The organism is Streptomyces sp. TRM64462, from assembly GCF_013362995.1.
Taxonomy (GTDB): Bacteria; Actinomycetota; Actinomycetes; order Streptomycetales; family Streptomycetaceae; genus Streptomyces.
Genome location: NZ_JABWDV010000257.1, coordinates 1 through 48,509, shown reverse-complemented (window position 1 = coordinate 48,509; position 48,509 = coordinate 1). Strand labels below are relative to the sequence as shown.

The following is a 48,509-nucleotide window of genomic DNA, read 5'->3' as shown; positions in this document are numbered from 1 at the left end:
CGGGCACGGTACCTGTCACGGGCACGGTCCCTGTCACGGTCGCGGGACTCGGCGCGGGACCCGGCGCGGGCGCTGCCGCCGCCGACGGCGGCTCCGACGGCGGCTCCGCACCCGGCACCGGTCCGGGCTCCGACGCGCTCGGCCGCGACGCCGACGCCGGGTTCGGTGCCGGTCTCGGCTTCGGTGCCGGTTTCGGTTTCGGTCTCGGCTTCGGTGACGCCCGCGACCCCTTCGACCCGGCGCCCGCGCCCACCGGGCTGCCGTGGGGCGTCGCGCTCTTCGCGATGGGCCTGGCGGTCGAGGTGTACGGGGCGTACGGCACGAGCGGCGCGCCCCTGCCGCTGCCCGGCGGGTTCCCGGGCGCCCACCCGGTCGTCCTGGCCGGATGGGCGCTCACCGCGCTGGGCCTGGCGGTCGCGGGGCCCGGCCTGGCCCACCTGTGCGGCCGGCTCGTCCAGGCGTACCGGCCGGGTGCGACCCGGCTGCTGGCCGGCCGCGCGCTCATGGACGAGTCCCGCCGTATCGGCCGACCCCTGGGCGTGCTGTGCGCGGTGGTGTCCGCGGGCATCGCGGCGGCCACCCTGTACGGGCAGCAGGACACGCGCCCCCTCGGACCGCTCACCGGGCTCGGCGCGACCCTGGTCCTGACCTGCGCCGCGGCCACGCTGTTCAGCGCCGCCCTGGAGGCACGCCAGTCCCGCGCCGGCACCACCGCCGCCCTGATCCGCCTGGGCGCCCCGGCCGGCCTGCTCCGCTCGGCCGCCGCTCTGCGCGCCGTCGCCCTCCTGGCCGTCTTCGCCCCTGTGACGTGCGCGGTGGCCGTCCTGGCGGCGATGCCGCTCAGCCCCTGACCCTGCGTTCGAACACCGCGGCTATCGTGGCCGCATGGCGCACCTTCACCGGCACGGGCACGGCCACGGACACGACCGTGAGATCGAGACACTCGAGAAGTTCGACCAGGCCGTCGCACGCGGCAGTCTCGTCGGACACCGCGTCCAGTCCGTCGACCTGACGGACCGTACGTACGCGCTGCTCTCCGCGGACACCACCGGCGCCGTGTTCCTCGGCTGCCGCATGTCGCCGGACGCGGCCGCGAAGGTGCGGGCCGACGGCGCGCTGGTGTTCCCTCCGGTACCGGACATACCGTTCGACCCGTACCGGGGCCTGCTCTACACACCTGACGAACTGTTCGCGGGCCTGGACGAGCGGCACGGCTACGACTCCACACCGGACGCCCGTACGTACGAGTGGTTCCAGCGCACGTCCCGGGACGGCGACATCTTCGCGTCGATGCTGCGGGCGGTGCACGACGACGCCATGTCGGACGCGCTGGACGAACGGCTGGCCGGGGTGCCGGTGGTCGGCGTCATGGGCGGGCACGCGATGGCGCGCGGCACCGACGCCTACGCGGGAGCCGCACGCCTCGGACGGGCGCTGACCCGGGCGGGGCTGACCGTCGCGACCGGCGGCGGGCCCGGCGCGATGGAGGCGGCCAACCTCGGCGCGTACGCCGCGCCGCACCCCGACGCGATGCTGGACGAGGCGCTGCTGCTGCTCGGCAAGGAACCGTCGTACGCCCCGTCGATCGGCGCGTGGGCGCGTGCCGCGTTCGAGGTGCGGTCGCGCTGGCCGGAGGGCGGCGACTCGATCGGCATTCCCACCTGGTTCTACGGGCACGAGCCGCCGAACGCGTTCGCCGGGCACATCGCCAAGTACTTCGCCAACGCGACCCGTGAGGACGGACTGCTGGCCCGCTGCACGGCCGGTGTCGTCTACCTGCCGGGCGCGGCGGGCACGGTCCAGGAGATCTTCGACAACGCGACGCCCAACTACTACGAGTCGCGCGGCGAGCCGACCCCGATGGTGCTGGTCAACCGCACCCACTGGACCGAGCACCTGCCGGCCTGGCCGCTGCTGCGGGCGCTGGCCGAGAGCCGCTCGATGGAACACCGCATCGCCCTGGTCGACACCGTGGACGAAGCGGCCGAGACACTGCTGCGCCTGGCCGGCCGGTAGGTCGTGGCGAGCGTCAGCGTCAGCGTCGGCGTCGGCGTCGGCGTCAGCCCAGGACGACGACCTCGTCCGGGGTGAAGGTGACGCCGACCGCCGCGCCCTGGTCCGGGGCGTCGCGCAGGGCGCACTCGGCCTCCAGGTGCGGGGCGTCCGCGTCGGCGGGGCGCAGCGTGACCGCCACGTGGTGGCCGCGGAAGGTGCGGGCCTCGACGGTGCAGCGCAGCCCCTCGGCGGGGTCGCCGAGCCGTACCCCGGCGGGGCGCACCAGGAGCCGGGCGGCGCCCTGCGGGGTGCCGGGCGGGACCGGCACCTTGCCCCACGGCGTATCGGCGGCCTCGCCGTTCACCGTCGCGGCGACCACGTTGTCGAAGCCCAGGAACCGCGCCACGAACTCGGACGCGGGCCGCTGCCACACCTCCAGCGGCGTGCCCGCCTGGGCGACCCGCCCGTCGCGCATCACCACCACCCGGTCGGCCAGCGCGAACGCCTCGCCCTGGTCGTGCGTGACCGCCAGGACCGTGGTGCCGAGGCGCCCGAACAGTCCGCGCAGCTCCGCGACCAGCCGCTCCCGCAGCCCCCGGTCGAGCTGGCCCAGCGGTTCGTCCAGCATCAGCAGCCGCGGGTTCGGGGCGAGCGCCCTGGCCAGCGCGACGCGCTGCTGCTCGCCGCCGGACAGCGCGGCCACCGGCCGCCGCCCGGCGCCCGGCAGGCCGACCAGCTCAAGCAGCTCGGCGACCCGCGCGTCCCGCCCGGCCCGGTGCACGCCGCGCATGCGCAGCCCGAACGCGACGTTCCCGGCGACGTCCCGCTGCGGGAAGAGTTGGTGGTCCTGGAACATCAGGCCGACGCCGCGCCGGTGCACGGGCACGCCCGTCTGGTCGGCGCCGCCGAGCAGGACGCGGCCCGCGTCGGCCCGCTGGAGCCCCGCGACGACCCGCAGCAGCGTCGACTTGCCGCTGCCGCTGGGCCCGAGGACGCACACGATCTCGTGCTCGGCGACCGACAGGTCGACGCCGTCGAGCGCGGCCCGCGTGCCGAACCGTACGGTCAGGCCCTCCAGTTGGAGCAGCATCGTCAGAATTCCCCCGTGCGGTCCGTGCGGACCCGTTCGAGCAGCAGCAGCGCCGCCGCGCACACCGCCATCAGGATGGTGGACAGGGCCATCGCCTGGCCGTAGTTGAGCGCGCCGGGGCGCCCGAGGAGCCGGGCGACCGCCACGGGCAGCGTCGGGTGGTCGGCGCGGGCGATGAACACGGTCGCGCCGAACTCGCCGAGCGACACGGCGAACGCGAACCCGGCGGCGACCAGCAGCGCCCGTCGCACCATCGGCAGGTCGACCTCACGCCAGGCCCGCAGCGGCGAGGCGCCCAGCACGGCCGCGGCCTCCCGCAGCCGCTCGTCCACGGCGCGCAGGACGGGCAGCATGGTCCGTACGACGAAGGGCACACCGACCAGCGCCTGCGCGAGGGGGACGAGGATCCACGCCGAGCGCAGGTCCAGCGGCGGTTCGTCCAGCGCGATGAGGAACCCGAAGCCGACGGTCACGGCGGACACGCCGAGCGGCAGCATCAGCAGCGCGTCGAAGCCCCGTACGAACCGGCCGGCCTTCCGGGTGAGCGCGGCCGCGGCGAGCCCGCCGACGACGACGGCGACGGCGGTCGCGGCCAGCGCGTACTGCAGCGAGTTCCAGACGGCTTCCAGGGGCGGGACGACGAACGTGCCGCCGCTCGCGTCGACGGACAGCAGCGCCCGGTAGTAGCCGAGCCCGCCGGCCTCGTCCAGGGAGCGGGCGACCAGCATGCCGAGGGGCAGCACCAGCAGCAGCCCGATGGAGGCGAGGACCCCGCCGAGCAGCGCCCACTGCCCGGCGCCGCGCGGCCGGTGCGCCGTGCGCGCCGGGTCGACGAGCCGCAGCGCGGCCTCCCTGCGCCGTACGGTCCACGCGTGCACGGCGAGGATGCCGGCGACGGCCGTGAACTGCACCAGCGTGAGGACGGCGGCGGTCGGCAGGTCGAGGAGCTGCGCGGTCTGCCGGTAGATCTCCGCCTCCAGGGTGCGGTAGGCGGGCCCGCCGAGGATCACGATCACACCGAACGAGGTGTACGTGAAGAGGAACACCATCAGCGTGGCCGCGGCGACCGCGGGCGCGAGCGCGGGCAGCGTGACGCGCCGCCAGGCGGTGAACCGGGACGCGCCGAGGACGCGGGCGGCCTCCTCCTGGCGCGGGTCGAGCTGCGCCCACAGGCCGCCGACGGTCCGTACGACGACGGCGTAGTTGAAGAAGACGTGCGCGAGGAGGATCGCCCACACGGTGGTGTCGAGGCGCAGGCCCCACGTCTCGTCGAGGAGGCCGCCCCGCCCGACGAGGGCGAGGAACGCGGTGCCGACGACGACGGTCGGCAGCACGAACGGCACGGTGACGACGGCCCGCAGGAGCTGTTTGCCGGGGAAGTCGAAGCGGGCCATGACGTACGCGCCGGGCAGCGCCACCAGGAGGGTGAGCGCCGTGGAGGCGAGGGCCTGCCAGGTGGTGAACCACAGCACGTCGAGGATGTCCGGCCGGCTCAGCACCTCGCCGAGCCGGCCGAACTGCCACCCGTCGTCCGTCTTCAGACCGCGGCCGACGATCGCGGCGACGGGGTACGCGAAGAAGACGGCGAAGAAGGCGGCGGGCACGAGGACGAGCGCGCCGCGCACGGCACCGCCGCGGAGGGCGCCTCGTACCCGGGCCGCTGTCCGGGTGGCTACTTCAGGACGAGCGAGGACCACGACTGGATCCACTGGTCACGGTTCTCGGCGATCTTGTCGGGAGCCATGGTCTGCGGCTTCTCGACGACGACGCCGTGCTTCGTGAACAGCTCGGGCAGCTTCGCGTCCTCGACGACCGGGTGCACGAACATGTTCAGCGGCATGTCCTCCTGGAACTTCTTGCTGATCATGAAGTCGATGAGGGCCTTGCCGCCGTCGGTGTTCCCGGCGCCCTTGAGTAGGCCCGCGAACTCGATCTGGCGGAAGCAGGTGCCGGTGGACACGCCGGTGGGGGCCTCCGCGGGCTGCGGGTCGCTGTAGAGGACCTCGGCGGGCGGGCTGGAGGCGTACGACACGACGAGCGGCCGGTCGGCCTTGGCCTGCTTGCCGCCGGCGGAGCCGGAGAACTCCTGGTTGTAGGCGATCTCCCAGCTGTCGACGACCTTGACGCCGTTCGCCTTCAGCTTCTTCCAGTAGTCCTGCCAGCCGTCGTCGCCGTACGCGGCGGCAGTGCCGAGCAGGAAGCCGAGACCCGGCGACGACCGCTCGGGGTTCTCGACGACGAGGAGGTCCTTGTACGCGGGCTCGGCGAGGTCGTCGAACGTCTGCGGCGGGGCGAGCTTCTTGTCCGCGAAGTACTTCTTGTCGTAGTTGACGCAGATGTCGCCGGTGTCGACGGGCGTGACGCGGTGCTTGTCCTTGTCGAGCTGGACGGCGTCGTCGACCCGGTCGAGGCCCTTCGCCTCGTACGGCTCGAACACGTCGTTGTCGAGGGCGCGGGACAGCAGCGTGTTGTCGACGCCGAAGAAGACGTCGCCCTGCGGGGCGCCCTTGGTGAGGACGGCCTTGTTGACGGCTTCGCCGGCGTCGCCGCTCTTGAGGACCTTCACGGTGTAGCCGGTCTGCCGTGTGAACTCCTTCAGGACGGCGTCGGAGGCGACGAAGGAGTCGTGGCTGACGAGCGTGACGGTCTTGGACGCCGCGCCGTCGGCCTTCTTGCCGCCGGAGTCGTCACCGCACGCGGTGAGCGTCGTCAGGCCCAGCACGGCGGCGACGACGCCGACGGCGGTCTTCTTGGTGGTGCTCACTGATTCCTCCTGGGTGTGACCAGGAAGAGACGCGGCCCCGCCCACCGCTCGTGAAGAGGGGTGGGCAGGGCGCAACAGCTCGAGTAACGACCGAACTCCCTACCCAGAATGACCTGGGCGAGGTTCAGAGGGTCTGCGGTCTGACGGCACCGCACTCTCAGCGCTGTGGCGCTCCCCTGTCGGAATATCCAGATGTTGTTCGAGCTCAGACTACAACGGGGCGATTTCCGGTCAGCGCTCGGCGGCGGCGAGCTGACCGCAGGCCCCGTCGATCTCCTGACCGCGCGTGTCGCGGACGGTGACCGGGACGCCGTGCGCGGCGATGGCCTCGACGAACGCCTTCTCGTCCTCGGGCCGGGACGCCGTCCACTTCGAGCCGGGCGTCGGGTTGAGCGGGATGAGGTTGACGTGCACCCTCTTGCCCTTGAGGAGCCGGCCGAGGAGATCGCCGCGCCACGCCTGGTCGTTGATGTCGCGGATCAGCGCGTACTCGATGGAGACACGGCGCCCGGACTTCTCGGCGTACTCCCACGCGGCGTCGAGGACCTCGCGGACCTTCCAGCGCGTGTTGACGGGCACGAGCGTGTCGCGCAGCTCGTCGTCCGGGGCGTGCAGGGACACCGCGAGCCGGCATTTGAAGCCCTCGTCGGCGAACCGCAGCATCGCCGGGACGAGCCCGACCGTGGACACCGTGATGCCGCGCTGCGACAGACCGAGACCGTCCGGCTCGGGGTCGGTGAGGCGGCGGATGGCGCCGACGACCCGGTTGTAGTTGGCGAGCGGCTCGCCCATGCCCATGAACACGATGTTCGACAGCCGCGCGGGCCCTCCGGGCACCTCGCCGTCGCGCAGCGCCCGCATGCCGTCGACGATCTGGTGGACGATCTCGGCGGTCGACAGGTTCCGGTCGAGCCCTGCCTGTCCCGTGGCGCAGAACGGGCAGTTCATGCCGCAGCCGGCCTGGGACGAGATGCACATGGTGACGCGGTCGGGGTACCGCATCAGCACCGACTCGACGAGCGTGCCGTCGTGCAGCCGCCACAGCGTCTTGCGGGTGGTGTCGTCGTCGCACGAGATGTGCCGTACGACGCTCATCAGCTCCGGCAGCAGTTCACCGGCGAGCTTCTCGCGGGACGCGGCGGGAATGTCCGTCCACTGCGCGGGGTCGTGGGCGTACCGCGCGAAGTAGTGCTGGGACAGCTGCTTGGCGCGGAACGGCTTCTCGCCGATCGCGGCGACGGCCTCCTTGCGCTCGGCGGGCGTGAGGTCGGCGAGGTGCCGCGGCGGCTTCTTGGCTCCGCGCGGGGCGACGAAAGTGAGTTCTCCGGGCTTGGGCATGGTGATACCAGTGTCGCAGAGATATGACGAAGGGCCCGCCGCCCTGTGGACAACGAGCCCCTCACATGCGAAACAGCAGGTCAGCCGGGCTGATCCGATGCTGATCCGGTTCATCCCGCCCCGACGAACAGCACCAGCAGCAGCCACACCACCGGAGCCGTGGGCAGCAGCGAGTCCAGCCGGTCCATGATGCCGCCGTGCCCGGGGAGGAGGGTGCCCATGTCCTTGATGCCGAGGTCCCGCTTGATCATCGACTCGCCGAGGTCGCCCAGCGTGGCGCTGACCGCGACGGCGAGGCCCAGCAGGAGCCCCTGCCACCAGCTGCCGCCGTCGATGAGGAACTGCATGCACAGCGCGCCCGCGCCCATCGCGAACGCCACCGCACCGAGCAGCCCCTCACGGGTCTTGCCGGGGCTGATCCGGGGCGCCAGCTTGTGCTTGCCGAACCGCCATCCCACCGCGTACGCGCCCGTGTCGCTGACGATGGTCAGCACCAGGAACGTCAGCACGCGCTGCGGCCCGTCGGGTTCGGCGGCCAGCATCAGCGCCACGAACGTCGCCAGGAACGGCACGTAGAACGCGGCGAACACACCGGCCGTGACGTCCTTGAGGTAGCCATCGGGCGGTTCCGTCATCCGCCACACCAGCACCGCCAGCGCGGTCAGCGCCATGGCCACCCAGGCGCCCTCGGCGCCGCGCACATACCCGGCGACGACCATCGCGGCGCCACCCACCGCGAGCGGTACGAGCGGCGCCTTGATGCCCTTGCGCTCCTGGAGCCGCGAGGTCAGCTCCCACAGACCGACGACGACGGCGACCGCTATCACGCCGACGAACACGGCCTTGACGACGAACAGCGACGCCACGATGACGGCGCCCAGGCCGACGCCGACTCCTATGGCGGCCCGCAGATCCCGGCCGGCCTGCTTCTTCTGCCTCTGCTGCTTCCGCTGCGAACGAGGCTGCGGCGCGGAGGGCTCCGGTGGTTCCGAGGGCATGGGCTCCTGCGGCATCTCATCACGGAACAGGGGACCGCTCAGCCGAGCGGCCCCCCGGTCATGGTCGTCCAGGTCCCCACCTGCGGGGACGTCGGGCACGATGGGCATGGGCCGAGTCTGCTGGGCCACCTGCTCATCATGTGCGGGACCCGCCGGGGCAGCCGGAGCGAGCCCCTGGTCGGGCGGACCCCAGTAACCGCCTCGTGGCGGAGCCCCCGAGGAAGCGTCGTTCATCAGACCTCGAGCAGCTCGGCTTCCTTGTGCTTGAGCAGCTCGTCCACCTGCGCGACGTACTTCGCGGTGGTGTCGTCGAGCTCCTTCTCCGCGCGGCGGCCCTCGTCCTCGCCGACCTCGCCGTCCTTGACGAACTTGTCGATGGACTCCTTGGCCTTGCGGCGGACGGAGCGGATCGAGATCTTCGCGTCCTCGCCCTTGCCCTTGGCGACCTTGATGTACTCCCGGCGGCGCTCCTCGGTGAGCTCGGGGAAGACCACCCGGATGATGTTGCCGTCGTTCGTCGGGTTGACGCCGAGGTCCGAGTCGCGGATCGCCTGCTCGATGTTGCGCAGGGCGGTCTTGTCGAACGGCGTCACCACGGCCATACGCGGCTCCGGCACCGAGAAGGAGGCCAGCTGGTTGATCGGCGTGAGGGCACCGTAGTAGTCGGCCACGATCTTGTTGAACATGGCCGGGTGCGCACGCCCGGTGCGGATCGCGGCGAAGTCCTCCTTGGCGACCAGGACGGCCTTCTCCATCTTCTCCTCTGCCTCGAGGAGGGTCTCTTCGATCACCACTTGCTCCTGCGTGTCTTGGGTTTGTCCCGGCGTGCTCCACGGCCGCGGAACCTGCGTCGCGTCTTCTCCCCTGCACGGTGTCCGACCGGCAGGGCTTTGTCCATCCCCGGACGGGGCGACCCGGAGGTCCCGGAGGTCAGTGCCGGGTGCCCTGGTCGCTGACGAGCGTGCCGATCTTCTCACCCTTCACCGCGCGCGCGATATTGCCCTCCGCGAGCAGTTCGAAGACGAGGATCGGCAGCTTGTTGTCCCGGCAGAGCGTGATGGCGGTGGCGTCGGCGACCTTGAGGTCGCGGGTGATCACCTCGCCGTACCCGAGAGCGTCGAACTTGACCGCGTCCGGGTTGGTCTTGGGGTCGGAGTCGTAGATCCCGTCGACCCCGTTCTTGCCCAGGAGGAGAGCCTCCGCGTCGATCTCCAGGGCGCGCTGGGCCGCGGTGGTGTCGGTGGAGAAGTACGGCATGCCCATACCGGCGCCGAAGATGACGACGCGGCCCTTCTCCAGGTGCCGTACGGCGCGCAGCGGAATGTACGGCTCCGCGACCTGGCCCATGGTGATGGCGGTCTGGACGCGGGACTGGATGCCCTCCTTCTCCAGGAAGTCCTGGAGAGCGAGGCAGTTCATGACCGTACCGAGCATGCCCATGTAGTCCGAGCGTGCCCGGTCCATGCCGCGCTGCTGGAGCTCGGCACCGCGGAAGAAGTTGCCGCCGCCGATCACGACCGCGATCTGCGCGCCGTCGCGGACGACCGCGGCGATCTCGCGGGCGATGGCGTGTACGACGTCGGGGTCGACGCCGAGACCGCCGCCGCCGGCGAACGCCTCGCCGGACAGCTTCAGCAGGAAGCGGCCGGCCTTTTTACCGGTGATGTCGTCGCTCTGTGCGGCGCCCTGGTTCATTGGAGATCTCCTCGTGCACATACGAAGAAGGCCATTGCCGGGGGTGCTGGTGTCCCTTGCGGCAATGGCCTCCTCGTCAGATCTGCGGTCGTCCGGCGCGAACGCGGACGACTGCTTCGACCCTATCGGGGTCCGGTGTCCGTCGTGTACGGACTCAGATGCCGACCTTGATGCGCGCGAAGCGCTTCAGGGTGACACCGGCCTCGTCCAGGACCTTCTGGACGGACTTCTTGTTGTCCAGCGCGTACGGCTGGCCGAGCAGCGTGGCGTCCTTGAAGAAGCCGTTGAGGCGACCCTCGACGATCTTCGGCAGGGCGGCCTCGGGCTTGCCCTCGGCGCGGGTGGTCTCCTCGGCGACGCGACGCTCGGCCTCGACGACCTCGGCCGGGACCTCGTCCTTGGAGAGGTACTTCGGGGCGAACGCGGCGATGTGCTGCGCGACGCCCTTCGCGATCTCGGCGTTCTCCTTGTCGAGCTCGACGAGAACACCGATCTGCGGGGGCAGGTCGGGCATGGTGCGGTGCATGTAGGCGGTGACGTAGCCGCCGGTGAACTGCGCGAAGCGGTCCAGGACGATCTTCTCGCCCAGGTTCGCGTTGGCCTCGTCCACGAACGCCTGGACGGTCTTGCCGGGCTCGATCTCGGAGGCGAGCAGCGCCTCGATGTCGGCCGGGCTGGTGGCGGCGACGTGGGCGGCGAGCTTGTTGGCGACGGACTGGAACTTCTCGCCCTTGGCGACGAAGTCCGTCTCGCACTTCAGCTCGACGATGACACCGGAGGTGTTGTCGTCGGCGATCAGGGAGACGACGGCACCGTTCTCGGCGGAGCGGCCCTCGCGCTTGGCGACGCCCTTCTGGCCCTTGATGCGCAGGGCCTCGACGGCCTTGTCGACGTTGCCGTCGGACTCGTCCAGCGCCTTCTTGCAGTCCATCATGCCGGCGCCGGTGAGCTCGCGGAGCTTCTTGACGTCAGCGGCGGTGTAGTTCGCCATGATCTGTGAATCTCTCTCGAAGCGAAGTCTGGAAGATCTACCAGGATCTGTGGGTGGACGGCGGGGGCTTGTGGCCCCCGCCGTCGACGACCGGACCGGTCAGGCGGGGCGCGTAACCCCTGGCCTGGTGGTCTGGACCGCTGGTCAGGCCTGCTCGGCCTCGGCGGCCGGGGCGGCCGGAGCCTCGGCGGCGGGGGCCTCCGCAGCCGGGGCCTCGGCGGCCGGAGCCTCGGCCGGCTTCTCGGCAGCCTCGTCGGCCTTCTTCTCACCCTCGAGCAGGTCGCGCTCCCACTCGGCGAGCGGCTCGCCGGCGGCCTTCTCGCCCGGCTTCACGTCACCGGTCGCGACGCCGGAACGGGCGATGAGGCCCTCGGCGACGGCGTCGGCGATCACGCGGGTGAGCAGGGTGACGGAGCGGATCGCGTCGTCGTTGCCCGGGATCTTGTAGTCGACCTCGTCGGGGTCGCAGTTGGTGTCGAGGATCGCGACGACCGGGATGTTGAGCTTGCGCGCCTCGCCGACGGCGATGTGCTCCTTCTTGGTGTCCACGATCCAGACGGCGCTCGGCACCTTCTGCATGTCGCGGATACCGCCGAGGGTCTTCTCCAGCTTGGCCTTCTCACGCGAGAGGACCAGGAGCTCCTTCTTGGTGAGGCCGGAGGCGGCCACGTCCTCGAAGTCGATCGCCTCAAGCTCCTTCAGACGCTGAAGGCGCTTGTAGACGGTGGAGAAGTTGGTGAGCATGCCGCCCAGCCAGCGCTGGTTGACGTACGGCATGCCGACGCGGGTCGCCTGCTCGGCGATCGCCTCCTGCGCCTGCTTCTTGGTGCCGACGAACATGATGGAGCCGCCGTGCGCGACGGTCTCCTTGACGAACTCGTAGGCGCGGTCGATGTACGACAGCGACTGGAGCAGGTCGATGATGTAGATGCCGTTGCGCTCCGTGAAGATGAAGCGCTTCATCTTCGGGTTCCAACGACGGGTCTGGTGACCGAAGTGGACGCCGCTCTCCAGCAGCTCCCGCATCGTGACGACGGCCATGGCCGTATCTCCTTGTTTTTCTCGGTTGTTTCCTGACGCCCCTGCGCGCTGCGCCACGAAGGACCGATGAGCGCTGCCACGCCGGCTAGGGCGGTGGCGGGGCGTGCGAAGTCGACCCGGTGACCCGAGTCGCCAGAAGAAGTGTACGGGACCTGGAGACCAGCAGGTGACGGCGCTGTCCACAACCGGCTCGTCGTCCACAGATTCGGACCATGATCCCCGCGGCCATGCCTGTTTTCGGAACGCTACGGGACATGAACGGAACCATCCTCCTGCTGGTGACGGCAGCACTGCTCGCCACGGTCACTCACGCCACGCCGCACGCGCACGGGACGTGGCAGGGCACGGCGGTCTGGCCCCTGGGCCCGCCCCGCCCGGTGATCGTGCGCCCCTGGAACCCCCCGGCGACCCCGTACGGTCCCGGCCACCGCGGCGTCGACCTGGCGGCCCGGCCGGGCACCCCGGTCCGCGCGGCAGCCGACGGCGTGATCACCTTCGCGGGGTCCGTGGCCGGCCGCGGCGTCCTGACGATCACGCACCCGTCCCCACCGGGGACACCACCGCTCCGGACCACGTACGAGCCGGTGAATCCGACAGCACCGAACGGCACCGCAGTCAGAGCAGGCCACATCGTCGCCACCACGTCACCGGCCCCGGCCTCGGCCTCCCACTGCGCAGCCACCTGCCTCCACTGGGGCCTGCGCCGGGGCACCACCTACCTGAACCCCTTGTCGCTCCTCCCCCCAGCCCTTCTACGCCGCCCTCCTTCCCGGCTCCTACCGGTGACACCGCGCATGAGTGCAGGGCTTACTCCTGCTCACTGATCAGGAGCGGTGTGGAGGCCGTGGAGGGCCAGGGCCACCGCTGTGTCGGCGATCGCCGTCGGGTCTTCGGCGGCGCCCAGTTCGATGCGGCGGACGGCCGCGTCGACGGCGCCCTGGAGCAGCATGGCGGCCAGCCTGGGCTCCTTCTGGCCGAGGTCGGCCAGGGCTTCGACGATCATGGCGATGAGGCCACCGTGTGCGGCGCGGATCTTCTCGCGGGCGCCGTCGTCGAGTTCGCCGGCGGAGATGGCGACGACGGCGCGGTGGCGGCGGTCGCCGACGAGCTCAAGCTGGCGGCGGATGTACGCCTCGACCTTCGCCGCAGGACTGGCGGCCCTTTCCATCGCGGCCTCGACCTCGGCGGCCCAGACCGGGAAGTCGACGGCGCAGAGTTCTTCGACGACCGCGGCGCGGGAGCGGAAGTACTCGTAGACCGACGACCGGGCCAGGCCGGTGCGCTCGGCGAGGGCGGGGAAGGTCAGCGCTTCCGTCCCGCCTTCGGACAGCAGGCTGCGCGCGGCGTCCAGCAGGGCGGCGCGCTGCATGGTTCGGTGCTCGGCCACGGAGGCCGCTCGAATCCTCGGCACGGCACCACTTTACGGGCGTCCGTTCGACGCCGGGGCGGGTTGTGGTGGTTTCAGCGGCCCACGTCGGCGAGCTTGGCTCGGAGCTGGAGGACGGACTTGGTGTGGATCTGGCTGACGCGGCTCTCGGTGACGCCGAGGACGTTGCCGATCTCGGCGAGGGTGAGGCCCTCGTAGTAGTAGAGGGTGACGACGGTCTTCTCGCGGTCGGGGAGGGTGTTGATGGCCCTGGCGAGCAGCCGGCGCAGTTCGCGGCCCTCGGCGACCTCGACGGGGTCGTCGGCGGCGGTGTCCTCGAGGGTGTCCATGAGCCGGTCGCCGTTCTCGCCGCCGACGTGCAGGAGTTCTTCCAGGGCGACGACGTTGGCGAGGGACAACTGGCTGAAGACGCCGTGGAGTTCCTCGACGGGGATGCCCATTTCGGCGGCGACCTCGGTTTCGCTGGGGGTGCGCCGCAGTTGGGCTTCGAGGGTGGCGTAGGCGCGTTCGACGGCTCTGGCCTTCTGGCGTACGGAACGGGGGATCCAGTCCAGGGCACGGAGTTCGTCGATCATGGCGCCGCGGATCCGGGTGATCGCGTACGTCTCGAATTTGATCGAGCGGTCGATGTCGAACTTCTCGATCGCGTCGATGAGCCCGAAGACTCCGGAGGAGACGAAGTCGGCCTGCTCGACGTTCGAGGGCAGGCCGACGCTGACCCGGCCCGCGACGTATTTCACGAGGGGCGAGTAGTGCAGGATCAGCTGTTCCCGCAGCCGCTCGTCGCCCGTGTCCTTGTACGACCGCCACAGCTCGTCGAGCGACGAGGGAGCGGGTGGCCGCACGCTGCTCCGGGCAGCGGGGGGAGCCGCTGCCCTATCGGACCCGGAGGTGTGCTGGGGCATACGTCGCCTTGAGCCGTTCTGCCGTGGTGTGCGGGGGGACGGGTGAAGGGGCTGTACTGGAAGGGGGGTGGTTGCGGTGAGCGTAGCGTGACTGGGCCGTTGCGGTGAGCGAAGGTGGGGGTATCGCCCGTTGGCGGGGGCGTACCGTCGGCCGCATCTTCGAATGGCGCCGGCGGTGCGCCGGTCGGCTGCTCCGGCGCCTGTGGGGGGACTTCGGAGGGTCATCGGGATCACCTTTTCACCCGAATGCTCCAGGTCAAGTACCGCCTCGCCGGGCGTTCGGGTGGCGGGCGGCGGTGGGGGTGAGGCGCCATCCGTCGCCCTGTCGTTCGACGTGTCCGAGGGAGTGGAGTTCGTACAGCCTGACGAGTGCGTCGTCAACGCTGGTCCCAGCGGTTGTCGCCACGTCGGGGACGGTCGTGGTGCGGCCGGGTGGGGGGAGGGCTTCGAGTACCTGTGCGGTGAGGGGGTCGAGGAGGTCGCGGGGCAGGACGGGGCCGCGTCGGGCGGGGGCGAGTTCGCCGATGGCTCCGACGAGTTCGGTGACTTCGGCGGCGTCGGTGACGAGGGTGGCGTCGCCGCGCAGCAGTTCGTGGACTCCTGCGGAGAGGCCGCTGGTGGCGGGGCCGGGGACGCCCATGGTGTGGCGGCCGAGCTGCTGGGCGTCGCGTGCGGTGGACAGGGCTCCGCTGCGGTGGGCTGCTTCGACGACGACGGTGCCTCTGGTGAGGGCGGCGATGACGCGGTTGCGGAGGATGAAGCGGCCGGGTGTGGGGTGGTCGCCGGGTGGCAGTTCGCCGATGATCAGGCCTTGTTCCGCGATACGTCGGATGAGGGCGGCGTGGCCGCGCGGGTAGGCGACGTCGACGCCGCAGGCGAGGACGGCGATGGTGGCGCCGTTCGCGCCGAGGGCGCCGCGGTGTGCGGCCGCGTCGACGCCGAATGCGGCGCCGGAGACGACGACCCAGCCTTTTTCGGCGAGGCCGGCGCCGAGGGCTGCGGCCATGTGGGCCCCGTAGGCGGTGCAGGCCCGGGCGCCGACGACGGCGACGGACCGCAGGGCCCAGTGGCGCAGGTCGGGCCGTCCGCGTACCCAGAGGCCGAGGGGGCGGGCGTCGCCGAGGTCGTCGAGTTGGGTGGGCCATTCCTGGTCGCCGGGGACGATGAACCGTCCGCCGATGGCGTCGATGGCGGTGAGGTCCTGGTGGGGTCGTGTCCGGGTGACGCGGGTGAGGAGGCCGCGGATGCGCCGTTCGCCGGCGCCGGTGAGGGAGCCGGGCCGGTACGGGTCGGCGGTGAGGCGCCGCAGGAGTTCGACGGCGCCGAGTTCTCGGAGCCAGCGTCCGCCGTGTTCGTCGCCGGGTTCGATGACGCGGCAGAGGGCGGCGCGGGCGAGGCGTTCCTCGTGGGTGGGGTTCATGGGCGGCTCTCCCCTGGGCCGTGCCGACGGGGCCGACGGTGTGGTGCGCGGGGGTGTGGCGTACGGGGGTGTGCGCGGGTCACGGGGGGCCTCCGGCGCTGATGGGGACGCCGCGGGCGATGCCGGTGCGGAGTTCGAGGGCGAGTTGGATGTCGCGGGTCTCGGGGCGGTCTCGGCCGGCGAGGTCGGCGAGGGTCCAGGCGACGCGGAGGACGCGGTCGAGGCCGCGGGCGGTGAGGAGGCCGCGTTCGATGTCGCGTTCGGCGGCGGAGAGGGCGCCGGGTGCGGGGTGCCAGCGGGTGCGCAGTTCGTGGCCCGGCACTTCGGCGTTGAGGTGCCAGGGCGTGCCGTCGAGGCGCGCTGCGGCGCGTTCGCGGGCCGTGTGGACGCGGGCGGCGACGGCGGCGCTGGTTTCGCCGGTGCTGCCGCTGAGGAGGTCGGCGCGGCTGACGGGTTCGACTTCGACACGTAGGTCGACGCGGTCGAGGAGGGGTCCGGAGAGCCGGGCCTGGTAGCGGCGGATCACGGATGAGGGGCAGTCGCAGCCGTCGCCGTGGAGGGTGTGGCGGCCGCAGGGGCAGGGGTTGGCGGCGAGCACCATGAGGAAGCGTGCGGGGAGCCGTACGACGCCTGCGGCGCGGGCCACGACGACATGTCCGGATTCCAGGGGCTGACGGAGAGCGTCGAGGGCCTTTCCGGAGAATTCGGGTGCTTCGTCTAAAAAGAGGATGCCGCGGTGGGCGAGGGAGACGGCGCCGGGGCGTGGCAGTCCGTTTCCGCCGCCGACGAGGGACTGCATGGTGGCGGAGTGGTGGGGTGCGCAGTAGGGCGGCCTGCTGACGAGGGGCTTTCCGGGTGGGAGGATGCCGGCCACGGAGTGGACCGCGGTGACTTCGAGGGATTCGCGGCGGGTGAGGGGCGGCAGGACGCCGGGGAGGCGTTCGGCCAGCATGGTCTTGCCGGCGCCGGGTGGTCCGGAGAGGAGCAGGTGGTGGCCGCCGGCTGCGGCGACTTCGATGGCGAGGCGTGCGGCGCGCTGGCCGGCGACGTCGGCGAGATCGGGTCCGTCGGCGGGGTCGGGTGCGAGTCCGGTGCCGACTCCGGCGCCGGGTACGAGGAGTCCGGCCAGTATGGCGTCGGGCCTGCCGTCGTCGGCGGGTTCTTCCTCGGGTACGGGACCGTCGGTGAGTACGGCGATGAGTTGGCGCAGGCTGCGGACGCCGAGGACGGAGACGCCGGGTACGAGTGAGGCTTCGCCTGCGGTCTGTTCGGGCACGACGACCTGGTCGTAGCCGGCTTCGGCGGCGGCGAGGACGGCGGGGAGCACTCCGCGTACGGGCCGGACGCGGCCGTCGAGTCCCAGTTCTCCGATGAGGACGAGGTCGGCGATGGTGCGTGGGTCGATGGCTTCGGCGGCGGCGAGTACGGCCACGGCGACGGCGAGGTCGAAGCTGGATCCGGCTTTGGGTACGGATGCGGGGCTGAGTCCGACGGTGAGCTTCTTCTGCGGCCATTCGGCGCCGGAGTTGACGACGGCGGCGCGTACGCGTTCGCGGCTTTCGGAGAGGCTCTTGTCGGGGAGGCCGACGAGGGTGAACGCGGCGACGCCGGGTTCGAGGTCGGCCTGGACCTCGACGACCACGCCGTCGACACCGACGAGGGCGACGGAGCAGGTGCGGGCGAATCCCATCAGGCCACCCCCCGTACGTGTTCGACGACGGGGGCGCCGCGGCGGGGCAGCAGCACGCCGACGAGGTCGATGCGGACGCCGCCGGGTGGTGGTCCGCCGTGCCGTTCGAGCCAGCATTCGGCGAGCCGCCTGAGCCGGGCCGCCTTGTCGGGGGTGACGGCGGCGAGCGGGTGCTGGAAGTCGCCGCGCCCTCCGTGTGTCCTGCGGGTTTTGACCTCGCAGACGACGACGGCGTCGCCGTCCTGGGCGACGATGTCGATCTCGCCGCCGCGTCCGCAGCGCCAGTTCCTGGCGAGGACGGCCATGCCCGCCTCGCCGAGCCGGCGTGCTGCCAGCCTTTCTCCGTACTGTCCGAGTGCCCCGGTCGCGTTCATGCGGCACCACCTCCGGTACCGACTGTGACGCCTCGGTCACTCAGTTGTGGATCTTGGTGGACAAGTCGTCCGTTGTGGAAAACCTGGCCACCCGCACGGGTGGATCAGCTGCCGGGCAGTTCGAGGTCGGTCTTGTTGAGCTCCTCGATGTTCACGTCCTTGAAGGTGAGGACGCGGACCTTTTTCACGAAGCGGGCCGGCCGGTACATGTCCCAGACCCAGGCGTCCGCCATCGACACCTCGAAGAAGACTTCGCCGTGCACGGAGTGCACCTGCATCTCGTAGTCGTTCGTCAGGTAGAAGCGACGCTCGGTCTCGATGACGTACTTGAACAGCCCGACGACGTCGCGGTACTCCCGGTAGAGCTTCAGCTCCATCTCGGTCTCGTACTTTTCGAGGTCCTCGGCGCTCATGGCATGTTCCCCTTCAGCCGTGCGTGCCCCCATTGTGCGCCAGCGGTCCGTACCCCTGGACGATTTCCGGGGACAGGACCAGCGGCGTTCGTGGGGGGCCGTCGTCGAGCAGCGTGCGGAGCAGCTCGGCGAGTCGTGTCGGGTACACCGTCTCACGGGCCGCCGACAGTTCGGCGGAGGTCCACCACCTCAGGCCCGTGACGCTGCGGGCCTCCAGTTCGGTGAGGTCGGTGCCGAGGGCGGCGGTGGTGTGTCCGGTACGGGCGAGGTAGTACCACTCGTCCTGGTTCCACTGGCGCCCGTCGAACGGGAAGGAGCAGATCCGCCGCCATACGACGGGCCCGAGGTCGACGTCGGTGATGCCGGTCTCCTCGGCGAGTTCGCGCAGGGCGGCCTGTTCGCGGGTCTCGCCGTCCTCGACGCCGCCGCCGGGCGTGAACCACCAGTTCAGGGCGGGGTCGGCCGGCTCGTACCCGTGGAGGAGCAGGATGCGGTCGTCGGGGTCGAGGAGGACGACGCGGGCGACCTTGCGCAGCTCCCCCGGCGGGAGCAGCTCGCCCGGCGGGACCAGCTCCCCCGGCGGGAGCAGCTCGCCGGGCGGGCGGCCGTCAGGGAGCGCCTGGCCGGTCGTCTCGTCCATCAGGTCCTCCTTCGGGCCCGTGAGCGGCCGAGGAGCTTCGCCAGGGGCCCGTACGCGGCTCCGCCGAGGATCAGGGCGGCGCCGCCCGCGACGGCCCATGCGAGGGGCTCGGCGGGCCCCGGCCGCGAGATGCCGCCGGGGAGCGCGGCGAAGCCCTGGGGCCGATCCACGAGCCCGCCGAAGGGCCACACGACGGCGTCCACGCGCCCGGTGACCGTGCTTCTGGGTACGGAGCCCTGTCCGGGTTCCTTGAGGTGGACGCGGGAGTCCTGTGAGGAGCCGCGCTGGTCGCCGAGGAGGAAGAGGTGCCCGTCCGGCACGGTCGCGGAGAAGCCCGTCGGTGAGGCGGTCTTCCCGCCGCCCCAGCCCTGGTGGCGCAGATACGGTTCTTCGACGGGAGTGCCGTTGACCGTGAGGCGTCCGTCGGCGTCGCAGCAGGCGATCGTGTCGCCGCCGATCCCGACGACCCTCTTGATCATCGGGGCGTTGGCCCAGTCGGTGTCGGTGAAGACGACGACGTCGCCGCGCCGGACGTCCGCCCCGTCGATGCGCTGGGCCAGCACGCGGTCGCCGGACATGACGGTGGGGGTCATGGAGTCGGTGGGCACGGTGTACGGCTGGTAGACGAGGGCGCCCCAGACGAATCCGCCGAGGAAGAGCAGACAGCCGACGGCCACGGCCAGTCCAGACAGCGCGCTGCCGAGACGGCCGTGGCCGTCCGTACGTTCCGTACGTGTCGTTCCGCCCATCCCAGCGCTCCCGCCTCAGCAGATCGATGACCTGGGACGGAACCCTACCCGCGGGTCACCGCACGGCGGTATGCCCGTCAGGCGTCCCGCTCCGCGAGCAGGCGCCGTCGCCACAGGACGACGGGGAGCGCGCCGGCGAGGCCGAGGGCTCCGGGGCCCGCGGTGGCGACGGCGGCCGCGGCCAGCCCGGTCCGCTCGAAGACGTCCGGAACGGGCAGGGTCGACCAGCGGCCGATCGGCCAGGCGACGACGATGGCGCGGCCGACGACTTCCTTGTTCTCGATGGTGCCGTTGCCGGGGAGCTCCTGGTGGTAGCGGGAGTCCAGGGAGTTCTGGCGGTTGTCGCCCATCACCCAGATCCGGCCGTCCGGGACCTTGATCGGTCCGAAGGGCTGGTCGTCGCACGGTGTGGAGCCCGGGTACAGGTAGCCGGTCTCGTCGAGCTCCTTGCCGTTGACGTGGACCTTGCCGCCCCGCTTGCACTCGACGGTGTCGCCGCCGACGGCGATGACGCGCTTGATGAGGTCCTGCTGGTCCGCGGACGGCATGAGGCCGATCTGGCTCAGGAACCACTGGAGCGCGTTGGGCTCGGGGGCGGGTTCGTTGAGCCAGCCGCCCGGGTCGTGGAAGACGACGACCTCTCCGCGCTCGGGTTCGGAGCCGAACCACGGGGTCAGTTTGTCGACGAGGACCCGGTCGCCGCGCTGCAGCGTGTTCATCATCGACTCGGAGGGGATGGAGAACGCCTGCACCAGGAACGTCTTGATCAGCAGCGCGAGGAGCAGCGCGATGCCGATGAGCAGCGGAAGTTCCTTCCAGAAGGAACGCTGTTTCCTGGGCTGCGGCTCGTCGCCACTGCCGTCGTCGCCGTCGCCGTCGGCTCCTCCGCCGCCGCCCGTCCTGTCGTCGTCCACGCTGTCGCCCTCGGCGTTCTCCGCGCTGTGCGCCCCGTCAGCACGTGCCTGGCTGCCCGCGCCGCCCGCGGGGGGGCTTCCTGCCGGTCCGGGGGATCGCTCAGCGAGCTCTTCGCGCCCCTTCTCCGGCTCGTCGCGTCCGGATCGTGCGCCGACCGCCAGATCCCCCACATCCACTCCTCAGTCCGTGCTCTTGCCCGCCCCCGAAGCAGGGGAAGGCCCATCACTCCCATAACGAGCGGGAGTTCCGCAGGGGTCGGGAGCCGTATCGATCCATTCGGATGCCGAGAGGACACACTATGCGACGCACCGGTCGTCGTCGCGGTGGCGGGCGGCGCGTCCGGTACCGAGCCGAACACGTCGCGCTGCTCCAGGCCGCTCCAGTGGTCGAAGGGCCAGGCGATGACGACGGCACGGCCGACGACCTCGTCCTCCGGGATGGTGCCGTGGAACTCCTCGTCCAGGTGGAAGCGCGAGTCCGCGGAGTCGGAGCGGTGGTCGCCGAGCACGAACAGCCGCCCCGGCGGGACCGTCACGTCGAAGGGGATGGTCGATGGCGCGTTGCCGGGGTGCAGGTACGGCTCGTCGAGGGGTACGCCGTTGACGCTGACGCGTCCGCTGTCGTCGCAGCACTTGACGGTGTCACCGCCGACGGCGACGACCCGTTTGATCAGGTCCTGTTCGTCGTCGGACGGGAGCAGGCCGATGGTGGTCATGGCCTGCTTGACGTGTCTGACGACGACGGGGTCCTCGTCCTGCGGGGTCTGTTCCGCCTGGAGCCAGCCGCCCGGGTCCCTGAAGACGACGACGTCGCCGCGCTGCGGCCGGCTGCCGAACCAGGGGGTGAGCTTGTCCACCAGGACCCGGTCGTCGACGCGGATCGTCTGTTCCATGGAGCCGGACGGGATGACGAACACCTGGACCAGGAACGTCTTGAGGACGAGGGCGATGAGGACGGCGACGGTGATGAGGAGCGGTATCTCCTTGATCGCCGAGCGCCGGCGGCGCCGTTTGACCTTGCGGGCGAGCCTGCGCCGCTCGGCGCGCCCGGGCAGCGGCCGGGTGCCGTCGGTGGGGCGGGATCCGGTGGGGAGCCGCGTGTCGGAGCGGTGGCCCCCGCGCCGGCCGCGGCTACCCATGGCCTCCGCCCGTCGCGGAGGCGTGCGGCGCTCGCGGTACGGAGTCGAACGCGTCGGTCGGGCTGATGCCGGACCAGCGGGAGGCGGGCCAGCCGATCCAGTCGGCGCGGCCGATCACCTTGTCGACGGGGACCATGCCGCCGCCGGGGCTGCCGAGGTGGTCGCGGGAGTCGCGGGACTGGCTGCGGTGGTCGCCCATCACCCACAGCGTGCCGGGCGGTACGACGATGTCGAAGGGCACCTGGGACGGCGGGTTCCCGGGGTACAGGTACGGCGTCTCGTCGACGGGTGCTCCGTTCACCTCGATCCTGCCCTCCTTGTCGCAGCACGTCACACGGTCCCCTCCGACGCCGACGACGCGCTTGACGAAGTCGGTGTCGGCGGGCTCCGCGAGGCCGAGCGCCGCGGCGGCGCCGCGCAGGAGCCCGGTGACGGGGTTCTCCTCGGGAACGTCCCGGACGAACGATCCGGTTCCGTCGAAGACGATGACGTCACCGCGGGCGGGCTGGGCGCCGAAACGGTACGCCAGCTTGTTCACGAGCAGCCGGTCGCCGACCTGGAGGGTGGGCTGCATCGATCCGCTGGGGATCTGGAAGGGCTGGACGACGAACTGGCTGACGAGCAGGAGGGCGACGGCGCAGATGAGGCCGATCAGGCCGCTGGTGCGCCAGGAAAGCGCGAAGCGCGGCCTCTCCTCCGTACGCGTGTCGGCGTCGGGGGAGAGGTCGCGCTCCGTGTGCTGTGCTTCGGTGTCCAGCTGTGCTTCGGTGTCCATTGGGGCCAGAGCCTAACCGGCCGCCCTGTGAGGACTCATCCGAAGCGTGAGCGGGCGAGAGGAGCCGGGGCTCAGTTCTCGCGCTTCTCCTTGATCTTGGCGGCCTTGCCGCGCAGCTCACGGAGGTAGTACAGCTTGGCGCGGCGGACGTCACCACGGGTGACGAGCTCGATCTTCTCGAAGATCGGGCTGTGCACCGGGAAGGTGCGCTCGACGCCGACGGAGAAGGAGACCTTGCGGACCGTGAAGGTCTCGGAGACGCCCGAGCCCTGGCGGCGGATGACGACACCCTTGAACTGCTGGATACGGGAGCGGTTGCCCTCGATGACGCGAACGTGGACGTTCACGGTGTCACCGGGACGGAACGCCGGGATGTCGGTCCGCAGGGACGCGGCGTTGACGGCGTCGAGCACGTGAGACATGTGTGTCTGCTTCCTCACTGATGCCACAGGTCATCAGCGGCAACTAGAGATGAGTTTCGGTGGCTGTCCGTCGGGGGCGGCGTCGTGTCCCCCTGTGGCAGGGGCGCCGGCCGGACGTACAGCAGCGGTCTATTCTTCCACGGCCTCGGGCCTGCGCCAAAATCGGCCGCCGGGTTCGGGTGCCCAGCCCAGGATGGAGAGGATCTCGCGGTCCTTCTTGTCGAACGCGGAGGCGTCGCAGCGTTCGATGAGGTCGGGCCGGTGGCGCGCGGTGCGCCGGAGCGCCTCGTCGCGCCGCCAGCGGGCGATCTTGCCGTGGTGGCCGCTGAGGAGGACGTCGGGGATGCCGCGGCCGCGCCACTCGGGGGGCTTGGTGTAGACGGGGCCTTCCAGCAGGTTGGCCATGGCGCCGGGCGCGAAGGAGTCGTCGCGGTGGGACTCGGCGTTGCCGAGGACGCCGGGCAGGAGCCGGGCCACGGCCTCGGTGATCACCAGGACGGCGGCCTCTCCCCCGGCGAGCACGTAGTCGCCGATGGAGACCTCGTATACGGGCATCCGTGTCGCGTACTCGTCCATGACGCGGCGGTCGATGCCCTCGTAGCGGGCGGGCGTGAAGATCAGCCAGGGGCGCTGCGACAGGTCGACGGCGACTTCCTGGGTGAAGGGGCGGCCGCTGGGGGTGGGGACGACGAGGACGGGGCCGTGGGCGCCGGACTCGTATCCGTCGGCGAGGGTCTCGTCGAGGGCGTCGCCCCAGGGGTCGGTCTTCATGACCATGCCGGGGCCGCCGCCGTAGGGGGTGTCGTCGACGGTGCGGTGCCGGTCGTAGGTCCACTGCCGCAGGTCGTGGACGTGGACGTGGAGCTGTCCACGCGCGCGTGCCTTGCCGACGAGGGAGACGTTCAGCGGGTCGAGGTACTCGGGGAAGATCGTGACGACGTCGAGCCGCATCAGCGCCCGCCCTCACCGCTGTCGCCGGCCTCGGTCTCCGGCTCGGTGCCGGTCGCCTCGTCGCGGGCCGAGGCGATCTCGGCGCGGTCGTCGATGAGGCCGGGGGGCGGGGAGATGACCGCCTTCTGCTCGACGAGGTCGACGTCGGTGACGATCTCCTCGACGAACGGGATCATGACCTCGCTGCCGTCGGGCCGTTCCACGATGAACAGGTCCTGGGAGGGCAGGTGCGAGATCTCGGTGATCCGCCCGACCTCGGTGCCGTCGGCCAGGACCACGTCGAGGTCGATCAGCTGGTGGTCGTAGTACTCGTCCGGCTCCTCGGGGCGCTCGTCCGGGTCGACGTCGGCGATCAGCAGCGTGTTGCGCAGCGCCTCGGCGGCGGTCCGGTCGTGTACGCCCGCGAAGCGGAGCAGCAGGCGGCCGCTGTGGACGCGGCCGGTCTCGATGGTCAGGGGCCCGGCGGCGGCCGGGTCGGTGGCCAGTACGGCGCCGGGTGCGAGCCGCAGCTCGGGCTCGTCCGTACGTACCTCGACGGTGACCTCGCCCTTGATGCCGTGGGCGCGGCCGATCCGTGCGACTACCAGCTGCACTTTCTGAACTCTCCTGTCGTACGACGACGGGCCGGGGTGGGCCGCAGCCCTCCCCGGCCCGTGCGCCGGTGTTCAACTTTGCTCAGCGGACCTGGTCCACGTCGACGAGGTCGACACGGACACCGCGGCCGCCGATGGCACCCACGACCGTACGCAGTGCGCGCGCGGTGCGGCCGTTGCGGCCGATCACCTTGCCGAGGTCGTCGGGGTGGACCCGGACCTCCAGCACACGTCCGCGGCGCAGGTTGCGCGAGGCGACCTGCACATCGTCGGGGTTGTCGACAATGCCCTTCACGAGGTGCTCGAGAGCCTCCTCGAGCATGCTCAGGCCTCGGTCGACTCGGTGGACGCGACCTCGGCCTCGTCCGCCTTCTTGTCGGCCTTCTTGGCCTTCGGGGTGATGGCCTCACCCTTGGCCTCGTCACCCTCGATCGCCTTGGCGAACGCCTCGAAGGAAGCGCGCTTGTCTTCCTTGGTGGCCGGGGCGAGCAGCGGCTTCTCCGGGGCCGGCAGACCCTTGTGCTTCTGCCAGTCGCCGGTCAGCTTCAGGATGGCGAGAACCGGCTCGGTCGGCTGGGCGCCGACGGACAGCCAGTACTGCGCGCGCTCCGAGTCGACCTCGATGCGCGAGGGGTTCTGCACCGGGTGGTACAGGCCGATCTCCTCGATGGCCCGGCCGTCACGGCGGGTGCGGGAGTCGGCGACGACGATGCGGTAGTGAGGCGAACGGATCTTGCCCAGACGCTTCAGCTTGATCTTGACTGCCACGGGTGTGGTGTCTCCTGGTCTTGACGTGGTGGGGCACAACGAGATGCCACGTGGGGTTGCGGTACCCGAGTGCCCGATGGACGCGTCAGCCGTAGGAGAGAGGGGTCCTGTTCGACTGTCGAGTACAGCTAGCCATTGTGCCACACCCGGCGGGGCCGTCCCGTCCCGGGGTCAGCGGGCGCTCATCGTGCGGCGCCCACCGTCTCCGGGATGCGGAAGGGCTTGCCGCACCCGCCGCAGACGATCGGCGCCTGGGCGAGGACGGACGGGACGACCCGTACGTTGCGGCCGCAGTCGCACACCGCCTTGACCCGTACGCCGCCGCCCGACGAGCCGTGCCGGGCGGCCGGTCCGCGGAAGGAGCGCTTGGTGTCGGCGGCGGTGGCGGCCGTGTGCGCCTTGAGGGCGCGCTGCAGCCGCTCGATCGTCGGCCGGTAGCGGCGTTTCGCCTCGGGGTTGAGCGTGACCAGGGAGAAGCCGCTGCTCGGATGTGGCTCCTCGGAGTGGTCCAGGCCCATCTCCTCGGCGATCGCCAGGAATCGGCGGTTGTGGTAGCGGCCGGCGCGCGAGGTGTCGCGGACTCCGCGTGCGGCGGCGATGCCGTGGACTGCCTCGTGGAGCAGTCGCTCGAAGGAGAGCTCGGCGCCGCAGGCGGACGACGACTCTCCGATCAGGGACTCGGGCGCGGCGAGATCGGGCAGCTCGGGGTGGTACCGCTGAATGTCGGCCCACGCCTGTGCCAGTTCTGCGGCGAGGACAGGTGGTGTCGTGCTCACGTCGTGATTAACGAGCCGGGGAGCCGTCGGGTTCCATTCCGGGGCATCCCAAATAATTTGCACGTACCCGTCAGTTGCGGTGGTTGTGTCCCGACGGGGGCCAGTGCGCTGATCTGCGGAGAAGCCACACAGCTCACCTCAAGGTGGTACGTAGCGGCGCGCCCTGGCCGGTCGCGCCCGGCAGCGCACGCCCCGGCGCGCGGGGACTTCCCGGGCGCCGCCGTACGGGATGCCGGACATGGCGCCCCGTCGCGGAGGCGACAGTACCCGGGTGGCGTAGGCCGCGGGGCACCGGCCCGGCTGGCATGGCGGGATCCGCTCGGCGGCTCCACTATGGGAGGTGGTTCGTGCCGGGCCAGGGGGCGCACGACCGGGGCACGCAAGCATTGCGCCCCAACCCCTGGACGCGGGGGCGGATGCGGAGTTCTCTGGCTTCACGGAAGTGCGGCGCACGCACACGGGGGCTGTCAATCAGGGCACGGACGCACAGATGGACCTCTCGGCTGATTGGGGCGCTTTCGATGACACCTATGCTCGTCCAGCACCACCCCCACCCGGCCTCGGCCGCCCCCGCGGCGCCGGTCGCTCCGGGCCGCGCACGCGACTGGGCGGAGATCCAGGAGAGGATGCTGGTACCGCTCTACGAAGCGGTGTACGAGCACCTGGAGGTCGGCACCGGGACGCGGCTCCTGGGCCTCGGCTGCGGTTCGGGGCTCGCACTGCTCATGGCGGCCACGCGCGGCGCCCAGGTCACGGGCGTCGACACCGACCACGCGCGCGTGGACCTGGCCAGGCAGCGGCTCCTCCCCGACCCCGGAACACCCGGCACGCCCGGGACGGCCGGGACACCCGGCGGGACCGGGCACCCACGCGGCGGCCCCCGCCTGGAGACCAGGCTCCTGTACGGCGGACCCTCCGATGCCGCCGCATCCGACGACCAGGACCTCCCCGCGTACAACCTCGTCACGGCACTCCAGCCGATCGGGTGCACCGCGGACGACGCCGACGGGCTCGTGCCCACCCTCACGGCCGCCGTGCCGCTCGCCGAGCGCGGCAGCGCCGTCGTCCTGGCCGGCTGGGGACCGCCCGAGCGGTGCGCCACCACCGGCGTCCTGCGCATCGCGTGTCGCCTCACGGAACGGCTGCGCGGCCGCGGGGCGTGGCGGCCCGCCCTCAGGGACGACCTGGAGGACGTGGCCGCGCGGGCGGGCCTGCACCCCGACGGGTCCGGGCGCGTGTCGTGCCCGTTCGGGTACGCGGACACCGACAGCGCCGTACGCGGGCTGCTCTCCACCGGGCACTTCGACGCGGCGGTCGAGGCCTCCGACCAGGAGACCGTGGAGAAAGAGATCACCGAGGCGCTGCACCCGCACACCCGCCCCGACGGCACGGTGTGGATGCCGAACGTCTTCCGGTATCTGGTCGCCAGGATCCCGTGAGCCGCGCCGCCCGGGGCTTCGTTCAGGGCCCCGGGGGCGCCTCCTCCGGCCGGCCGCCTTCAGGCCGGCCGTCGTCATGCCCGGCGGTCCCCGGCCCCTCGTTCTCCGGCCCCGCGGTCCCCGGCCCCGCGGTCCCCGGCCCCGCGGCCTCCGCGCCCTCCGGCCCGTCGTCCTCCTTGGCCAGGCGGGTGATGCCCGCGGCCCGGTAGGCCGCCGCCTCGTCGAGGGTCTCGTTCTCCAGCAGGGCCGCCGCCAGCGCGTCCAGCCGGTCCCGGTTCGCCCGCAGCAGCGCGCAGGCACTCTCGTAGCACTCGTCGACGATCCGCCGCATCTCGCTGTCCACCGCGTCCAGCGTCGCCGGCGCGGCCGAGAGTCCGTACGCCTGCTGCGCGTCCGACGGGATCGCCGTGAGCCGCCCCACGCGGCCGCTCATCCCCCACCGACCGACCATGCCGCGGGCCATGTTCGTCACCTGCTCCAGGTCGCTCTCGGACCCCGTCGTCACCACCCCGAAGACCACCTCCTCGGCCGCCATGCCCCCGAGCGCCCCGATGATCCGGCCCCGCAGATACTCCTCGGTGTACGCGTACTTGTCCGTCTCCGGCGTCGACAGCGTCACGCCCAGCGCCCGCCCGCGCGGCACGATCGTCACCTTCCGCACCGGGTCGGCGCCCGGCTGGAGCATCCCCAGCAGCGCGTGACCGCTCTCGTGGTACGCCGTACGGCGCCGCTCCCCCACCGGCATGACGAGCTGCCGCTCGGCACCCAGCTGGACCTTCTCCAGGGCGTCCGACAGGTCCGCCTGCGTCACCCGCTCCTGACGGCGCTTGACCGCGAGCAGCGCCGCCTCGTTGGCGAGATTGGCCAGTTCCGCACCGGTCATACCCGGTGTCGTACGGGCCACCTGCACCAGATCGACATCGGCGGCGAGCGGGATGTCCCGGGTGTGGATGCGCAGGATCGCCGCCCGGCCGCCCCGGTCCGGCGGGCTCACGTTCACGATCCGGTCGAACCGGCCCGGCCGCGTGAGGGCCGGGTCGAGGACGTCGGCCCGGTTGGTCGCCGCGATCACGATGACGCCCTCCGAGCCGGAGAAGCCGTCCATCTCGGTCAAGATCTGGTTGAGGGTCTGCTCGCGTTCGTCGTGACCGCCCATGCCGGCGCCCGCGCCGCGGGCCCGCCCGATGGTGTCGATCTCGTCGATGAAGATGATCGCGGGCGCGACCTTCCGGGCCTCGTTGAACAGCTCCCGTACGCGGGAGGCGCCCACGCCCACGATCATCTCGATGAACTCGGACGCCGACGCCGAGAAGAACGGAACCCCCGCCTCCCCCGCCACGGCCCGCGCCAGGAGCGTCTTGCCCGTACCGGGCGGGCCCGACAGCAGCACACCGCGCGGCATCTTGGCGCCCATGCGCCAGTAGGCATGCGGGTTCTTCAGGAAGTCGACGACGTCGTTCAGCTCGCCCGCGACCTCGTCGATGCCCGCCACGTCCGCGAAGGTCGTCCGCCCTCCGGCCTCCACCTCGACCGGTTTCGGCGGTGCCTTCGCACCGAACATGCCGCCCGCCCCGCCGGCGAGCCGGGCGCTCATACGGCGCGCGATGAACAGCCACAGCACGACGAGCAGTACGAGCGGGGCCAGCGAGAACAGCAGGTTCGCCAGGAAGCTCGGCCGCTCCACGACCGGCTCGGCGGTCACGGTCACGTTCTGCGCCGTCAGCGTCGCCCACAGATCGTCCTCGGCGAACGCCGGGCGCTGCGTCGTGAACTTCGTGTAGTCGCCGTCGCCGTCCGGGACCGGCTGCTTCTCCTTCAGCTCGCCCTCGATGGCGTCGCCCTTGGAGTAGATCGTGGCCACGTTCCCGGCCGTGACCTGCCTGCTGAACTCGGTGTACGAGATGGTCGGCTCGTCGCCCTCCCCGTTGAACAGCGACAGGATCAGGTTGGTGAGGAGGAACAGCACCAGCGCGGTGACGACCAGTCCGACCCAGCCGCCGGGCATCTTCCGCTTCGGCGGCGGCGGAGGCGGAGCGCCCTCGGAACGCCACGGCTGATCGGTGCGGTCGCGTGGGGGCACGGAACTGGTCACGCTGCGATTATGAAAGACCGCCACAAAACCGGCATGACGGATACGTACGCGTGGACCAGCGCGGGAGTGCGTAAGGGGCACCCCTCCATGGAGGGGTGCCCCTTACCTGAGCGCTACGAGTGAAGGTCAGCCCATGAACTTCTTGAACTCGTCCGGAAGCTCGAAGTCCTGCCCCGGCTGGCCGGCCGGAAGCCCGAACGCCCCGCCCTGCTGCGCCGCCTGCTCCCGGCGCGCGGCCTCGGCCTGCTCCTCGGCCTTCCGCTTCATCGGGTTGCCGCTGCGGCGCTTGCCCTTGGCCTGCTTCTGCTGCTTCTTCTGCCGGCCGGGGCCGCCGCCCATGCCCGGGATCCCCGGCATGCCCGGCATACCGCCGCCCTGCGCCATGCGCGACATCATCTTCCGCGCCTCGAAGAACCGCTCCACCAGCGACTTCACGGCGCTGACCTCGACACCGGAACCGCGGGCGATCCGCGCGCGCCGCGAACCGTTGATGATCGTCGGGTCCTGGCGCTCCGCCGGGGTCATCGACTTGATGACCGCGGCGGTGCGGTCGACCTCCCGCTCGTCGATGTTGTTGATCTGCTCCCGCATCTGGCCCATGCCCGGCATCATCCCGAGGAGCTTCGAGATGCTGCCCATCTTCCGGACCTGCTCCATCTGGGCCAGGAAGTCGTCGAGCGTGAAGTCCTTGCCCTTGCTGCTCGCCAGCTTGGAGGCCATCTTGGCGGCCTCTTCCTGGCTGAAGGTCTGCTCGGCCTTCTCGATCAGCGACAGGATGTCGCCCATGCCGAGAATGCGGGACGCCATGCGGTCCGGGTGGAACGCGTCGAAGTCGTCCAGCTTCTCGCCGTTGGAGGCGAACATGATCTGGCGGCCGGTGACGTGCGCGATGGAGAGCGCGGCACCACCGCGCGCGTCGCCGTCGAGCTTCGACAGGACGACGCCGTCGAAGCCGACGCCGTCGCGGAACGCCTCGGCGGTGTTGACGGCGTCCTGGCCGATCATCGCGTCGACGACGAAAAGAATCTCGTTGGGCTGGACCGCGTCCCTGATGTCGGCGGCCTGCTGCATCATCTCCTGGTCGATGCCCAGGCGACCGGCGGTGTCGACGATCACAATGTCGTGCTGTTTGGTCCGCGCGTACTCGATCGAGTCCTTCGCGACCTGGACCGGGTCGCCGACACCGTTGCCCGGCTCCGGTGCGTAGACGCCGACGCCGGCGCGTTCGGCGACGACGCTGAGCTGGTTGACGGCGTTCGGGCGCTGGAGGTCGCACGCGACGAGCAGCGGAGAGTGCCCCTGGCCCTTCAGCCACAGGCCGAGCTTTCCGGCGAGGGTGGTCTTACCGGCACCCTGGAGACCGGCGAGCATGATCACGGTCGGGGGCTGCTTGGCGAAGCGCAGACGGCGGGTCTCCCCGCCCAAGATCGCAACCAACTCGTCGTTGACGACCTTGATCACCTGCTGCGAAGGATTGAGCGCCTTGGAGACCTCGGCCCCCAACGCCCGTTCCTTCACGTTCTTGATGAAAGCCCGAACGACCGGCAGAGCCACGTCCGCCTCAAGCAGCGCGATACGGATCTCACGTGCCGTGGCGTCGATGTCGGCCTCGGTAAGGCGGCCCTTGCCCCTGAGTGTCTTGAAAGTGGCGCTAAGGCGGTCGGAGAGGGTATCGAACACGGCGGTCGCGGATCCTCGGGTCTAGGGGGCGAGCGGACAGTCGGACTCAAGGGTATCTGGCCGTGCAAGAGAAGTGCCCTCGCCTGCCGGAACTGGCGGGCGAGGGCACAAGCCCCGCGTGCGCGGGGACCCATCACGCCCGCAGCGCCACCTCCAGCGCCCGTGCCACCTCCGACGCGGCCTCCCCCGGCAGCGGTGCGCCCTCGACATCCGTCACATAGAAGGCATCCACGGCGTTCGCGCCGAGGGTGCTCACGTGCGCGCTCCGCACCCGTACGTCCGCGCCCTCCAGGGCCCGGCCGATGCGGTGCAGCAGCCCCGGGGCGTCCTGGGCGCGGACCTCGATGACCGTGGCGCGCGCGGCGGAGCCCGCCGGGGCGACCGTGACGCGCGGCGGCGGGGCCTGTACGCCGCGGCGCCTCGGGTACGCGGCCTCGCGCTCGGCGAGGCGGGACGGGATGTCGAGGGTGCCGTCCAGGGCGCGCACGAGGTCGGCGCGCAGGCGCGCGGCCTGCGGGAGGGAGCCGTACTCGGCGGCGACGCGCCAGTTCAGAACCAGGACCGACGGCCCGCCCCCAGCCGCCTCCAGGTCGATGGCGCGGAGGTCGGCGGAGCGGACGGTGAGCCGGTGCAGGGCCAGGACGCCGGCGACGGCGGGCAGGACGCCGGGCTGGTCGGGCAGGGCGATGAGGAGCTCCACGCCGACGGGTTCCGGCTCGGCCTCGTCGTGTGCCGCCTCGTGCTGGGCGTGCAGGGTGAGGACCGGCTCCCCGGTGCGCAGGGCCTCCACGGCCAGGCGTTCCTCCTCCGCGCCGGGCGCTGTGGGCTCGGCCACCTGCGGGGCGTCGCCGGCCAGTGCGCCCGCCACCCGCTTGACCAGGTCGGCGACGAGCGAGGCCCGCCACGAGGACCAGGCGGCGGGGCCTGTGGCGAGGGCGTCGGCCTCCGTGAGGGCGTGCAGGAGCTCCAGCGTGGAGGCGCTGCCGACGGCTTTCGCGACGGATTCGACGGTCGCCGGGTCTTCCAGGTCCCGGCGGGTCGCGGTGTCGACGAGGAGGAGGTGGTGCCGTACCAGCGTCGCGAGGACCGCCGCGTCCGTCTCGTCGAAGCCGATGCGTACGGCGACGTCCCTGGCGATGGTCTCGCCTGCGACGGAGTGGTCGCCTGGCCAGCCCTTGCCGATGTCGTGGAGGAGCGCGGCGACGAGCAGCAGGTCGGGGCGGCCGACGCGGCGGGTCAGGGAGGAGGCGCGTACGGCGGCTTCGACGAGGTGGCGGTCGACGGTCCAGGTGTGGACGGGGTTGCGCTGGGGGCGGCAGCGTACGCGTTCCCAGTCGGGGATGAGCCGGGTGACCAGCCCTTCGGCCTCCAGGGCCTCCCAGACCGCGATCGTCGGTTCGCCCGCGCCCAGCAGGGTGACGAGCTGCTCGCGGGCCTCGGCGGGCCAGGGCACGGGGAGCGGTTTCGCGGCGGTGGCGAGGCGGCGTACGGCGTGCCGGGAGAGGGGGATGCCGGTCTGGGCGGCCGCGGCGGCGGCGCGCAGCGGGAGGACGGGGTCGCGTTCGGGTTTGGCGGTGCGGGCGAGGACGGCCTCGCCGTCCATCTCGACGACGCCTTCGGCGAGCGGGGTGCGTTCGGGTTGCGGCTTGCCACCGCGGGCCCCACCGAGGGCGCCACCGCGGGCGCCGCCGAGGAGGGCGCGCAGCCGGGGCCGTGCGGAGCGGGCGCGCAGGACGCGGTGGACCTCGCGCCAGGTGACGTCGGAGGCGTAGGCGATGGTGCGCGCGGCCTCGTACACCTCGCGGAGCAGGGTGTCGGCGTCGAGGACGCCGAGGGCCTTGGCGACCTGGGTCTGTTCCTGGAGGGCGAGGCGGTCGGTGGCGCGTCCGGTGGTGAGGTGGAGGGCGTCGCGGGTGTCGAGGAGGGTGCGGGCGGCGTCGGCGAGGCCTTCGCGGGGGGCGTCGGCGAGCCAGGAGGCGGCGACGGCGCGCAGGGCGGTGGCGTCGCGGAGGCCGCCGCGGGCCTCCTTGAGGTCGGGTTCCAGCAGGAAGGGGAGCTCGCCGGCGCGTTCGGCGCGTTCCTGGCACAGCTCGTGGAGTTCGGGGAGGCGCTTGGGGGCCTGGTTGCGCCAGTCGGCGAGGACGGTGGTGCGGAGTGTGGCGACGAGGCCGACGTCGCCGGCGACGGGCCGGGCGTCGAGGAGGCCGAGCTGGACCTTGAGGTCGTCGGCGGCGGTTTCGCGGGCCTCGGCGGGGGTGCGTACGGAGTGGTCGAGGGCGAGGCCGAGGTCCCATACGGGGTACCAGACGCGGTCGGCGAGTGCGGCGACGGTGGCGGGGTCGGCTGTGCCGTCGTGGAGGAGGAGCAGGTCGAGGTCGCTGCGCGGGGAGAGTTCGCCGCGGCCGTAGCCGCCGACGGCGACGAGGGCGGTGCCGCGGGGCGGGGCGGCCGCCGCGAAGAGCGCGGCCAGCCAGTCGTCGGTGAGGCGGGCCAGGGCGGCACGGCGCGGCGGCCCGGGCCGGGCCTCCTGCTGGAGGAGGCTCAGCCGGGCCGCCGCGTAACCGCTGGGTCCCGAGTCTTCCGTTGTGTCGTTCGCTTCGAGGCTCGTCACCCAGCAGCTCCTCTACAGTGCGTCGGGTCCGCGTTCGCCGGTGCGGACGCGTACGGCGGTCTCGACGGGGACGCTCCAGACCTTGCCGTCACCGATCTTGCCGGTGCGGGCGGCCTTGACGACGACGTCGATGAGCTGTTCGGCGTCGTCGTCCTCGACGAGGACCTCGATACGGATCTTGGGGACGAGGTCGACGGTGTACTCGGCGCCGCGGTAGACCTCGGTGTGGCCGCGCTGGCGTCCGTATCCGCTGGCCTCGGTGACGGTCAGGCCCTGGACTCCGAATGCCTGGAGGGCTTCCTTGATCTCGTCGAGCCGGTGGGGCTTGACGATCGCGGTGATGAGCTTCATGCGTCCACCTTCTTGTTCTGCTGCGCTGCTGCCGCGGTCTGGCCGGCCGCGGGCACGGACTTGCGGGGGGCGGCGCCGCCGCCGGCTCCGCTGAAGTCGTACGCGGTCTCGGCGTGCTCGACCTGGTCGATGCCGGAGACCTCGTCGTCCTCGCTGACCCGCATGCCGATCGTCTTGTGGATGATCAGGGCGAGGACGGCGGAGACGACCAGAGAGTAGGCGAGGACCGCGACGACACCGATGAGCTGCTTGGTCAGCTGGTCGACGCCGCCGCCGTAGAAGAGGCCCTTGGCGTCGGACTGGACGCCGCCGGTGGCGAAGAAGCCGACGAGGAGGGAGCCGATGATGCCGCCGACGAGGTGGACGCCGACGACGTCGAGGGAGTCGTCGTAGCCGAACTTGTACTTGAGGCCGACGGCCATGGCGCACAGCAGACCGGCGATGGCGCCGACGGCGATGGCGCCGAGGGGGCTGACGGAGCCGCCGGCCGGGGTGATGGCGACGAGGCCGGCGACGGCGCCGGACGCGGCACCGAGGGTGGTGCAGGCGCCGTGGCGGATCTTCTCGTAGGCGAGCCAGGCGAGTACGGCGGCGGCGGTGGCGATCTGGGTGTTGATGAACATGACGGCGCCGACGCCGTCGTCGTTGCCGAGCCACGAGCCGGCGTTGAAGCCGAACCAGCCGAACCAGAGCAGTGCGGCGCCGAGCATGACGAGCGGCAGGCTGTGCGGCCGCATCGGGTCCCTCTTGAAGCCGACGCGCTTGCCGATGACCAGGATCACGCCGAGGGCTGCGGCGCCGGCGTTGATGTGGACGGCGGTTCCGCCGGCGAAGTCGATGACGCCCATGTCGAAGAGCCAGCCGCCCTCACCCCACACCCAGTGGGCGACGGGGAAGTAGACGATGGTGACCCAGAGCGTGATGAAGAGGACCCAGGCGCCGAACTTGACGCGGTCGGCGAGTGCGCCGCTGATGAGGGCGGGGGTGATGATCGCGAACATCAGCTGGAAGACGGCGAAGACGAAGACGGGGATGGTCGTGGCGCCCCAGACCTCGTCGCGTCCGATGCCGGTGAGTCCGACGAACTCGGATGACCAGCCGACGACCGATCCGATGTCGGTGCCGAAGGCGATGCTGAAGCCGTAGAGCACCCAGAGGATGGTGACGATCCCGAGGCTGATGAAGCTCATCATCAGCATGTTCAGGGTGCTCTTGACGCGGACCATGCCTCCGTAGAAGAAGGCCAGGCCGGGGGTCATGAGCATCACCAGGGCGGAGCAGATGAGCATGAATCCGGTGTTGGCGGCAGAGATGGCGGGTGCTTCCTCTGCGGCGAGCGTCAGGATGCCTGGGGGCATCGGCGTTCTCCTCGTCGTCGTTCGGCCTGTGCGGGGGCGCGGAGCCGGGGCTGCGCGGCTATGAGGGGTGGCCGGTTATGACGCAGGAGATTCGCGCAGCGCGGTTTCCGCAGATGCCGCACGATGTTTCGCCGCAGTGACGAAGAGGGCGGATGTGTTACGCCGCTATGAACTGCCGGATCACGGATGGGTAACGGGGCTATCCTCTGCCCCTGTCATGGACCGGCCGCGACAGCTTCACCCTGTTGACCTGGCGGTGGGGGAACCGAGTCGGGCTGTACGGGGTGGCTGTCGCGGCCGGGGTCTGTGCGGGGGGGATACGGGCTCTGGATGGGGGTCGGACGGGTCAGACGGCTTCCGCGGTCTCGGGGAGATCGGTGGCGAGCTTCTCGGTGAGGTCGATGACCGCGGGGACGGCGCCGAAGTCGCGCACGGCGGTGTCGACGGTCTTGCGGAGCCGGGTGTTGACGCGTTCGGACCGGACGCGCTTGGCGATCCGCAGGGCTTCTTCGGCGCGTGCGGTGGCCTGCTCGGGTTCCCGCTTCAGCAGGTGCACGGTGGCCATGCCGACGAGGTTGAGCGCGTACGACCGCTGGTGCTCGTGGTCCTTCGCGAAGAGGTCGACGGCCCGCTCCATGACGGGTTCCGCGAGGGAGGCGTAGGTGGGGCTGCGGCCCGCCACGTAGGCGAGGTCGCGGTACGAGTGGGAGTTCTCGCCGTTGAGTTCGGCCTCGGAGAAGAACCGGATCCAGTCGGGTTCGGGTTCGCCGTCGAGGCCGACGTCCGCGAACGTGTCCTCGGCCATGCGGACCGCCCGCTTGCACTTGCTGGGCTGGCCCATGTTGGCGTAGGCGCGGGCCTCCATCGCATACAGCATGGCCTGGGTGCGGGCGGTGGCGCAGTCGCGGCTGCCGTACTGGGCGAGGTGGATGAGTTCGAGGGCGTCGTCGGGCCGTCCGAGGTGGATCATCTGACGGCTCATCGAGGAGAGGATGTACGAGCCGAGGGGCTTGTCGCCGGCTTCCTTCGCGGCGTGCAGGGCGAGCACGAAGTACTTCTGGGCGGTGGGCTGGAGGCCCACGTCGTAGCTCATCCACCCGGCGAGTTCGGCCAGTTCGGCCGCGCACCGGAAGAGCCGCTGGGCGGTGGCGGCGGGATGGGTCTCCTGGAGGAGGTCGGTGACCTCGTGGAGCTGCCCGACGACGGCCTTGCGCCGCAGTCCGCCGCCGCACTGGGCGTCCCAGGTGCGGAACATGACGGTGGTGGACTCCAGCATCTCCAGCTCGGCCTTGGAGAGCTTGTACGGGCGGCGGCTCGCGGCGGCGGGTTCGGTGCGGTCGGTGGCGGGGGTCGGGACCAGCCACCGCTGCATGGGCTCGATGAGCGCGGGCCCGGCGGCGAGGGCGAGTGAGGTGCCGAGGAAGCCACGGCGGGCGAGCATGAGGTCGCTGCGGGAGAAGTCGCTGAGCAGCGACACCGTCTGGGGCCCGGCCCAGGGCAGGTCGACGCCGGACACCGACGGTGACTGGTGCGCCGTGCGCAGGCCGAGGTCCTCGACGGCCACGACGGTGCCGAAACGCTCGGAGAACAGCTCCGACAGGATGCGCGGGATGGGCTCGCGAGGCTGTTCGCCGTCGAGCCAGCGCCGCACCCGCGAGGTGTCGGTGCTGATGTGATGTGCGCCCATCTGGCGCGCCCGGCGGTTCACTTGACGCGCCAGCTCGCCCTTGGACCAGCCGCTGCGTACGAACCACGAGCTGAGCTGCTCGTTCGGGCGCTTGCCGGTATTCGTACCGTCTGCGCCGCTGCCGCCCACTGGTAGGCCCCCATCCGCCGTATCGCCTGTTGTGCCCGAACCCATATCAGAATGCCGTGAGTCGAGGTCCGCCGTCCGGGGTTCGGCCCTTCGGACGGGCACCGGCGGTAGCCGGCTTGCCTCCGGCATACCCACGAGCGAGGACGGTACCCCGGGTTCGTGCACCGAAAGTAATCCTACGATCACCCGTCCCGCGAGGCCGATTCCATAAACGCCACCATTCGCCACCCCTTCGAATGAACTCGCCTGGGGCGGGGCGCGATTCACTTGACACATGACGATCGGGAGGCTGGCGCGTTGACGCACCCGGCGGCGCGCGCGGGGAGACGCACCCCCCTGTCCGCCTCCGCGCGCCACCCGGACGAGGGACTGTGCGACGCAGTGTCACGACGGTACTCCGGGTCGTAACCACCGGCGAGTTCTACCCGTTGGAGGGGGCATGGGCTTCACGATCGGCGGCACGCGCATCCGCGACATGCGGTCCGGATGGACGGGATTGACCGGCTTCACCGGGTTGACGGGGTCCCGCCGGCGGGCGCACCGCGCAGCGGAGTGCACGGTGGCGGCCGAGTACACCTGCCTCTGGGGCTGGGACGTGGTCCCGGGCGCGCGCGCCGCGTCCGGCCGGTGCTCCTGCGGCGACACGGCGTGTACGGCTCCGGGGGCGCACCCGCTGGGCTTCACGCCCGACGTGGTCGCGGGCGCCCCGCTCGACGCGGTCGCCGAGGCCTGGTCCCGGTTCCCGGGCGCGGCCCTGATGCTGCCGGTCGGCAGGGCGTTCGACGTCCTGGAGGTGGCCGAGGAGGCGGGGCGGCGGGCGCTGGTGCGGCTGGAGCGGATGGGGGTGCCGCTGGGGCCGGTGTGCGTGACGCCGGCGGGGCGGGCGCAGTTCTTCGTGGCGCCCGGGGCGGCGGCGGAGCTGCCGCGGCTGCTGTACCGGATGGGGTGGGACGACGCGGACCTGGACCTGCGGTGCCTGGGGCCGGGCGATCACATCACGGCGCCGCCGTCGGATCTGGGCGGTCTGGGGCCCGTGCGGTGGCTGCGGGCGCCGTCGCTCGACGCGGCGCACGCGCCGCCGCAGGCCCGGCTGCTGCTGGGCACGCTGGCGTACATCTGCCACCGCGCCTGAGCCCGCCCCCTTCCCGAGACTGGGGGCTCCGCCCCCAGACCCCCGTTCGCGCCTGAACGGCGCTCGTCCTCAAACGCCGGACGGGCTGAAAATCAGCCCCTCCGGCGCTTGAGGAGCGGGTTCGGGGGCGGAGCCCCCGATTTGTGGGGCTAGTCGCCGATGAGGGCGTCCACGAAGGCGTCCGGTTCGAAGGGCGCCAGGTCGTCGGGGCCCTCGCCCAGGCCGACGAGCTTCACCGGGACGCCCAGCTCGCGCTGGACCGCCACAACGATGCCGCCCTTGGCAGTGCCGTCCAGCTTGGTCAGCACGATGCCCGTGATGTCGACGACCTCCGCGAAGACCCGCGCCTGGACCAGGCCGTTCTGGCCGGTGGTGGCGTCCAGGACCAGCAGGACCTCGTCGAGCGGGCCGTGCTTCTCGACGACGCGCTTGACCTTGCCGAGCTCGTCCATGAGGCCGGTCTTGGTGTGCAGACGGCCGGCGGTGTCGATGAGCACCACGTCGGCGCCCTCGGCGATACCTTCCTTCACCGCGTCGTACGCCACGGACGCCGGGTCGCCGGCCTCCGGGCCGCGGACCGTGCGGGCGCCGACGCGCTCGCCCCAGGTCTGGAGCTGGTCGGCGGCGGCCGCGCGGAACGTGTCGGCCGCGCCGAGTACGACCGAGCGGCCGTCCGCGACGAGGACGCGGGCCAGCTTGCCCGTCGTCGTGGTCTTGCCGGTGCCGTTCACGCCGACGACCATGACGACGCCCGGCGTGTCCATGCCGCTCTCGGTCTTGACCGTGCGGTCGTAGTCGCCGAGCAGGGTCAGCAGCTCTTCGCGCAGCAGGGCGCGCAGCTCGTCCGGGGTGCGGGTGCCGAGGACCTTCACGCGCTCGCGCAGGCGCTCCACGAGCTCCTGGGTGGGGGTGACGCCGACGTCGGCGGTGAGGAGGGTGTCCTCGATCTCCTCCCACGTGTCCTCGTCGAGGTGCTCGCGGGACAGCAGGGTGAGGAGGCCCTTGCCGAGGGAGTTCTGGGAGCGGGCCAGCCGGGCGCGCAGCCGGACGAGGCGGCCGGCGGTCGGTTCGGGGACCTCGATCTCGGGGGCCGGGGGTGCGGCCATGACCGGGTCTTCGACGGCGGTCGGCTCTTCGAGGATCTCCTCGGCGGTCGGGAGGTCGACCTCTTCGATCGTGCGGCGCGCCCCTTCGCGCGGTGTCTCCGCCTCCTCGCCGATGTGCGGTTCGGCGGGCGGCGCGGTGACGGTCGGGGTGGCGGACGGGGCCTCCGGCGGCGGCAGCTGCTTGGTCCGGCGGCCGCTCACCACGAGGTAGCCGGCCACTCCGACCGCGACCAGGGCGATGACTACAGCAAGGATGACGAATTCCATGGTCCGTCCAGTATGCGCGACGCGGCCGGGCCACCCTTGCCGGAATATCCCTTTTCGGGTAATTCTGCGATGAATGTATGAGAGCCGGGGTCTGGAGCCCGTGCCCGACGCCGAGCGCGCCGGCCGCGTCCGTGAGCTGTTCCCGACGTGGGTGGCGGCGAACATCACGGTTCTGTTGCTGACGGTGGGCGCGGGTCTGGTGGTGCTGCACGGGCTGAACTTCTGGCAGGTGCTGGTGGTCGCGGTGACGGCGCCGGTCGTCTCGTACGGGATCGTCGGCCTGGTGTCGGTCGCGGGCAAGCGGGGCGGGGCGCCGGGGATGGCGCTGTCACGGGCCGTGTTCGGGCAGCGCGGGAATCTGCTGCCGGGCTCGGTGATCTGGGTGGCGCGCTGGGGCTGGGAGACGATCAACGCGGTGACGGGCGCGTACGCGCTGCTGACGGTGCTGGACCTGGCGTTCGGGGTGCGGGTCGGGACGCCGCTGATCGTGGTGACGCTGCTGCTCTTCGTGGGGTCGACGTTCCTGGTGTCGGGGCTGGGGATCGGGGCGTTGCGGGTGTGCTGCCGGTGGTCGGCGTATCTGTTCGGGGGGTTCTCGGTGCTGGTCCTCGTCCATCTCGTGGCGCGGACCGACTGGGGCGCGGTGTTCGGGCGGCCGCCGGGGCCGGTGTCGATGATGGCGGTGGGGGTGGGGACGCTCGCGGCGGGGGCGATCAGCTGGGCGCCGTCGGCGCCGGACTTCACGCGCTATCTGCCGCGTGCGGCGTCGGGCCGGGCGGTGGTGGGCGTGACGGTCACGGGGGCGGCGGTCGTGGTGGTGCCGCTGGTGCTGATGGGGACCGTGATGGCGGTGTCGACGCCGGGGCTGGCCCGGACGCAGGACCCGGTGTCGTTCATCGGCACGCTGCTGCCGCTGTGGCTGTCGGTGCCGTATCTGCTGATCGCACTGGTGGGCATGCTGCTGATCAACGCGCTGTCGATGTACTCGGCGGGGTTCACGGCGCAGACGCTGGGAGTGCGGCTGCCGCGCGCGTGGGCGGTGGCGGTGAACGCGGTGATCAGTCTGGTGCTGGGGTTTCTGCTGATGGTGGTGGTGAGCAGCTTCCTGGGGGCGTTCCTGTCGTTCCTGACGCTGCTGGGGGTGGCGTTCTCCGCGTGGATCGGGGTGTTCGGCGCGGACATGCTGCGGCGGAGGTCGTACGACGGTACGGCGCTGCTGGACACGGGCCGGTCGAGTGCGTACTGGTACCGGGGCGGGTTCGCGTGGCGGGCCGTCGCCGCGTGGGGTGCGGCGCTGGCGGTGGGGCTGCTGTTCACGCGCGTGGACTGGTTCGCGGGGCCGCTGGCCGGGAGCTGGCCGGGGCGGCACGGGCTCGGCTGGGTGGTGACGGTGCTGGTGGCGGCAGGCGTGTACGGGGCCGCGACTGCCCCGGCACGCGCGGAAGGCGCGGGCCGGGGCAGTCGGAAGGTCGAGGAGAGGGGCAGCGGGGATTAGCCCATCTCCTCCAACGCCTTGCCCTTGGTCTCCTTCACGAACTTGAGCACGAAGGGGATGGAGAGCACGGCGAAGACCATGTAGAGGACGTACGTGCCGGAGAGGTTCCAGTCGGCGAGGGACGGGAAGCTCGCGGTGATGAGCCAGTTGGCGACCCACTGGGCGGAGGCGGCGACGCCGAGGGCTGCGGCGCGGATGCGGTTGGGGAACATCTCGCCGAGGAGCACCCAGACCACCACGCCCCACGAGAGGGCGAAGAAGAGGACGAAGGCGTGCGCGGCGACGAGGGCGACGACGCCCTGCGTAGCGGGCAGCTTGCCGCCGACGAGGTCGGCGGAGAACGCCCACGCCTCGCAGGCGAGCGCGAGCGCCATACCGGCGGAGCCGACGAGGGCGAGCGGCTTGCGGCCGACCCGGTCGACGAGGACCATCGCGATCACGGTGCCGACGATGTTGATGATCGACGTGGTGAACGAGTAGAGGAACGAGCTCGACGGGTCGACGCCGACGGACTGCCACAGCGTCGCGGAGTAGTAGAAGGCGACGTTGATGCCGACGAGCTGCTGGAAGACGGACAGGCCGATGCCGACCCAGACGATCGGCAGCAGGCCGAAGCGGTTGCCGAGCAGGTCCTTGAAGGTGGACTTGTGCTCGCGGTGCATGGCGTCCTCGATCTCGGCCACGCGCGCGTCGAGGTCGACGGTGTGGCCCTCGACCTCGGTGAGGACCTCGCGGGCGCGGGCGTGCCGGCCGGCGGAGATCAGGAAGCGCGGCGACTCGGGGATGGCGAAGGACAGCAGTCCGTACAGCACGGCCGGGAGGACCTCGACGCCGAGCATCCACTGCCAGGCCTCCAGGCCGGCGATCTCGCCGCGCTGCTGTCCGTCGGCCGTGTTGAGGATGGCCCAGTTGACCAGCTGGGAGACGGCGATGCCGATGACGATGGCGGCCTGCTGGAAGGAGCCGAGGCGGCCGCGGTAGGCGGCGGGGGCGACCTCGGCGATGTAGGCGGGGCCGATGACGGAGGCCATGCCGATGCCGAGGCCGCCGACGACCCGCCAGAAGGCCAGGTCATAGAGGGTGAAGGGCAGGGCCGAGCCGATGGCGCTGACCGTGAACAGGACGGCGGCGATCTGCATGACGCGGATGCGGCCGATGCGGTCGGCGATCCGGCCGGCGGTCGCGGCGCCGACGGCGCAGCCGATGAGCGCGATGGCGATGACCTGGGCGAGCGCACCGGAGCCGACGTCGTAGCGGTCCCGGATGGCCTCGACGGCGCCGTTGATGACGGCGCTGTCGTAGCCGAAGAGGAAGCCGCCCATCGCGGCGGCGGCCGTGATGAAGACGACGTGGCTGAGGTGGTCCGGATGGGCCTGCCTGGCGCCCGAGACCGGGGGCCGCGCGGTGCTGGTCACGTGTACGTACTCCTGGGCCTGGCGCCGTCGCCGGGCGTCGGGGGCGAGCCCTTCAAGTGGCGCACAGGCGCACGCCACCCACCACTTGAAGGTAAAAACAACGTTGCAGAGACTATGCCTTCAAGTTTCGAAGTCAATAGGGCGCGTGATGTGACATGAAGCGCAGGCGTTCGAGCGGTTGCGTTCAGGTGTTGAAATTGATCAGCGGAGGCGCTGGCTGATGACCTTCGAGACGCCGTCGCCCTGCATGGACACGCCGTACAGCGCGTCGGCGACCTCCATGGTCCGCTTCTGGTGGGTGATCACGATGAGCTGGGAGCTCTCCTGGAGCTCTCGCATGATCCGGATGAGCCGCTGGAGGTTGGTGTCGTCGAGCGCGGCCTCCACCTCGTCCATCACGTAGAACGGGCTCGGCCGGGCCTTGAAGATGGACACCAGCAGGGCGACGGCCGTCAGGGACCGTTCGCCGCCGGAGAGCAGGGACAGCCGCTTGACCTTCTTGCCGGGCGGGCGGGCCTCGACGTCCACGCCGGTGGTGAGCATGTTGTCGGGGTCGGTCAGGACGAGCCGGCCCTCTCCGCCCGGGAAGAGCCGGGAGAACACGCCCTCGAACTCGCGTGCGGTGTCCCGGTACGCCTCGGTGAAGACCTGCTCGACGCGCTCGTCGACCTCCTTCACGACCTGGAGGAGGTCGGCGCGGGTCTTCTTCAGGTCGTCGAGCTGCTCGGACAGGAACTTGTGGCGTTCCTCCAGCGCCGCGAACTCCTCCAGGGCGAGCGGATTCACCTTTCCGAGCTGCTGATAGGCCCGTTCGGCGGACTTGAGCCGCTTCTCCTGCTCGGCGCGTACGAAGGGGCGGGCCTGGTTGCGCGGGTGCTCCGGGTCGTCGGGGAGCTGCTCGCCGTCGGCGGGCGGGGCGGGCGGTACGAGCTGGTCGGGGCCGTACTCGGCGACGAGCGCGGCGGGCTCGACGCCGAGCTCCTCCAGCGCCCGGGTCTCCAGCTGCTCGATGCGCAGACGCTTCTCGGCGCCCAGGACCTCGCCGCGGTGCACCGAGTCCGTGAGCTTGTCCAGCTCGGCCTTGAGGTCGCGGCCCTCGGTGCGGGCGGCGGCGAGTTCCTGTTCCCGGGCGGCCTTGGCGGAGCCGGCGGCGGACCGTTCCTGTTCGGCGCGTACGAGGGACACCTCGATGTGCGCCAGGAGCTGTCGGGCCCCGGAGGCGACGGCCGCGGCGACCTCCGCCTCGTGGCGCAGCCGGGCGCGCTGCTGCGCGGCGCGGGCGCGGGCCTCGCGTTCGGCGCGGGCGGCGCGGTCGAGGGAGTCGGCGCGGCCTGCCAGGCCCTTGACGCGTTCCTCGTGGGTGCGGACCTGGAGGCGGGCCTCCATCTCGGTCTGGCGGGCGTTGGCGCCGTCGGCGGCGAGGCGGTCCCGTACGGAGGTGTCGGGCTCCTCGTCGACGGGGGTCTCCTGGGCGACGAGGAGCCGTTCGGCGAGCTCCTCGGCCTCCTCGACGGCCCGGTCCAGGGCCTCCTGGGCGCGGGCGACGGCGGCGTCGGTGCGTTCGGCCTCGCCGGCGGCGCCCCGGGCCTGGCCCGCGAGGCGGCCGAGCTGCTGGGCGACGGCGGACTTCTCGCGGTCGGCGGTACGGCGCCGCTCCCCCAGCTCCTCGACGCGGGCCGCGTGGGCGCGCCGCAGCTCGGCCGCCTCCTCCTGCCGTGCGGCGAGGTCGTCGCACCGTACGGCCAGTTCGGCCAGCTCCGCGGCGGCCTCGTCCACGGAGGCCTGCACCTCCAGGAGGCTGGGCGCCCCGGCGGAGCCGCCCTGCGCGAAGTGGGCGCCCAGCAGGTCGCCGTCGGCCGTGACCGCGGTGAGCCCGAGGCGGGCGTACACGAGCTCCTCGGCGTCCTCCAGGGTGCCGACGACCACGACGCCCCGCAGCAGGCGCCGCACGGCGGGCAGCAGCGTGTCGGGGCCCCGCACCAGGTCGGCGGCGTACGTGGCGCCCGCCACGCGCGCGTGGGCCGCCGGGCCGGTGTCGTGCTGGGCGCCCCGGGCGCCGCCGTCCACCTGGGCGTGCGGGCCGCCGGAACCCCCCTGCACGTCCGGGGCCTGCCCGGGGTCCGGCACGCGCGCGTAGTCACCGTCCCGGGCGCCATGGCCCCCGGCCTCATGGGCGTCCCCGGCAACCCGCGCGCCCGGCACCCGCAGAGGGTCACCGCCCAGCGCCTCGCGACCGCCCTGGGCCTCGCGGCCGCCCTGGGCCTCGTCGCCACCGGGGGCGCCGCCGTCCACCCGGGCGCCACGGCCCACCTCGGCGTCCCGGCCACCCCGGGCCTCTCCCGCACCCCCCGGCACCGCCGCACCTTCGCGGCCCTCGCCGCAGCCACGGGATCCACCGTCCACCCGCAGGCCGCTGTCCACCTCGGGGTCCCGGCCATACCGGGCCTCCCCGGCATCCGACACCCGCGCACCGCCACGGCCCTCGCCGTCGCCGCTGGCGCCACCATCCACCCGCGCACCGCCACGGCCCTCTTCGCCGCCGGCGCCACCATCCACCCGCGCGCCAGCGCCCACCCGCGCGCCGCCGTCCTCCCGGGCGCCACCGCCCGCCCGAAGGCCGCCGCCCACCCCGGCGTCCCGCCCGCACTCGGCCTCCCCGGCGCCCGGCACGCGCGCGTAGTCGCCGTTCGGGGCGTCGTGGCCATCTCGGGGCTCCAGTGGTTCCCGTGCCTCGGGGACGTCCCCGGTCGCCCGGGCGGTCCGCGCGGCGGCCTCGTCGTCCGGTGCGCCGCCCAGCAGCAAGGCGGCGCGTCCCGCGTCCTGTTTGCGGAGGAGCCGCAGCGCCTCGGCGGCGGTGGACGGGCCGGTCACGGCGAGGGCGTCGGCGGCGGCGCCGAGGGCGGCGGCGACCGGCACCTCGTACCCGGGGGTGACCGTGAGCAGCCCGGCGGCGGGCCCGAGCAGTCCCGTGAGCCGGTCGCCGGCCTCCAGCAGCGCGCCGGTGCCGTCCTTGCGGCGCAGCCCAAGCGCGAGCGCATCGTGCCGGGCCTGGGTGGCGGCACGGCTCCGTTCGGCGGCCGTGGCCGCCTCGCGTGCGGCGGTGAGCGCGGCCTCGGCGTCGGCGAGCTGCCGCTTGGCGGTGTCGTGGGCGGCGGCGAGTTCGGCGTCGTCGGCGTCGAGCCCGTCGACCTCGGCCTTGAGCCGCTCGTACTCCTCCTGGGCGGTGACCGCGCGTTCCCGGGCCTCGTCGCGGGCGGTGGTCAGGCGGTCGATCTCGGCCTGCGCCGCGGCGGCGCGGGAGCGGGCGGCGCCGGCCTGGGCCGTGAGCCGGGCGAGGCCCTCGCGGCGGTCGGCGATGGCGCGCGCGGCGTCCTTGAGGCGGCGTTCCTCGGCGGTGAGGGCGCGCTCCAGTTCGGCGCGGTGGGCGACGGTGTCCTCCAGGGCGCGCTCGGCGGCCTCCAGGGCGGCTTCGAGCTCGGCCTCCTGCTCGCGGACGCGGGCGGCTTCCCGTTCCAGGTCCTCGGGGTCGCGGCCGCGGCGTTCCTCGACCGGCCGGTCGGTGGCGCTCCTGACGCGGGCGTCGGCCAGGGAGACGGTGCCGCGCACCCGTTCGGCCAGCCGGGACAGTTCGTACCAGGTGTGCTGGGCTCGCTCGACGCGCGGGGCGAGGCGGCGTACCTCGTCCTCCAGGGCGGCCTCGCGTGCCTGGGCGGCCTTCAGGTCGGCTTCGGCGCTCTCCTTGCGGGAGCGCAGCGCGGCCTCGTCGGCGATCTCGGCGCTCAGGGCTTCCCGGAGCCGTACGAGGTCGTCGGCGAGCAGCCGCAGCCGGGCGTCGCGGAGTTCGGCCTGGATGACGGCGGCGCGGCGGGCGACGGCGGCCTGCCGGCCGAGGGGTTTGAGCTGGCGGCGCAGTTCGTCGGTGAGGTCCTGGACGCGGGCGAGATTGGCCTGCATCGCGTCGAGTTTCCGCAGCGCCTTTTCCTTGCGCTTGCGGTGCTTGAGTACGCCCGCGGCCTCTTCGATGAAGGCGCGGCGGCCCATGGGGTCGGCGTGCAGGACTGAGTCGAGCTGGCCCTGCCCGACGATCACATGCATTTCCCGGCCGATGCCGGAGTCGCTGAGGAGTTCCTGGATGTCGAGGAGGCGGCAGGTGTCGCCGTTGATCTGGTATTCGCTGCCGCCGTTGCGGAACATGATCCGCGTAATGGTGACTTCGGCGTAGTCGATGGGCAGCGCGCCGTCGGAGTTGTCGATCGTGAGGGAGACCTCGGCGCGGCCGAGGGGCGGCCGGCCGGTGGTCCCGGCGAAGATGACGTCCTCCATCTTGCCGCCGCGCAGGGATTTGGCGCCCTGCTCGCCCATGACCCAGGAAAGCGCGTCGACGACATTGGACTTGCCGGAGCCGTTGGGACCGACGACGCAGGTGATGCCCGGTTCGAACCGCAGCGTGGTGGCGGAGGCGAACGACTTGAAACCGCGGAGGGTCAGGGCCTTGAGGTGCACGCCCCCGGACTCTACCTTCCGGGTTTCGTTTGACTCGTGAACGAGGAGGGCAGATCAGTCGGTAACCGGGGGGTACCGCCAGGTGAACGACGGGGGCCGCGAGCGGCCGGAAGGGGCGGTAGCGGTAAGGGCGCCGGAAGTGCCGTGAGAGGCCGGAAGGGGCCTTAAGGGCGGGAAAAGAAAGAAGGGACGCCGGAGCGCCCCTTGCATATCTGATCTCGCGAGAGTGTTTCTCACCGTCCCGCAGGCCCAGGTTCAGTTCTACGGGTTCCCTTGCGGGGGTCAGGTGAGCGCAGGCTCGCCCTTGGGTACGTCGATGTCGATGCCGTCGAGCAGCGGCTCGCGGTGAGCGGCGGCAGCGTTGAGCGCGTCATTCTCCGACTGGATCCGGACCAGCTCGGACTCCAGGTCCTGGACGCGCTGCTGAAGCCGTCGCATCTCGGCGAGCAGTCGCGGGTCGGTACCGCCGACATAACCGAGAAGCGCCTTTGCCATGATGGATGGTCCTCCACACTGAGTGACCGACCGTAGTGGTGTGGGTCGTGAGGGAAACGCACCCGAGGTGTCCGGCAGCATGGGGTGCCGCTGCGGTTCTCACTGCCAAACAGCTAAGGTGCCCGGGGCTTCCAGCGTCTCACCAAAAAGTTTGACGGTCAACACGATCACGCCCTGTATCAAGGGGCCACCGGGAGGTCCACGGCCGCTGACCATACGGCGGCGCCTCGCACACGGTGCCCGGAAGGGCGTCGAGATCATCCTTGCGTGCCGGGGCCTGGGTCACAACCCCTTCTCGGCAATCACCTGGTCATTTCTGTCGCATCGGGCGGTACGGCGTGCTGTACGGCCGCCTCCTGAAGGACTCCGAATGCCCGTGGGGAAAGGCTTTCGGGGCGTGCTTCAGCGGATCTCGAAGCCGTCGTATCCACCGCGCGGTGTGCCCCAGATCTCGGTCACTCCGTCCACATGTCCGGGTGTGTCGCCGGAGCGGAGCCAGTCCAGCAGGCGGTGGCAATTCTCACGCGGGCCCTCGGCGACGACCTGTACGCGGCCGTCGTCGAGGTTGAGGGCGAATCCGGTGAGGTCTCCGATGGCCAGCGCGTTCGCCCTGGTGAACCAGCGGAAGCCCACTCCCTGTACTCGTCCGCGTACCCAGGCGGTGATCCGTGCGTCGTCGTTCATGGCTGCACGCTAACCGGCCGATCGGTCCGCGATCGCTTCCCCTCCCCGTGTCATGGCGTACAGTCCCGACGCAATGAGCCTCACCCGTTCGGGTGTGTCACACGGGAAGCACGGGAAGCAGGAGGGCAGGGGAGATGGGACGCCATCGACGCTCCGGCGCCGCACCCGCCGCCGACGAGTCCGCGGCCGGGCAGCCGGCGGGCGGCAGCCGGCGCCGGGCCGGTGCGCGCCGGAAGA

Annotated in this window: 41 protein-coding genes, 2 pseudogenes and 1 riboswitch; of the genes and pseudogenes, 6 read left to right on the top strand and 37 right to left on the bottom strand. The window is 71.8% G+C overall.

Annotated elements, in window-relative coordinates; all coding sequences use genetic code 11:
* Positions 1 to 851, top strand: a pseudogene (locus HTZ82_RS12120) (hypothetical protein); the annotation flags it as partial.
* Between the two features lie 34 nt (positions 852 to 885).
* Positions 886 to 2,016: an LOG family protein gene (locus HTZ82_RS12115; RefSeq protein ID WP_175409355.1), complete on the top strand. Its 1,131-nt coding sequence runs from the start codon at positions 886 to 888 to the stop codon at positions 2,014 to 2,016.
* Between the two features lie 43 nt (positions 2,017 to 2,059).
* On the opposite strand, the gene HTZ82_RS12110 is transcribed toward HTZ82_RS12115, so the two are convergent.
* The 9 genes from HTZ82_RS12110 to rpsB form a co-directional block, all read right to left on the bottom strand.
* On the bottom strand, positions 2,060 to 3,085 hold the full coding sequence (locus HTZ82_RS12110; RefSeq protein WP_175409354.1) for an ABC transporter ATP-binding protein: 1,026 nt from the start codon (positions 3,083 to 3,085) through the stop codon (positions 2,060 to 2,062).
* Positions 3,086 to 3,087: 2 nt separating this feature from the next.
* Positions 3,088 to 4,782 carry an ABC transporter permease gene (locus tag HTZ82_RS12105; RefSeq protein WP_375540804.1) on the bottom strand — a complete coding sequence of 565 codons (1,695 nt, stop codon included), beginning with the start codon at positions 4,780 to 4,782 and terminating at the stop codon, positions 3,088 to 3,090.
* Complete coding sequence (locus HTZ82_RS12100; RefSeq protein ID WP_175409352.1) at positions 4,758 to 5,849, bottom strand: thiamine ABC transporter substrate binding subunit; 1,092 nt, start codon at positions 5,847 to 5,849, stop codon at positions 4,758 to 4,760. Before HTZ82_RS12100 ends, HTZ82_RS12105 begins: the two co-directional genes overlap by 25 nt.
* A 78-nt stretch (positions 5,850 to 5,927) precedes the next feature.
* A riboswitch (TPP riboswitch) is annotated at positions 5,928 to 6,037 on the bottom strand.
* Positions 6,038 to 6,080: 43 nt separating this feature from the next.
* Entirely contained in the window at positions 6,081 to 7,187 is a 1,107-nt protein-coding gene (rlmN, locus tag HTZ82_RS12095) for a 23S rRNA (adenine(2503)-C(2))-methyltransferase RlmN (RefSeq protein ID WP_175409351.1), read from the bottom strand.
* A 110-nt stretch (positions 7,188 to 7,297) separates the two neighbouring features.
* A complete protein-coding gene (locus HTZ82_RS12090; RefSeq protein ID WP_175409350.1) occupies positions 7,298 to 8,419 on the bottom strand; it encodes a phosphatidate cytidylyltransferase in 1,122 nt (373 codons plus the stop codon).
* The gene (frr, locus tag HTZ82_RS12085) at positions 8,419 to 8,976 is read right to left on the bottom strand and encodes a ribosome recycling factor (RefSeq protein ID WP_175409349.1); all 558 of its coding nucleotides are present in this window, start codon (positions 8,974 to 8,976) and stop codon (positions 8,419 to 8,421) included. The genes HTZ82_RS12090 and frr overlap by 1 nt, the downstream gene beginning before the upstream one ends.
* Before the next feature lie 139 nt (positions 8,977 to 9,115).
* Entirely contained in the window at positions 9,116 to 9,880 is a 765-nt protein-coding gene (gene pyrH / locus HTZ82_RS12080; RefSeq protein WP_175409348.1) for a UMP kinase, read from the bottom strand.
* Between the two features lie 154 nt (positions 9,881 to 10,034).
* Positions 10,035 to 10,871 (bottom strand): translation elongation factor Ts, encoded by an 837-nt coding sequence (gene tsf / locus HTZ82_RS12075; RefSeq protein WP_175409347.1) that lies wholly within the window; start codon positions 10,869 to 10,871, stop codon positions 10,035 to 10,037.
* 144 nt (positions 10,872 to 11,015) lie between these two features.
* Positions 11,016 to 11,912, bottom strand: a complete 897-nt coding sequence (gene rpsB, locus HTZ82_RS12070; RefSeq protein ID WP_175409346.1) for a 30S ribosomal protein S2 — start codon at positions 11,910 to 11,912, stop codon at positions 11,016 to 11,018.
* A 212-nt stretch (positions 11,913 to 12,124) separates the two neighbouring features.
* Here rpsB and HTZ82_RS12065 point away from each other — a divergent pair, with 212 nt between their 5' ends.
* Positions 12,125 to 12,736: a peptidoglycan DD-metalloendopeptidase family protein gene (locus HTZ82_RS12065; protein ID WP_175409345.1), complete on the top strand. Its 612-nt coding sequence runs from the start codon at positions 12,125 to 12,127 to the stop codon at positions 12,734 to 12,736.
* Here HTZ82_RS12065 and HTZ82_RS12060 read toward each other — a convergent pair.
* The 17 genes and pseudogenes from HTZ82_RS12060 to HTZ82_RS11980 form a co-directional block, all read right to left on the bottom strand.
* The gene (locus tag HTZ82_RS12060; protein WP_175409344.1) at positions 12,730 to 13,299 is read right to left on the bottom strand and encodes a TetR family transcriptional regulator; all 570 of its coding nucleotides are present in this window, start codon (positions 13,297 to 13,299) and stop codon (positions 12,730 to 12,732) included. The two genes, HTZ82_RS12065 and HTZ82_RS12060, sit on opposite strands and share 7 nt — an antisense overlap.
* 74 nt (positions 13,300 to 13,373) lie before the next feature.
* Positions 13,374 to 14,204, bottom strand: a complete 831-nt coding sequence (gene whiG, locus HTZ82_RS12055; protein WP_175409343.1) for an RNA polymerase sigma factor WhiG — start codon at positions 14,202 to 14,204, stop codon at positions 13,374 to 13,376.
* Between the two features lie 256 nt (positions 14,205 to 14,460).
* Positions 14,461 to 15,624: a DNA-processing protein DprA gene (gene dprA, locus HTZ82_RS12050; protein ID WP_175409342.1), complete on the bottom strand. Its 1,164-nt coding sequence runs from the start codon at positions 15,622 to 15,624 to the stop codon at positions 14,461 to 14,463.
* A 79-nt stretch (positions 15,625 to 15,703) separates the two neighbouring features.
* Entirely contained in the window at positions 15,704 to 17,314 is a 1,611-nt protein-coding gene (locus tag HTZ82_RS12045; protein WP_175409341.1) for a YifB family Mg chelatase-like AAA ATPase, read from the bottom strand.
* Complete coding sequence (locus HTZ82_RS12040; RefSeq protein WP_175409340.1) at positions 17,314 to 17,688, bottom strand: YraN family protein; 375 nt, start codon at positions 17,686 to 17,688, stop codon at positions 17,314 to 17,316. The genes HTZ82_RS12045 and HTZ82_RS12040 overlap by 1 nt, the downstream gene beginning before the upstream one ends.
* A gap of 104 nt (positions 17,689 to 17,792) precedes the next feature.
* The gene (locus HTZ82_RS12035) at positions 17,793 to 18,101 is read right to left on the bottom strand and encodes a DUF2469 domain-containing protein (protein WP_071264879.1); all 309 of its coding nucleotides are present in this window, start codon (positions 18,099 to 18,101) and stop codon (positions 17,793 to 17,795) included.
* Between the two features lie 13 nt (positions 18,102 to 18,114).
* Positions 18,115 to 18,741, bottom strand: a complete 627-nt coding sequence (locus HTZ82_RS12030) for an NUDIX hydrolase (RefSeq protein ID WP_175409339.1) — start codon at positions 18,739 to 18,741, stop codon at positions 18,115 to 18,117.
* Entirely contained in the window at positions 18,741 to 19,490 is a 750-nt protein-coding gene (gene lepB, locus HTZ82_RS12025; protein WP_175409338.1) for a signal peptidase I, read from the bottom strand. Before lepB (HTZ82_RS12025) ends, HTZ82_RS12030 begins: the two co-directional genes overlap by 1 nt.
* 77 nt (positions 19,491 to 19,567) lie before the next feature.
* On the bottom strand, positions 19,568 to 20,404 hold the full coding sequence (gene lepB / locus HTZ82_RS12020) for a signal peptidase I (protein WP_375540805.1): 837 nt from the start codon (positions 20,402 to 20,404) through the stop codon (positions 19,568 to 19,570).
* Between the two features lie 75 nt (positions 20,405 to 20,479).
* Positions 20,480 to 21,543: pseudogene (gene lepB / locus HTZ82_RS12015) on the bottom strand (signal peptidase I); the annotation flags it as partial.
* Positions 21,536 to 22,300, bottom strand: a complete 765-nt coding sequence (gene lepB / locus HTZ82_RS12010; protein WP_254711796.1) for a signal peptidase I — start codon at positions 22,298 to 22,300, stop codon at positions 21,536 to 21,538. The pseudogene lepB (HTZ82_RS12015) and the gene lepB (HTZ82_RS12010), both read right to left, overlap by 8 nt.
* A gap of 89 nt (positions 22,301 to 22,389) precedes the next feature.
* On the bottom strand, positions 22,390 to 22,740 hold the full coding sequence (gene rplS, locus HTZ82_RS12005; RefSeq protein ID WP_175409335.1) for a 50S ribosomal protein L19: 351 nt from the start codon (positions 22,738 to 22,740) through the stop codon (positions 22,390 to 22,392).
* Between the two features lie 129 nt (positions 22,741 to 22,869).
* Positions 22,870 to 23,691: a tRNA (guanosine(37)-N1)-methyltransferase TrmD gene (gene trmD / locus HTZ82_RS12000; RefSeq protein ID WP_175409334.1), complete on the bottom strand. Its 822-nt coding sequence runs from the start codon at positions 23,689 to 23,691 to the stop codon at positions 22,870 to 22,872.
* Positions 23,691 to 24,284, bottom strand: a complete 594-nt coding sequence (gene rimM, locus HTZ82_RS11995; RefSeq protein ID WP_175409333.1) for a ribosome maturation factor RimM — start codon at positions 24,282 to 24,284, stop codon at positions 23,691 to 23,693. Before rimM ends, trmD begins: the two co-directional genes overlap by 1 nt.
* An 82-nt stretch (positions 24,285 to 24,366) precedes the next feature.
* Entirely contained in the window at positions 24,367 to 24,606 is a 240-nt protein-coding gene (locus HTZ82_RS11990; protein ID WP_014176063.1) for an RNA-binding protein, read from the bottom strand.
* A gap of 2 nt (positions 24,607 to 24,608) precedes the next feature.
* Positions 24,609 to 25,052 carry a 30S ribosomal protein S16 gene (rpsP, locus tag HTZ82_RS11985; RefSeq protein ID WP_175409332.1) on the bottom strand — a complete coding sequence of 148 codons (444 nt, stop codon included), beginning with the start codon at positions 25,050 to 25,052 and terminating at the stop codon, positions 24,609 to 24,611.
* 182 nt (positions 25,053 to 25,234) lie between these two features.
* A complete protein-coding gene (locus HTZ82_RS11980; protein WP_175409331.1) occupies positions 25,235 to 25,828 on the bottom strand; it encodes a hypothetical protein in 594 nt (197 codons plus the stop codon).
* A gap of 521 nt (positions 25,829 to 26,349) precedes the next feature.
* Between HTZ82_RS11980 and HTZ82_RS11975 the strand changes: the two genes are divergently transcribed.
* Positions 26,350 to 27,267: a methyltransferase domain-containing protein gene (locus tag HTZ82_RS11975; protein WP_175409330.1), complete on the top strand. Its 918-nt coding sequence runs from the start codon at positions 26,350 to 26,352 to the stop codon at positions 27,265 to 27,267.
* A gap of 22 nt (positions 27,268 to 27,289) precedes the next feature.
* Here the strand turns inward: HTZ82_RS11975 and ftsH are convergent, their stop codons facing one another.
* The 6 genes from ftsH to HTZ82_RS11945 form a co-directional block, all read right to left on the bottom strand.
* Positions 27,290 to 29,359, bottom strand: coding sequence for an ATP-dependent zinc metalloprotease FtsH (ftsH, locus tag HTZ82_RS11970; protein WP_175409329.1), 2,070 nt, complete (start codon positions 29,357 to 29,359; stop codon positions 27,290 to 27,292).
* A gap of 126 nt (positions 29,360 to 29,485) precedes the next feature.
* The gene (gene ffh, locus HTZ82_RS11965) at positions 29,486 to 31,039 is read right to left on the bottom strand and encodes a signal recognition particle protein (RefSeq protein ID WP_175409328.1); all 1,554 of its coding nucleotides are present in this window, start codon (positions 31,037 to 31,039) and stop codon (positions 29,486 to 29,488) included.
* A 133-nt stretch (positions 31,040 to 31,172) separates the two neighbouring features.
* Positions 31,173 to 33,650, bottom strand: coding sequence for a [protein-PII] uridylyltransferase (locus HTZ82_RS11960; protein WP_175409327.1), 2,478 nt, complete (start codon positions 33,648 to 33,650; stop codon positions 31,173 to 31,175).
* Positions 33,651 to 33,662: 12 nt separating this feature from the next.
* Positions 33,663 to 34,001: a P-II family nitrogen regulator gene (locus tag HTZ82_RS11955; RefSeq protein ID WP_175409326.1), complete on the bottom strand. Its 339-nt coding sequence runs from the start codon at positions 33,999 to 34,001 to the stop codon at positions 33,663 to 33,665.
* Positions 33,998 to 35,359 (bottom strand): ammonium transporter, encoded by a 1,362-nt coding sequence (locus HTZ82_RS11950; protein WP_175409325.1) that lies wholly within the window; start codon positions 35,357 to 35,359, stop codon positions 33,998 to 34,000. Before HTZ82_RS11950 ends, HTZ82_RS11955 begins: the two co-directional genes overlap by 4 nt.
* A gap of 346 nt (positions 35,360 to 35,705) precedes the next feature.
* Positions 35,706 to 37,175, bottom strand: coding sequence for a hypothetical protein (locus tag HTZ82_RS11945; protein ID WP_175409324.1), 1,470 nt, complete (start codon positions 37,173 to 37,175; stop codon positions 35,706 to 35,708).
* 439 nt (positions 37,176 to 37,614) lie between these two features.
* On the opposite strand from HTZ82_RS11945, the gene HTZ82_RS11940 reads away from it, so the two are divergent.
* Complete coding sequence (locus HTZ82_RS11940; protein WP_175409323.1) at positions 37,615 to 38,307, top strand: bifunctional DNA primase/polymerase; 693 nt, start codon at positions 37,615 to 37,617, stop codon at positions 38,305 to 38,307.
* A gap of 149 nt (positions 38,308 to 38,456) precedes the next feature.
* Here HTZ82_RS11940 and ftsY read toward each other — a convergent pair whose 3' ends face one another.
* Positions 38,457 to 39,680 (bottom strand): signal recognition particle-docking protein FtsY, encoded by a 1,224-nt coding sequence (gene ftsY / locus HTZ82_RS11935; RefSeq protein ID WP_175409322.1) that lies wholly within the window; start codon positions 39,678 to 39,680, stop codon positions 38,457 to 38,459.
* A gap of 73 nt (positions 39,681 to 39,753) precedes the next feature.
* On the opposite strand from ftsY, the gene HTZ82_RS11930 reads away from it, so the two are divergent.
* Complete coding sequence (locus HTZ82_RS11930) at positions 39,754 to 41,175, top strand: cytosine permease (RefSeq protein ID WP_175409321.1); 1,422 nt, start codon at positions 39,754 to 39,756, stop codon at positions 41,173 to 41,175.
* On the opposite strand, the gene HTZ82_RS11925 is transcribed toward HTZ82_RS11930, so the two are convergent.
* The 4 genes from HTZ82_RS11925 to HTZ82_RS11910 form a co-directional block, all read right to left on the bottom strand.
* Positions 41,172 to 42,590, bottom strand: coding sequence for a sugar porter family MFS transporter (locus HTZ82_RS11925; RefSeq protein WP_175409320.1), 1,419 nt, complete (start codon positions 42,588 to 42,590; stop codon positions 41,172 to 41,174). The two genes, HTZ82_RS11930 and HTZ82_RS11925, sit on opposite strands and share 4 nt — an antisense overlap.
* A 201-nt stretch (positions 42,591 to 42,791) precedes the next feature.
* Positions 42,792 to 47,093: an AAA family ATPase gene (locus HTZ82_RS11920; protein ID WP_175409319.1), complete on the bottom strand. Its 4,302-nt coding sequence runs from the start codon at positions 47,091 to 47,093 to the stop codon at positions 42,792 to 42,794.
* A gap of 282 nt (positions 47,094 to 47,375) precedes the next feature.
* Positions 47,376 to 47,588 (bottom strand): hypothetical protein, encoded by a 213-nt coding sequence (locus HTZ82_RS11915; protein WP_175409318.1) that lies wholly within the window; start codon positions 47,586 to 47,588, stop codon positions 47,376 to 47,378.
* Between the two features lie 402 nt (positions 47,589 to 47,990).
* Positions 47,991 to 48,272 carry an acylphosphatase gene (locus HTZ82_RS11910; protein ID WP_175409317.1) on the bottom strand — a complete coding sequence of 94 codons (282 nt, stop codon included), beginning with the start codon at positions 48,270 to 48,272 and terminating at the stop codon, positions 47,991 to 47,993.
* Between the last annotated feature and the right edge of the window lie 237 nt (positions 48,273 to 48,509).

Bases quoted from the DNA above. Each gene is read 5' to 3' on its own strand.
- HTZ82_RS12115 (WP_175409355.1), top strand. From the start codon at position 886: ATGGCGCACCTTCACCGGCACGGGCACGGCCACGGACACGACCGTGAG.
- HTZ82_RS12110 (WP_175409354.1), bottom strand. From the start codon at position 3,085: ATGCTGCTCCAACTGGAGGGCCTGACCGTACGGTTCGGCACGCGGGCC.
- rlmN (WP_175409351.1), bottom strand. From the start codon at position 7,187: ATGCCCAAGCCCGGAGAACTCACTTTCGTCGCCCCGCGCGGAGCCAAG.
- HTZ82_RS12090 (WP_175409350.1), bottom strand. From the start codon at position 8,419: ATGAACGACGCTTCCTCGGGGGCTCCGCCACGAGGCGGTTACTGGGGT.
- pyrH (WP_175409348.1), bottom strand. From the start codon at position 9,880: ATGAACCAGGGCGCCGCACAGAGCGACGACATCACCGGTAAAAAGGCC.
- tsf (WP_175409347.1), bottom strand. From the start codon at position 10,871: ATGGCGAACTACACCGCCGCTGACGTCAAGAAGCTCCGCGAGCTCACC.
- rpsB (WP_175409346.1), bottom strand. From the start codon at position 11,912: ATGGCCGTCGTCACGATGCGGGAGCTGCTGGAGAGCGGCGTCCACTTC.
- HTZ82_RS12065 (WP_175409345.1), top strand. From the start codon at position 12,125: ATGATCCCCGCGGCCATGCCTGTTTTCGGAACGCTACGGGACATGAAC.
- whiG (WP_175409343.1), bottom strand. From the start codon at position 14,204: ATGCCCCAGCACACCTCCGGGTCCGATAGGGCAGCGGCTCCCCCCGCT.
- dprA (WP_175409342.1), bottom strand. From the start codon at position 15,624: ATGAACCCCACCCACGAGGAACGCCTCGCCCGCGCCGCCCTCTGCCGC.
- HTZ82_RS12045 (WP_175409341.1), bottom strand. From the start codon at position 17,314: ATGGGATTCGCCCGCACCTGCTCCGTCGCCCTCGTCGGTGTCGACGGC.
- HTZ82_RS12040 (WP_175409340.1), bottom strand. From the start codon at position 17,688: ATGAACGCGACCGGGGCACTCGGACAGTACGGAGAAAGGCTGGCAGCA.
- HTZ82_RS12035 (WP_071264879.1), bottom strand. From the start codon at position 18,101: ATGAGCGCCGAGGACCTCGAAAAGTACGAGACCGAGATGGAGCTGAAG.
- HTZ82_RS12030 (WP_175409339.1), bottom strand. From the start codon at position 18,741: ATGGACGAGACGACCGGCCAGGCGCTCCCTGACGGCCGCCCGCCCGGC.
- lepB (WP_175409338.1), bottom strand. From the start codon at position 19,490: ATGGGCGGAACGACACGTACGGAACGTACGGACGGCCACGGCCGTCTC.
- rplS (WP_175409335.1), bottom strand. From the start codon at position 22,740: ATGTCTCACGTGCTCGACGCCGTCAACGCCGCGTCCCTGCGGACCGAC.
- trmD (WP_175409334.1), bottom strand. From the start codon at position 23,691: ATGCGGCTCGACGTCGTCACGATCTTCCCCGAGTACCTCGACCCGCTG.
- HTZ82_RS11990 (WP_014176063.1), bottom strand. From the start codon at position 24,606: ATGCTCGAGGAGGCTCTCGAGCACCTCGTGAAGGGCATTGTCGACAAC.
- HTZ82_RS11975 (WP_175409330.1), top strand. From the start codon at position 26,350: ATGACACCTATGCTCGTCCAGCACCACCCCCACCCGGCCTCGGCCGCC.
- HTZ82_RS11955 (WP_175409326.1), bottom strand. From the start codon at position 34,001: ATGAAGCTCATCACCGCGATCGTCAAGCCCCACCGGCTCGACGAGATC.
- HTZ82_RS11950 (WP_175409325.1), bottom strand. From the start codon at position 35,359: ATGCCCCCAGGCATCCTGACGCTCGCCGCAGAGGAAGCACCCGCCATC.
- HTZ82_RS11940 (WP_175409323.1), top strand. From the start codon at position 37,615: ATGGGCTTCACGATCGGCGGCACGCGCATCCGCGACATGCGGTCCGGA.
- ftsY (WP_175409322.1), bottom strand. From the start codon at position 39,680: ATGGAATTCGTCATCCTTGCTGTAGTCATCGCCCTGGTCGCGGTCGGA.
- HTZ82_RS11930 (WP_175409321.1), top strand. From the start codon at position 39,754: ATGTATGAGAGCCGGGGTCTGGAGCCCGTGCCCGACGCCGAGCGCGCC.
- HTZ82_RS11915 (WP_175409318.1), bottom strand. From the start codon at position 47,588: ATGGCAAAGGCGCTTCTCGGTTATGTCGGCGGTACCGACCCGCGACTG.
- HTZ82_RS11910 (WP_175409317.1), bottom strand. From the start codon at position 48,272: ATGAACGACGACGCACGGATCACCGCCTGGGTACGCGGACGAGTACAG.